This window comes from Mariniflexile fucanivorans, from assembly GCF_004341235.1.
Classification (GTDB): domain Bacteria; phylum Bacteroidota; class Bacteroidia; order Flavobacteriales; family Flavobacteriaceae; genus Mariniflexile; species Mariniflexile fucanivorans.
This window is the reverse complement of sequence record NZ_SLUP01000006.1, coordinates 115,343-173,013: the sequence shown is the minus strand read 5'-3', so window position 1 is coordinate 173,013 and position 57,671 is coordinate 115,343. Positions and strand designations below refer to the sequence as shown.

The following is a 57,671-nucleotide window of genomic DNA, read 5'->3' as shown; positions in this document are numbered from 1 at the left end:
TCTATTTAAAATGAAAAATATAATTTATGCATGTTTATTCTTGTTTACCGGTAGTATATGGGCGCAAGAAAAACCAAAAAATATCTCAGAGGAATCCACCATTAAAACCGTAAAAACTAATGATGGATCTGGAATTGTTGAGAAAAAAATTAAAGTGACCACGAGGTCTGAACAAGGGATTGAATTTGATGAACAGGACGAAAATAAACGAGATAAAAACGTTATAGATAGTCCTGTAAAAGTTAAGAAAACCATTGAGGTCGATAACGACATAGGAAGCTCATACGATTCTAAAACAGAAATTGGATATTATCAATTTGATGGAAAACAATATGGTTTCAAGAAAGTAGATAATGGGTTTTCTGTTTTATTGAACGATGACGATTCTCCCAGTGGAAATATAGTTAAATTCAACAAGGAAAATCATTACATATATCAGAATGGGAATGATACAGGTATTGGCTATTTTAATGAAGATGGCAGTTTTACCATTGAATATTATGACCAAAATACTAGAAAAGTAATAAGTCAAGATTTTATATTGCAACAGAAATAGTTAATGTAAGGGTTAATTAATGATGTTTTAAAAGTCCTGTTTTAACAGGACTTTTTTGTATTTTAGAAAACTTTAACAAGATAACGCTATATTAAAAACGCATATGAAAATCCAAAAAGAAACTTTAGACTTTTTCAAGAATTTAGAAAAAAACAACGATAGAGATTGGTTTAATGAACATAAACCAGAATTCAAAAAAATTGAAAAAGAGGTGAAAGTTTTTTATAATTCTGTATTGAAAACTTTGAATGAACATGATGAAGTTGATAAACTAAAGATGTTCCGTATTTATCGCGATGTGCGTTTTTCAAAAAATAAAGCGCCTTATAAAACACATTTTGGTGGTTCTTTTAACAGAGCCAAACCAAAACTAAGAGGCGGCTATTATTTACACATTCAGCCTAATAATGAAAGTTTTATTGCAACAGGTTTCTGGGAACCTTCACCAGCCGATTTATTGCGTATTCGTAAAGAATTTGAAATGGATGCTACCGAAATTAGAGCTATTTTAAAAGACAAAACCTTCAACAGTATTTGGGGAGATTTTGTGGGCGACGAAGTAAAAACAGCACCAAAAGGGTTCAGTAAAGATCACGAAAACATTGATTTAATAAAAAAGAAGCAATACATTTTTGTTAAAAAATATACCGATTCAGAAGTATTAAGTGATGGTTTTATTGAAGATGTAAACAAATCATTTAAAGCAATTCGCCCATATTTTAATTATATGAGCGATGTGCTTACTACCGATTTAAATGGTGTGTCTCTTATATAATTTCCGTAATGACGTATTTGTTTTGGTTAAACTCAAAACTGGTATTTACGGGTTTATTTATTAAAAGCTGCCCAATTGGTGAGTTTACCGAAATGGCATAAAAAACGTCGTCATCTAAATCAATTTTTCCAATGCTTGTAGAAATGTAAAAATTCATAACATTCGTTTTTACAATGCTCCCAAGTATGGCATCGGTACTTTCAATATTCGTTTTTATATTGCTTAAATAGTCTTTGATTTTTTTTGCGTCGTTTAAATACGCCATGTTTTTCTCTAAATCATTTAATAATTTACCACTACCGGAATCGTCACCTTCCGAGTTTCCTTTGTCGGTACTTTCAATAGATTCTTTTATTAAATTAACTTCTTCTTTGTAATCACTTATGCGTTTATCAACGCGCTCATTACAAATTTGCAATAGTTTCTGTTTTGTTGTCATTAAATGTTTTAAACTGCTTTTAGCACTTCTGGTTGTTCAAAAAGTTGCACGTTACTAATCAATCTATCTTTCACAATTTGCATCATACGCTTATTTAAAGCCGAAGAATTTTGAATATAAATTGAATATTCTTCTACAGTAAACAAACCTATTACCATGCCTTTTAGTGAGTTACGAAACTTAATATCTTTATTTACAGCATTTTCAATATACAATAAACGCTTTTCTAAAGAGTAGCCGTAAAACACCATTTTATGCTTGGCAATATAGTTTTTAAAAACTTCAATAAACAAATCATTTTGCAATTTTATTATTGGGCGTAAAACTAAATTTTGAAACCGCTCGTCATTACTCATCGTATCATTAATTGTTGAGCTTTGAATTTCGGGACGAATGCTTTTTAAGTTGAATTGTCGAGTATTCATAATTGAAGAGTTTTTATTAAAATTATAGAATATTAAAGTTTTAAACCCTTGAAAGCATTTATAGTTGTTAACGGGGTTATTAACATCACAGATTTTTTTATCTTTAAACAAAAAAAATAAATGAAGTTTGGAAGCGTTAAAAATCCAGAACAAATTGACTTTACTTTACCTATAGATCACCCTGAAACCAAACGTGTTTTAAACAGATTCAAAGATGATCATATTCTCGAAATTTATGTAGGTTGCGCTAAATGGAATAAAGCCGATTTAAAAGGATTTTATCCCAAAGGCACTAAAGATGAGTTGGTATATTATTCCAGTCAATTTAATTCTATTGAGTTAAATGCAACGTTTTACAGAATTTTTCCTGCGGAACAGTTTGCAACATGGTATGATAAAACGCCAGGAAATTTTAAGTTTTTCCCAAAACTAAATCAAGAAATTAGTCATTGGAAACGTTTGCAAGAAACTAAAGATGTTGTTGAACATTATCTTTATAATGCATCGAATCTAAAAGAAAAATTAGGAACTATTTTTTTACAAATGAATGATAATTTCTCTCCAAAAGACTTTAATCGTGTTATCCAATTTGTAGAAGATTGGCCTAAGGAAATGCCGCTGGCTATGGAATTTAGACACACCAATTGGTATAATGATGCTTCCATTTCCACCGAATTATTTCAGCTTTTAGAAGCAAACAACATTTCAAATATCATAGTAGATTCTGCCGGAAGACGCGATATTATGCACATGCGTTTAACCAATGCTACGGCATTTGTACGTTATGTAGGTGCGAATCATGCCAGCGATTACGGACGTTTAGATGCTTGGATTGAAAGACTAAAAGACTGGAAACAGCAGGGTGTAAAAGAAATAGATTTCTTTATTCATCAAAACATTGAAAAAGAGTCGCCTTTACTTTCAGCTTACTTTATAAAAAAACTTAATAATAATTTAGGTTATAATTTAAAAATCCCTAATGAAGATTTACAACAAAAATTACTATAAAAAAGATTGATTTATGAGATTTCATACAAGAAAATGGATAAAACCAGAAGATTTAAATGCTAACGGAACCCTATTTGGAGGCCGATTATTGGATTGGATCGATGAAGAAGCAGCACTATACACCATCATTCAACTTGAAAATCAAAAAGTAGTTACCAAGTATATGAGCGAAATTGATTTTAAAGCCTCTGCAAAACAAGGAGATATCATTGAAATTGGTATTGATGTTGTAAAATTTGGAAAAGCATCTTTAACCCTGAGTTGTAAGGTTAGAAACAAAATGACACATGAAACCATTATTACCATTTCAAACATTGTAATGGTTAATCTAGGACCCGATGGAAAAGCAAAACCGCACGGAAAAACACAAATTGAATATGCCGTAGACCGTTTGAAATAGTTTTATAGTCTGTTTACTTTAAAAATTACAATCAATTTTGCTATTCTTTTAAAAGATTGTCGATTTTTTTGGTTTCCATTAATAATACTATAAAAATAAATAAGCGTAGGTCTTAAAATTTGTTATATCCATAGTAAAAATGGTAGTTTTTCCTAACTTTGCTAGCCTTTTGGCTAATCGGGTATACATTAGCATAAAATTCAAAAAGATTTAAAATTAAAGAAAATAGAATATGAGCAAAACATTGTTTGACAAAGTATGGGATTCGCATGTTGTTAGGAAGATTGAAGGAGGACCAGATGTGTTCTTTATAGACCGTCATTTTATTCACGAAGTTACAAGTCCAGTAGCATTTCTTGGGTTAAAAAGTCGTGGTTTAAAAGTACTATATCCAGAACGTACCTTTGCAACGGCAGATCATAACACACCAACGATTAATCAACATTTACCTGTTGAAGATCCGTTATCTGCAAACCAATTAAAAGCGTTAGAAGATAATTCAAATGAATATGGCATTAGCCACTGGGGACTAGGTCACCAAAAAAATGGTATTGTTCACGTTGTAGGTCCTGAAAACGGAATTACGTTTCCAGGTGCAACGATTGTTTGTGGCGATTCGCACACATCTACACACGGTGCCTTTGGTGCTATTGCATTTGGTATTGGTACTTCAGAGGTTGAAATGGTATTGTCTACACAATGTATCATGCAACCAAAACCTAAAAAAATGCGCATTAATGTAAATGGGCAATTAGGAAAAGGAGTGACTCCTAAAGATGTTGCTTTGTACATTATTTCACAACTATCTACTTCAGGAGCTACAGGTTATTTTGTAGAATATGCTGGAGATGTGTTTGAAAACATGACTATGGAAGGTCGTATGACGGTTTGTAACTTATCAATCGAGATGGGTGCCCGTGGTGGTATGATTGCTCCAGATGAAACGACTTTTGCTTATTTAAAAGATAAACCATTATCTCCAAAAGGAGCAGAATGGGATAAAGCTGTTGCACATTGGAAAACATTAAAAACTGAAGCAGGAGCAACGTTTGATAAAGAATTAACCTTCAAAGCTAGCGATATTGAACCTATGATTACCTACGGAACAAATCCAGGTATGGGTATGGGTATATCTAAACACATTCCTAATGCCGCAGATTTAGACGGAGGTGTTGCAACTTATAAAAAGTCTTTAGACTATATGGGTTACAACGAAAATGATGCTATGATTGGTAAGAAAATCGATTATGTGTTTTTAGGAAGTTGTACCAATGGTAGAATTGAAGATTTTAGAGCATTTGCTTCTATTGTAAAAGGTAAGAAAAAAGCAGATAATGTAACCGCTTGGTTAGTTCCAGGTTCTCATGAAGTTGAAGCTTTAATTAAAGAAGAAGGTATTTTAGATATCCTTAATGAAGCTGGATTTGTATTAAGACAACCTGGTTGTTCTGCATGTTTGGCTATGAATGATGATAAAGTACCTGCTGGAAAATATGCCGTAAGTACATCAAATAGAAACTTTGAAGGGCGTCAAGGTCCAGGTTCTAGAACATTATTGGCGAGTCCACTTGTAGCCGCAGCAGCAGCTGTAACAGGTGTAGTAACAGACCCAAGAGATTTGTTATAATCCCTTAAATTCCCTACGGGACTTTTTGAGGATTCGACTAAACAAATCAACGATTAAACAAAAAACAAAATACAAAAATGGCATACGATAAATTCACAATATTAACAAGTACAGCGGTTCCATTACCATTAGAAAATGTGGATACCGATCAAATTATACCAGCACGTTTCTTAAAAGCAACAAAACGTGAAGGTTTTGGCGATAACTTATTTCGTGATTGGAGATATAATAACGATAATTCACCAAAAGAAAATTTCGTACTAAACAACCCTATTTACTCAGGAAAAATCTTGGTAGGAGGAAAGAATTTCGGTTCTGGTTCTTCAAGAGAGCATGCAGCTTGGGCGGTTTACGATTATGGTTTCCGTTGTGTAGTATCTAGTTTCTTTGCTGATATTTTTAGAAATAACTGTTTGAATGTTGGTGTATTGCCAGTTCAGGTTTCTGCTGAATTTTCAGAACAAATATTCAACGCTATTTACGACGACCCAAATACAGAAATTGAAGTAAACCTTCCAAATCAAACCATTACTATTAAGTCAACTGGTGCTCAAGAATCTTTTGAAATTAATAGTTACAAAAAAGAAAATATGCTGAATGGTTTTGATGATATTGATTATCTACAAAACATAAAAGGAGACATAGAAACCTTTGCAAACGGTTTGCTTCTATAAATGGCTCCTAAGAAAATTGAAATAATGGACACGACATTGCGCGATGGTGAACAAACCTCGGGCGTGTCGTTTTCTGCTTCTGAAAAACTTACTATCGCAAAACTTTTACTTGAAGAGTTAAAGGTGGATCGTATTGAAATTGCTTCGGCACGTGTGTCTGAAGGTGAGTTTCAAGCAGTATTAAGTGTTACCAATTGGGCGAAAGAAAACAATTATTTAGATAAGGTTGAAGTTTTAACTTTTGTTGACAATGGTGTATCCATTGATTGGATGCTTGAGGCAGGAGCTAAAGTTCAAAACCTGTTAACTAAAGGTTCATTAAATCATTTAACTTATCAGTTAAAAAAGACTCCTAATCAGCATTTTAAAGAAATAGAAGAAACTATTACTTTAGCTAAAAAACACGGTATTGAAACCAATATATATTTAGAAGATTGGAGCAACGGGATGCGTAATTCCAAAGACTATGTTTTTGAGTTTTTAGCTTTTTTAGCAACACAACCAGTGAAGCGCATCATGCTTCCAGATACTTTAGGAGTTTTAACCCCTTCTGAATCTTATGAGTTTATAAAAGAAACTAAAGATAAATATCCGAATTTACATTTCGATTTTCACGCACATAATGATTACGATTTAGGTGTAGCAAACGTTGTGGGTGCCTTAAATGCGGGAGCCGATGGTTTACACTTAACGGTAAATGGTATGGGTGAACGCGCAGGAAATGCGCCCATGGGGAGTACCGTGGCGGTTATAAATGATTTTTTACCTCATGTTACCATAGGTGTTAATGAAACCTTTTTATACACCATGAGTAAATTGGTGGAAAGTTTTTCAGGTATTATGATTCCTGCGAACAAACCGATTATTGGAGCCAATGTGTTTACACAAACAGCTGGAATTCATGCAGATGGTGATAATAAAAAGAATTTATATTTCAGCGATTTAATGCCCGAACGTTTTGGGAGAACCCGAAAATATGCTTTAGGTAAATCGTCTGGGAAAGCCAATATCCAAAAGAATTTACAAGAATTAGGGTTAACTCTTAATGATGAAGATTTAAAGAAAGTAACCCAACGCATTATTGAATTGGGTGACAAAAAAGAAGTTGTTACTAAGGAAGACTTGCCCTATATTATTTCCGATGTGTTGGATAGTTATTCCTATGAGGAAAAGGTAAAAGTAAATTCGTATGTATTAACACATGCTAAGGGTTTAAAGCCATCTACTACGGTTTCCATTTCTATTAATGGGGAAACTTATGAGCAAAATGCACAAGGCGATGGACAATTTGATGCTTTCATGAATGCCCTTAGAAGCATTTATATTACCAAGAAAAAGGTTTTGCCAGATTTGATAGATTATGCGGTAAGAATACCTCCTGGTAGTCATTCGGATGCGTTATGTGAAACTATAATTACATGGAAAAGTCCAGAAAAAGAATTTAAAACTCGTGGTTTAGACTCCGATCAAACGGTTTCGGCCATTAAAGCCACCGAGAAAATGTTGAATATAATAACTAATTAAGAATTACGAATTTGAAATTACGTATTGCGAAGTCAAATTTTAGTTCTGATTTGCGTTAGGGATTGCAGTGAAAAGCCCACAGCGAGGTACGAGCGAGGACTTGCAACGAAAAGCCCGACCCTTGGGGAACGCCAAAAAAATACAAATTAAAGATTAAAACAAATAAAAGATGAAATTTAACATAGCCCTTTTAGCCGGAGATGGCATTGGACCTGAAGTGATTGAACAAGCAGTTAAAGTAAGCGACGCCGTTGCTAAAAAATTTGGACACGAAATAACTTGGAAACCAGCTTTAACTGGTGCTGCAGCTATTGATGCGGTTGGTGAGCCTTACCCTGATGCTACACACGAGATTTGTTTAGCATCGGATGCTGTGTTGTTTGGTGCTATTGGGCATCCAAAATACGATAACGATCCTTCTGCTCCTGTGCGCCCAGAACAAGGTTTGCTTAAAATGCGTAAAAAATTAGGCTTGTTTGCCAATGTGCGTCCAACGTTTACATTTCCGTCATTATTAGAAAAATCACCTTTAAAAAGAGAGCGTATTGAAGGCACCGATTTGGTGTTTTTACGTGAATTAACTGGTGGTATCTATTTTGGCGAAAAAGGTAGAAGAGACGGTGGTGAGACGGCTTTTGATAACTGTGTTTATACCAGAGAAGAAGTACAACGTTTGGCTAAAAAAGGTTTTGAATTAGCCATGACACGTGGTAAAAAACTTTGTTGCGTAGATAAGGCAAACGTTTTGGAAACCTCTCGTTTATGGAGAGAAACGGTGCAAGCTATGGAAAAAGATTACCCAGAAGTAACGGTTTCTTATGAGTTTGTTGATGCTGTAGCAATGCGTTTGGTACAATGGCCAAATAGCTATGATGTTTTAATCACTGAAAACTTATTTGGTGATATTTTAACAGATGAAGCTTCGGTAATTTCTGGTTCTATGGGGTTAATGCCATCGGCATCTGTTGGAACGGACAATCAATTGTTTGAACCTATTCATGGATCGTACCCGCAAGCAACAGGGAAAAATATAGCAAACCCAATGGCAACCGTTTTATCGGCAGCTATGATGTTTGAAATGGCTTTTGGTTTGCAGGAAGAAGGTGCAGTAATTAGAGACGCTGTAAACAAAGCATTGGCAGAAGGTATTGTTACTGAAGATTTAGCCGATGGCGGAAAAGCATATGGAACGAAAGAAGTAGGGGATTGGTTAGCTGCAAATATCTAATACATAACAAACTAATATATTTTAAGATAAAGGATTCGGTCATTGTACTGGATCCTTTTTTTTATGGGCATTATCATACGCTCTAGATCGTTCACTAAAAATTATTTAATAAAGCTGACCAATTTATGAGTTGTTTAACATTTAAATCCGTTTTAAATTCGTACCTTTAAAAGGTTCGCATATTTAGCATGTCAACTAACCTACCCAAATAATAGACCCGTAACTAAAGCTTTGCTTTAGGTTTTTAATTTCTCTCTATAGATTACTAATTAATTTTTTAATAGTTAATATTATGTACCCTCACATTGATAAAACTCAGCGTTTTAATTCTTCTTCAAGCGCTAATAGGTATGGAATGTATAATTCTAATTTCAGAAAAGACACGAATCCATCTGACATCCGTTTAACAGAATCGAAAGAAGGTTATCATTTAGAATTTGAAATTTCTGGTTATGTTAAAGATGACTTTAATTTTTATTTGACGCCTAATAACGATTTGGTAGTTACAACAGCTAAATCTAAAAAAACCGATTCAACCGAAAAAGTAGGTAATAATGTTTTTAAACACACTTATTGTTACGCTTCGGCTTTGTTTAAAAAAACATTTCGTTTACCAAGTGATATTGTGAAAAATGAAATTTTTGTAGATTATAAAAACCATATTTTAAGCATTGATTTACTTAAATTAAAAACCGTATAATATTTTAAAATTAATTGTTTGTTATTTAAGTTAAGAAACTTAAATAACAAGGCAACTCGAAAAACTGCTAAATCGAACTAGAGTGTTAGCAAATTATTTTGATTACGGCATTTATAATAAAAGCGTGAGTTCTAATATAGAACTCACGCTTTTTTATAGAGTATAAAGTCTCTTTTTGCTAAAAATTGATTTTATTTTTTAATGATTAATTTATGGGAAGATACTTTTGTACTATTTGTAGCTTTTACAAAATACATGCCTTCACTCAAATCTCCTACATAAACAGTTGCTTCAATATTAGCATTTGCTTTAAATGTTTTTACTGTTTGTCCTAGTTGATTAATAATTTGAAAGTCTCCCCCTAGGCTAGATTTTATGTTTACATTTCTATTACTAGGGTTAGGATACATTGTAAACTTTGATTTGTTTTCAAAAGTATCAGTACTTAATGAAGATACGGTAACACATGCTGATTCTACCGAACAAAATCCGTTGGTAATTATAACTTTATAATCACCATTTGTAGTTGCTGTGAAATTTTGACTTATTTCCCCAGTCAATAAAGTATTTGGACACTCATACCATTGGTAAGATACACCTGTTTGATCTGCTGTTAATACGGCTGCATTTTGACTTACAGTATTATTTATTATTCCAGCAACACTTACCTCAAACATTATTCTGTCACTTTCACAACCATTTTCAGTATTAGATACATAATAATTTCCATTTGTAAGTAAATCGTTATCACTTAAAGGAGAACCACCTGTTGAAGCATTGTAAAATTGTAAATTGCTTCCAGTTGTTACATTTGATAAATCATTAACTGTTGATCCTGCACAAAGATTAACACCAAATTGTATAACCATTGTTCCATTTTCACATTCAGTTGGAGTCCATCCTGTTAATGGAGGTGTTAAACTTGTTGTAACTATTTCATTTTCAAACCCAGTGAAGTTTAAGTTATTATCTACATACATAACCCATTTTGTGCCATCAAAAGAAATTTGAATCGAAGTAAGGCCTTCTCCTGAATCGAACGGCATATAGTAACTATTTTTGCCATTTAACAAACCAGTATAATTATAAAAACCACTTATGCCGATTTCTCCACAATAACCAGTAAATTTAACTGTTATAGAATCAACTGTAGGAGCTATAGTTGTATCTGTTGAAATAGTTGCTGAAGCTGTATCTGTACATCCATTAGCATCAGTAACTGTTACATTATAAATTCCAGCATCTACTCCAGAAATTGATGCCGTAGTAGCACCATTACTCCATAAATAAGTATAAGGAGCTGTTCCTCCAGTTGCAGCAACTGAAGCAGCACCAGTAGCACCTCCATTACAAGTAATATTTGTTTGCGAAGTAATTGAAGCCATTAAAGCTGTAGGTTGTGTAATTGTAAAACTTCTTGTTGCTATACATCCATTAGCATCTGTTACTGTTACAGTATAAGTGCCGGCAGAAAGGCCAGAAGCCATTGCTCCAGTTCCACCTGATGGAGCCCAAGAATAAGTGTATGAAGGAATTCCTCCAGAAGCACTTACAGTGGCAGAACCATCAGAACCACCATTACATGATAAATTTGTTTGTGAACTAGCAGTTGCCACTAAAGCTGTAGGTTGCGTAATTGTAAAACTTCTTGTTGCTATACATCCGTTAGCATCTGTTACTGTTACAGTATAAGTACCAGCAGAAAGGCCAGAAGCCGTTGCTCCAGTTCCACCTGATGGAGCCCAAGAATAAGTGTAAGAAGGAGTTCCTCCAGAAGCACTTACAGTGGCAGAACCATCAGAACCACCATTACATGCTAAATTTGTTTGTGAACTAGCAGTTGCCACTAAAGCAGAAGGTTGCGTTACTGTAAAAGATTGAGTTGTTGTACAACCATTAGCATCCGTTACGGTACACGTCCATGTTCCAGCAGTTAATCCAGTAACAGAAGTTGTTCCGTCACCTACTGGGTTGCCAGGTGTCCAATTATAAGTCTTAGCACCAGTTCCTCCCGTAGCAGCGTTAACAGTTGCAGCACCAGTAGCTCCGCCAAAGCAAGCAATATTTGTTTGAGAAGCGGGAGTTAATGATAAAACAGAAGGTTGAGTTACTGTAACCGATTTAGAAATAACAGCACTATTAGAATCTGTTATGGTACAAGTATAACTTCCAGCAGTTAGACCAGATGCAGTAGCACCAGTTCCACCAGAAGGAGACCATGAATATGTATAACCACCAGAGCCACCAGAAGCTGTAACCGTTGCTGAACCATTAGAACCTCCATTACAGGACACGTTGGTTTTTGACGTAGTTGCACTAAATGGATTATTATCAATAACTATATTGTCAATTAAATAATATAAAATTGCTTGGAAAGAAATATTAACCGAAGTTACTGTAACTCCTCCTGCACCAGAAGAAATTGATGTTGAAGACGAGGTAAATTCTGTATTTCCAGTTCCACCAACCATTGGTGTCATGTCTTGATACGTATAAGTGCCTGCTGTTAAGGAATACCAAGGTGGTAAAGTATAAAATGCAGAATAACTATTCATACTTTGATGGCTTATCCAAATTCCATAGAATTGAAACGGTTGACCATCTACTCTCTGCAAGGAAAATGAATCGCCTCCAGCACCATCTTTTCTAAGGCATTTACTATTTGAAGCACCTCCGGAAGATACATTGCTAAAGCCCCCATTTCCTCCTGAAGTCATTCTGTATGCAACGCCTCCTATAGTTACATCTGCTTGAGTAAGCCAAAAGGAACCAGACAAAGAGGCATTTGTTGTAAAATCATAAGTGGTTTGTGATATTCCTTTTACTGAAATTAGGAATAGAAAAGCAAAATAAATTAAAGTAATTTTCTGTTTCATAAAAAGATTGTTTTTTGTGGGTTAAATTATTAGGCCTCAAAAATATTTCTTTTTCTGACATTAAAAACTTTTAAACGTTAAAAAATGTTGTTTAATCTGATTTTTTATATTTCAACTGTTTTTTAAACGTTTCATGGAATTGTAGTTGTTTTATTAAATAAAATTAGTGTTACTAGGCAACTCAAAAACCTCCAAATCAAAATAGGGGAGTGCTGCTATTAAATGATCGAAGATATCGGACATGATATACTCATAGTTTTCCCAACGTTTATCACTACTAAATGCATAAATTTCTAAAGGGATGCCTTGTGTAGTTGGTGCCAATTGCCGCGCCATAATCATCATGTCTTTATTGATGGCAGAATGATGTTTTAAATAAGAATCGATATATTTTCTAAAAACACCTAAATTAGTCAGGTTTCTCCCGTTCAATAATAATTCTTTATTAATTTGATTAGCTTCGTTATAGTTACTAATATCGGTTTGTCTTGTATCCAAATAAGAAGTTATTAATTGAATGTTCTTCAAATCTTCTACATCTTCTTTTGAAAGATATTTAACGCCACTTTGTTTTATGTATAAAGCACGTTTTATACGTCTACCATCAGAATTCGTCATACCACGCCAATTTTGAAAGGAATCTGAAATAAGAGCGTACGTTGGTATGGTTGTAATGGTTTTATCGAAATTTTGAACTTTTACAGTGGCTAAGTTAATTTCAATCACATCACCATCTGCACCATATTTTTGAAACGTGATCCAATCGCCAATACGCACCATATCGTTTATAGATACTTGAATACTGGCTACAAAGCCCATAATAGTATCTTTAAATATTAAGATAATAACCGCCGAAGCAGCTCCCAAACCTGTTATAAAATGTATAAATGGTGTACGTGTAATAAGTGCAATAGCCGAAAATATACCCACTACCCATGCAAAAATCATGAATACCTGGATGTAACTGTCTATGGGCTTATCTTTTAAGTTTGGTAAGGTTTTAAAATAATCTTTAAGTGTATGTAATATGCTACGTACAATCCACAAGGTGAGTATAATAGCAAATACTTTCAATCCACGTTCTACAACTATTTCAAAATCCGGGAAATCATAAAAAACATCCGATATAAATTCTAAAGCAACCAATAATGGTGTAATATGTGCAATGTTTCTAGGCACTTTATTTTTCACCATTAAATCATCAAAATTTGTTTTAGACTTTGATGCAAATTGAGCAAACACACCAATTAACAGCTTTCTAATAATAAAATCGATAATGAAAATAATGATAAGTAAGGCTAATAACAAGCCGAGCATATTTAAATAAACTGCAGTCGTTTCGTTAGTACCAATACTGATAAGGTGGTCGTATATAAAATGTTTTAATTCATCCATTTCTTAATGGCTTTAAATACTTTTTATCTATGTAAAACGTACCGAACGGAATAATAGAAGCCAATAGTATTTCACTAAACTGTTTCGTGTTCCAGTTCAATTCTTTTTTTAGCATAAACGCCATAATAACGTATCCAATAAACAAAATACCATGTGGCATACCCAAAAGTTTTACATACTGTGGGTCGTGCAATATATATTTAATAGGTGTTGCAATAAAGAGTAATAAAATATAAGACACACCTTCTAAAAGCGCTGTAATTCTAAAAATATTTAAAAATGAAAACATAAAATAAAATTTAAATGCAGAAAAAACTGCATATGGGTTAATGCTAATAAGCTTTATAAATTATCTAAAATACATGAAATATTACCAATCCGTAAATTAAGAATCGGATAAAACGCAATGAACCATACAAAATTACGTTTTTAAACGGAAATTGTATAATACCAGCGGCCATACATGAAATTGAAAAGGGTAGTGGCAACAGCGCACCAACTACAATAAGGAAACCGCCCCATTTTCTAGAGTTTTTTAGCTGTTTAGCCATTTTAACTTCTAAATAGGTGTGCACTTTAGGGATTTTTGTAATAACATGCCCAATGTAATAAGATAGCAAACCACCAAAATACGATAGAAACGCTAAACCGGCTAAATACAGCCAAGGGTAATTCATTTTTCCTGCCCAGGCAATAAATATTTCGGGCGGTACTAAACCTAAAAGCGTTTCAGAGGCAAAGAAAAAAGCCAATACACCATAAGCTGGAAGTACTTCTGTAATATGCACCAAAGCTTGGTTGATATCATAAAAATGATTCACCACATAAACAGCAATTACAATTAACGCAATTAATGGTATCGCTTTTTTTATGGCTTGCCAAACAAAACTATAAAAACCCGTATAGCTATAATACTGGTGCAAAAGCTTCCAACGCTTTTTTTCTGTTTTAGTTTTAGACTTGGGTTTCATTATAAAATACGGCATTCAATTATTAAGAATGCAAATATAAGCCTTACAAAAAGGTATCAATAATTTAAAAGTGATAATTAATTAAAGTTTAACAATTTTTTATTATCACAATTGTATGTATTTAGATGACTTTAATCATTTTTTTTCTCAATGATAGGTAGTAGCTTTAGTTTTTTGAACCACTAAACTATAAACCAATGAAAGAATTTGACGAAAAGCATATCAAAAATATTGTTTTGGTAGGTGCTCACCACAGCGGAAAAACAACCATGTCTGAAACCATGTTATTTGAAGCTGGATTAATTAACAGACGAGGCACGGTGGAAAACCAAAATACCGTTTCAGATTACCAAGACATAGAACATGAAAGAGGCACCTCCGTTTACGCCACTCCGTTACACACCGAGTGGCGTAATTATAAAATAAACATTATAGACACACCGGGTTTAGACGATTTTATAGGTGAAATTATTTCTTCTATAAATGTTGCCGATACCGTAGTTACTGTGGTTAACGGCAGACAAGGTGTTGAAGTTGGCACTGAAATTATCTGGAATTATATTGATAAATACAGAAAAGCATCCCTGTTTGTAATCAATCATATAGACCATCTTAATTTAAAGTTTGATGAAAGTTATAAAAGCATTAATAATTTAGTGAGTAATCACGCTGTTAAAATTCAGTTTCCCGTAAAAATTGATGGTGCTCAAGGCATTGTAGATGTTCTTAAAATGAAACTCTACAAGTTTAAACCCGAAGGCGGAAAACCAGAAAAATTACCAATTCCGAAAGAACACGCAGAACTTGCCAACAAATTACACAACGAATTAGTAGAGAAAGCGGCTGAAAACGATGATGAATTACTAGAATTGTTTTTCGAAAAAGGCACTCTTAATGAAGATGAAATGCGCAAAGGCATTAAAGCTGGTATGTTAAATCACGAGTTGTTTCCGGTGTTTTGTATTTCTGCTTTAAATGATATGGGTACGGGCAGACTTATGGGCTTTATTGATAATTTAGCGCCTGCTGCAGCCGACTTAAAACCAGAACTTTCACTGGAAGGGCAGGAGCTTTACCCTAAAAAAGAGGAGCCTACTTCCTTATTTGTGTTTAAAACTTTGTACCAGGCCAATTTAGGGCAAATAACATTTTTTAAAGTGAAATCTGGTGAATTGAATGTGAACGATAAACTCACCAACTCCAGAACGGGCGAAATAGAAACCATGAACCAATTGTTTATTATGGATGGAAAAGATAGAAATCCCGTTAATAAATTGGCTGTGGGCGATATTGGCGCTACTTTAAAATTAAAATATACCGAAACTAATGATACGCTTTACAGCGGAAAAGAGCAAATCACATTAAAGGTTATTAATTATCCAGAACCTAGAATTACAAAAGCTGTAAGCACCGCTTCATCAAAAGAAGATGAGAAATTAAGTGAAGCTTTAAAGAAAATTCACAGTCAAGATCCAACGGTAGTGGTTTCATTTTCAAAAGAAACCAAAGAACAATTATTAGGATGCCAAGGCGAATTGCACTTAGCAACCATCGATTGGACCTTAAAAAACGTGTATGGTGTAGAAGCCACATTCGAAAAACCAAAAACACCTTACAGGGAAACCATTCAAAAAGCATCTACAGCGAGTTACAGGCATAAAAAACAATCGGGAGGTGCTGGTCAGTTTGCCGAAGTTCATATAAAGATAGAACCTTGGTTTGAGGGCATGCCAGAACCAGAAGGATTCAATATTCGGGGTAAAGAGGTTGTAGATTTAGATTGGGGTGGCACTTTAGTGTTCTACAATTGTATTGTAGGCGGCGTTATTGATGCCCGGTATTTACCAAGCGTACTAAAAGGAGTTTTAGAAGTTATGGAAGCTGGTCCCTTAACCAATTCGTATATACGCGATGTGCGCATTATGGTGTACGATGGTAAAATGCACGCGGTAGATTCCAACGATATTTCATTTAAAATAGCGGCAGCACATGCCTTTAAACAAGCCTTTTTAAATGCCAGCCCCAAATTATTAGAACCTATAAATGAGGTTGTTGTAAAAGTTCCTGAAGATATGGTGGGTAATGTGATGACCGATTTACAATCCAGACGTTCCATAATCCAAGGCTTTGAAACAGGCGATAACTGCCAGATTTTAAAATGCCAAATACCGGTGGCAGAATTGTTTGGATATTCCAGCGATTTACGCAGTATCACACAAGGAAAAGCCACATTTAACTCAAAATTTTCGTGTTATGAACCGGTGCCGGCAAATGTTCAAAACCAATTAGCAAATCAGAATTAATAATATTTAAACCATAGAATTATGCAAACCAAAGTATTATATCTAAGCGACCTAAAATTTAATTTAGAAACCTGGAAACGCGAATTGCGTTTTCATTTTAATGAAATGGACACGTTTCAAGAAAAACTTGAAGAAATTGCCATACGTGAGCATGAACAAAAAGCATTAATACCATTAGAAGTGTATCAAAATAGAATCATGATCGAAAAAAATGCGATATCTAAATTATTGCATAGAATTCGGAATAAAATGGTCAATATTCATAAAGCCGATTTAAACGAAACGATGGATGGTAGACTGCATAACGAACAACATTCTTTAAAAGAGGATATGCGTACCTATATAAAATTGCATTATGAATTAAAAGAAGAAATGATGGATTACTTTTTAGAGTGGTTATAATCCGTTCTTTTTTGAAGAAAATTAATTAAAAAATAAGAGGCTGTTTTAAAAAGTGCATTATATTTTCTTTTTCAGGTTGAGCTTGTCGAAACTATTATTGATTATCAATAATAGTTTCGACAGGCTCAATATGACATAGAATTACACTTTTCAAACAGCCTCTTTCAATGGATTAATTAAGAGGGATTAATTAATCATTCGATGCCATAAGGGCAAAGAATTTGTTTATGTTAGGTAAAATAACAATACGCGTTCTTCTGTTTTTAGAACGATCTTCCTTGGTGTCGTTTCCAGCAACAGGTAAGTAGCTACTTCTTCCAGAAGCAATTAGTTTTTCTGGAGCTACGTTGTATTTATTTTGAAGCGCTCTAACTACCGATGTAGCACGCAATACACTTAAATCCCAGTTATCTGCAATTTTTTCAGTGCTAATAGATCTCGCATCTGTGTGTCCTTCAACCATCACTTCAATACTAGGCTCAGAATTAATAACATTCGCCAATTTTTGTAAAATGTTGTTTGCTTTACTACTTATACGGTAGCTAGCGGTATCAAATAACATTTTATCTGAAATAGAAATCATCACCACCGTTTCATCAATATCAATAGCAATATCTTCATCTTCATTTAACGAACTAGTATCTAAAGTTTTTTGTAAATTGTAAGAAACCGCTAAATTCATAGAATCTTTAAGGGTAGTAGCTTTGCTCAATTTAGTTTGATCCACCTTAGTTAAGGTATTGCGCATGTGCTTTTTAGTTTCGTTAGAAATTACAGCAACATCGCCAACAGCTTCCATTTTTACGTCGTTGTCTTCGGTTAAGGCATTTATTTTAGAATTGTAAGCTTCAACACGAGCTTCAATCACAGAAAATTTAGTTTCTAATTCTTCTTTTTCAAATTGTGTTTTAGCTAAAGCACTTTTTATTTCGCCATTTTCATGTTCCAATGCCACATATTTCTTTTTTGATACACAGGCAGATAATAAAATGGTTCCAAGTATTACTAACGATATTTTTCTCATAATATAATTTTCAATTGTTTAGTTATAGTTACGAATGAAAAGGGGATATAGATTTTATCGTTTAAAAAAAAGTTTTAATTATTTTGTATTTAATTGATGTAGAGGTGTTTGTAAATATTCTATTTTACATAATATTAATTATAGTACAAATGTTAGATTGTAAGTTTTCAAATAAAAATAGGCTTGAATCTTAAATCATTAGTAATCAATAGTATATTTTTTTAAAAAAATGAATAACAAATAAAAACACTTTTAGGCTTAAATTAATTATTCTATCGTTAGGTGAAGAAAAAATTTAAAAAAGTTATACTCATTCCAACAAATCAAAGACCACCTTGAAGTTATTTATTATTTAAAATTAAATTACTTTTTCTATTAAAAAAAACAAAAACACTTTATTTTATTTAAACAACTGAAATACAGTTGTTTATGATTTAATTCAAACCATCTCATATTCATTTTTGTAATCTATTGATTTATAGACTTTTAAATAAGTTTGTAAGTATTTTATCTTAGTTTTTTATATTTTATTGATATTCAGTAAATTAACCTAAAAAAGATTGCGAAACCGCAACCTAGGAGAACATGTTATAGGGGGCGTTCTCACATTTTCAGTTATATAAATTATTTTTTTTTACTTGGGCGTTTCGATAGCTTTAAAAAATTTTAAAGCCATCGACCACGCTTTACGCTATATCTTTTTTTTAAATCAAATACGAGCGTTTATTTGATTTAAAAAAAAGGATGCCGCTGCAATCGTTAACGCAAATCCTGCAAGAATATATTAAAACATGGTTCAAATGATATACTTACGCCCGACCACCGCCCCAATGTCTGCTACTCTAAAAATAAGTTGAAGTGTTTTCATGTCCTACGGACTCGCTTCGCTCCAACGGAACAATATTTTTTTTCGTCTATCGCTAAGGCGATAGTTAAACCTAATTACGGGGGGAACGCCCCCGTAATTACGACGAAAAAAATTATTTATATAAACTCTTAGTAATGGGAATTTTTGCTTTTCGAGTACAAAGGTGTAAGAATTAAGGTTTAACCCCAAAAAGGTGGCAAACCTTGAATTTACTACGCATCCCCCAAAAAAGGGGATGCTTGAAATTCTAAGCTTTTTGGGGTTAAACCTTAATTCTTAATTAGCACCGTATCGAAAAACAAAAATTCCCATTACTAAGGGGTTTTTAATACGAAAAACGGTTAACTAGAATTAGTTTTTGAATAAATAGAAACCTATGTATTTGTGAAATCGCTCTTTGACATCTTGAAAATAATTATTAACTGTTAAATAAATATAAAATGGAAACAAGAACTTTTAAAAAAGAGGAAATTTTAAATTCAAAAGGTTATGTAAAAGGTGTTTTATCTTATCCTAGTCCTAATCAATTATTCAGTGGCTTATTTGATATTGAAAATGATTATAATTGCGAACTTCAGGGCACACACGAGTTTATAAATTTAAACGAGGATAAAACAGAAAACATTTCTTTTGGTCGCATTCATTTAAACTATAACTTTAAAATAGATAATGAATTACGTTATGATTTGGGATTGATAGTAGCACTTGACAAAGGTAAACCTATTGCCAAAATTTATTCTGGTGTGAAAGTTAATGCATGTATGAATTTATGCATTTTTGGAGCTGAACAAATTATTCGATTTGAAATTTCCAGTACTGGAGATTCTTATAAAGATGTTTTTAAAAATCAATTTCAACACATCAAAAAAAATATTGATTTATCAAAAAGGATTATTGAAGTTTTAAAAAACTATCATTTATCTCATGATAAAATTCAAAGGTTAAACGGTTATATTTTAGAGGAAATTATAAAAAATAATAGTGTTGCTGGTACTAATCCAATCTTAAACGCTATAAAATTACAATCTGAAAAATCAAGTCGTTATTTTGCTAATAAGGGTTTAAATGCATGGTTATATTTTAACTCTCTTACCGAGTATTTAAACGAAAAAATACACCCATTGGATATTCCAGAAAAAGCCTTAAATCTTTTTAAAGCCGTAGAGCATATTATTAAAGATTATGAAATAAATATAAACGTATTTAAACCTAATCAATTTTTAATAGATGGCAATCAAATTGATCTAGAGGAAAATATCAAAGAAATTGAAATTATTAATAATTAAAAAAAATAAAAATCTGTTCACTTTATAAGTAAGCAGGTTTTTAATTGAGCGTCCCCGTCCACTTACGACGCTAAAGCCACCCACCACCCATACTTTTAAAAAAGTATCAAAAGATAAATTTACATTTCGCTTATCAATTCTTTTGCTTTATCCAACGTATAAGCGCCATCTACTTCTTTTTTATCAAAAATCATGAAATATGAAAAGTCGTGTCCAGCTTGTTTTTCCCATTCGTTTCCAAGTCTGCATTTACCTTCGCTGTCTGAACCATCCAAATGGTCTCCTTTTGTTTCTATTAGAATTGTTTTGCCCGATTTGGTTTGTAAAATAAAATCTGGATAATGATTTGCTTTAAATCCATTTATATAGAATCCTTTTCCTTTTTCTAAGTTTCTGTGCCAAAAGGCTATGTTTGAAGATGTTCCAATCTCCATAATGACTTTTTCTTCAAAATTGTTCATGATTCCTTCTTTTTCATATAAGGAATTACCAATGGATGATCCTGCATTACCAGGAACAATTTCTTTCATTAGTTTCCAATTGTTTTTGGCTATAATGCGTTTTGACTTTATTAAATCCAAAAAACGAGTTTCTGCATAACTATCTGAAAGTTGTCTAATTTTAGCCTTTATTTTATCCGTATAACTCCATTTTCTCACCAAAATATCACGTGTTTGTTCAACGTTCATACTTTTTAAAATTCGGGCAACATACTTCTTTATTTCTTGGTCTGGAATGGGATACATATTGCCAATAATTTGCATTATCTGATGGGTTATATCACTTATTTGAGCCTCTTTTGGTTTAGCCAAAATATATTCTGATATGGGGTCTTTTATTTGACTTTCTTCTATTTTTACCCAATCTGGTGTGTAATTGTCTTTAACGGTTTCAGTTAAATCTACTTTATATAAATCCGTTGAAATTTTATCGAAATCTATTTTAATATCTTCATCAGATAATTTAAAATCCTTTAATAAAGATTCTCTATTTAATAATTCTTCGTCTGTTCCAAAAATATCACTTGCCGTTACTTTTAGAAAAAATTGTGGAAAATCTATGTTTTCAATAATTTCTTTATTGACTTCTTTTACACGGTAACGTTTTACTTTATCTCCCATTTCTTGAAATATACTTTCGTCAATAGGCTGTTTTTCTTGTTCCTGTATTTGCTTTTCTAATTCTTTGTTTTGTTCTTCTGCCATTGTTTCTATTTCAGCAATAACAGAAGTGTCCTTAATCTCATCATCTTGTGCAAATGGATTAAAAGAAATACGGCCTTTATCAATTGCTTCTTCTTCCTTAATGTGTTGTTCTGGAAATAAGAATGATTCTAAAGGGTTTGTAGTTTCTGTTTTCTTTTCTTCTTCCGTCATTTTATCAGCTACCCTATGTTCATTACCGCTAAATCCGGATGCCTTTAATCCTTCAACAATACTTTGAAGCGTTTCATTAAATTTTGCCGAAGCTGTTAATACATATGAAAGGTTTAATTGAAATGATTTATGCTTTTGTACGTAAGGTTGACGTAAAACTCGACCTAAAATTTGCTCAACATCTACTGCGCTTGATTTATCTGCTAATGAAGCCAATATATAGGCAAAAGGACAATCCCACCCTTCTTTTAACGCATTTACGGTTATAATATAACGGACTTCACACATTTTGTCCATTAAATCAATGCCTTTCAGTTCGTCTATATTGGCTGTTTTTATTTTGATTTGATTTTCGGGAATGCCTAAACCTAATAATTGTTCCTTTAATTTCTCAAATGTCGTATTATCGTCATTTGTTTTTGGTTGTGCTTGAAATAAAATAATTGGTCTTATGTACTTCCCTCCTTCTAATGCTTCATTTTTAGCAAGAATTTCTAATTTACGCTGTAAATGAAGGGCATTATTAATGACTTCTGTTTTATCGTGATTATTATAAACAATTACAGGAAGTTTAACCATGTGTTCCTTTTTTAACTCGATGGCTGGTACAAGGCTTACTATATTGCTATTATCTCTTGGTGTTGCTGTTAAATCTAAAATAAATGATGGATTTAGGTTTTTTAGCATATCTACGCTCAAATCACTTTCTGCGTTATGACTTTCATCAACCACCAAAACAGGATGTAAACTTCTAATAACGTTTATTAGTGCCGTATCGTCAACATTTTCCAAAAGGTGTTTTCTATTGGGGTATTGTGATGCGAAAGATTCTAACTGTCCGTTTTCTTGATATACTTTTCTATCATCTTTGTTCTTTGCTCGTAAACTTGCAAAACTTAAAACAAAAATGCTTAATTGTTCCTTTACAACCGTAGGGTTAAAATTTGAGCCTTGTAATAAATCTTCTTTTTGGTAAATGCTAACTTTATGATTAAAGAGAGTGTTTAATTTTTGGCGGTACGGATGTTCTGGATTAGATAACGCATTAACGGTTTGTTGCAATAAATTACTCCAAGGCACAAGCCAGATAACGGCTTTTGTTTTGCTTGTATCATAAGCCGAAAAGACAGTATGTAATGCATTAACGGCAATAAAGGTTTTACCGCCTGCGGTTGGTACTTTTATACAAACGTGTGCCGCATTAGGAATGTTATTTTTATAGGGTTGCATGCCTGAATTATCCAACGGATTATAAGCACCAATTTTATCTTCCCAATATTGATTAAATGCGGTAGATACATTTTTATGTACTTGAACATATTCTAAATATTCTTCAAGATTATCTATAACTTTTTGTTGATAGGTTTTTAATTCCATACTACATTAACCTTTTTTGTTCAATTCTTGCTTTTGCTTCAATTAATGCTTGATGTAATTTAGCTTCCAATTCGTTTTTTGCTGGTAATTCTGTCCAATATTCGGCTACCATGATACCATTTTTACCCATTTCTAGCAATTCTACTTGCTCACTACTTTTTTCTGCACAAAGTATTAAACCAATTGGTGGATATTCGCCTTCTTGCCTTTCGTGTTTGTCCAACCATTTTAAATACAGTTCCATTTGTCCTTTGTGGGCTGCTTTAAACTTTCCAAGTTTTAATTCGATAGCTACCAAACGTTTTATTTTTCTGTGATAAAATAATAAATCTATATAAAAATCTTCACCGTCTATTATCAATCGTTTTTGTCTTTCTACAAAAGCAAAACCTTTACCAAGTTCTAAAATAAAATATTCTAATTCCTTTAAAATGGCACCTTCTAAATCATTTTCAAGATAGCCATCTTTTAAGCCTAAAAAATCTAAAAAATAAGGGTCTTTAAATGAGTTTTGTATTTCTATTGGCGTCGTGTCAAGCTGCGTTTTTGCAATTTCCTTTCTTTCAAAAGCTTTTCTTTCTATTTGTTTTCTCAACTCTCTTTTGCTCCAAGTTTCTTCACTTGCTTTTTGAGCATAATATAATCTTGCTTCTTGACTTTTTAATGGTATGAGTTCTATAAAATGCGACCAACTCAATTGTGCCGCCAGTGGTGGCACAATTGCAAAATCTGAAAACGATTTGGCGAAATTCATCATACGTCTTACATTTTTTAAATTGAATTGCCTCCCATAATGTTCTTCTAATTGAGCCGATAATTGCGCTAAGACTTCTTTTCCATATTCTGCCCTTTCATTATTTAAAATATGGGTGTTTATTTTATAACCAACTTGCCAATAAACCAATGTTAAAGTACTGTTTATTTGTGCTACAACTTGTTTTTTTCCTTGCTCTATTATTTGAGACAAATCTTTAAATAAAAGGGTGCTAATTTCTTTACTCATAATTTAAAACCTTGTAATATCTCGTGGTATTTTTTTAAAAATGATATTGTTTTTTGACATAAATTCTTTTGGCAGTAAACAATTATCTGCATAAATAATATATTGTTCACCTTTTGTTTTTATAAATTCTAAAGCATCAAAATCTAAAGTGGTTAATTGGTTTTTTTCGTAAATGAAATAATAAACGGCATCATCCTTTTTACCTAATAAATAATTAGAATCTGTGTTTTCTTTGGGTTGGGCATATGTTGTTCTGGTTTCTGAAAACCAAATGTATTCTCGTATTTTTTGTATGCCAACTTCTTCGTTTAAATTTTGGTCTGCACCAAAAAGCGGTAAGCCTAATTCGTAAAAATCGAATGCTCCGCCTGTACCATCAACTTTTTTAGTGTCTTTGCCATATCCTTTTGCTACTCTTTTTACACGTTCGGCAGTAATATCATTGGCGTAATCTTCCATTTCTATTAAAATGAATTTTCTGTTTCCGCCATCTTGTTTATTTAGGTTTAAAACGGCGTGTGCAGTAGTTCCAGAACCAGCAAAGGAATCGAGAATGATGGAATTTTTGTCAGTTGAAACTGTTCCAATAAATTTTACCAATTCAGAAGGTTTAGGAAAATCAAATTTCTTAGTGTCGAAGATTTCTTTTAATTCATTTGTTCCTTGGGTATTTAAAAATTCATCTAGCAAAGCTTCTGGATATTTGTTTACATAATCAACAGCTCGTTCTTTCATATAAACCCTTCCTTTATCAAAGTGTACAAGATTTTTATTAAACCTTTCTAAAAAAGTTTCTGAACCCCATCTCCATATCCCATATTCATTCCCTCTTTTTCTTGGTCTATAACATTTAAATCCTTTTTCTAAGAACTTTATATTTGCTTCTTCGTAAACGGGTTGATTTTCTAAGTTATAATCAAAAAGTATCCTTACTTCTTTTGATTTTTGATTGTAAAAAACTGAGTAACCCATTTTTGTTCTTTGTGGTAGGGTATCTCCACCACCTTGCATTTCTAAAGCTCTAATACTAAAAAAACCATCTTTATCTTTAAGGTTGAATTTTTTGTTATTCTTAATTTGGTATGGATGAAATTCAAAAGTGTTTTTCTTGTAAGGTAAGATATAGTCTGCTGTTGTAATCACTTTGTTACTTCCTGTATCATTTTTCGAACCACTACTTTGTTTCCGTGTAATTAAACCTAAAAAATTCCTCACCCCAAAAATTTCGTCACAAATCAATTTTAAATTAGCTTGTTCATTATCATCAATACTTATAAAAATGGCACCATCGTCTGCCAATAGTTTGTGTAATAACTGTAAGCGTGGGTACATCATACATAGCCATTTGTCGTGCCGAGTTAAATCTTCTCCATCTTTACCAACAACTTCTCCCAACCATTTTTTTATTTTTGGATGGTTAACATTATCATTATATACCCAACTTTCATTTCCCGTATTGTAAGGAGGGTCTATATAAATACATTTTATTTTCCCCTCGTATTCTGGTAATAGGCTTTTTAAGGCTTCTAAATTATCTCCATGTACTATTTTGTTTCCGCTTTCGGTTTGTGCATTTATTTGTCCGTCTTTAGCAGTAAAACCGTATTTATGTTCCAATACTCTAAATGGCACATCTTGATGATGGTTTATAACTTTATCTTTTCCAATCCAATTGAGTGTTGGCATATTATATGTTTATATTTTAAATATTTTATTTAAAAATAGATGCACTAAAAAAATAGTTTTGTTTTTAATTTGTGCTACTCTTAAATGTAAAATGTTTTATTTAGGAAGGTTTAAATATATAATATTTTAGAGAAAATCCCACTACTATTAATTTCCTAAAAATATAAATTGTTTTAAATTTTAAAGCCTTAAAAAAGGGTTTCGAAGTTACTTATTAAATGGATGAATTTTGATTCTAAAATTAATTTTTGGTTGTTTTATTAATGGAAATTATAAATCTATTAGAGTTTGATTGTTTATCTCTATTAATTTTCGACTATCCATATTTTCTTTACTATTTCAAATAATAATTTACTTCTATACTCCAAAATTTCAGAATCGAACTTATCAGTATAAACAAATTCCATGTTAGTTTGCGATTTGAACCGTTGATTAAATTCAATAAAACGTGAATTGGTTGAATGATAAAAACTATCAATTAATGTACGGCCCCATACTAAACCATTATTATAGGTTTTTCTTTTTCCTAAATAATATTCTTCATTATTAGAAATGATGTTATCCATATTGTACAAAAGTAGTAATCCGCCTAATCTATTTCTTTGATTTTCAAACTCCTCATCCGAATGAAAGTATTGTTTGTTTTCATCATTTCTAGATAATATATGTTCTATATGATAGCCTGTTTTGTGACCTGTTTTTGTGGAGATATAAAGCACATCATTCTCCATTGTTTTTTCTGTATTATCACAAATGTATTTTTCAACACGTGCAAAGAAATATCTCAATGGTCTGCGTTCAATATTATCATATCCCCTTGTTTTAAACCTGTCATAATCAAGTAAAGATGTAATTTGGGTTAAATTTCTAGCTTCTTTGATTCTTTGTTCAATGGCGTTATTAAAAATATTTCTGTAATCAGAAATATCCTTTTGTTGCAAATCTCTATTTAATTGGTAAGATATTTCTTGATAATTATTACTATTATAAATTCCATTTAAACGGAGCAACATATAGAGTCTATCAATTTCCTTTGCAATGGATTCAATTTTTACCTGTTCTTTCTCATCTTCGATGGTACATGCAGCTATGATATTTTGATATTGACCAGATAAATCGTTTATATCGTTGTTATAGCTTAAAAATTCATACTCATTTCTCCTAATTACCGAATAAAGTTTAGAATAATAGGTTAAATCATCTTCTATAAAATCTTTTATATTTTTAGCATGGTTTTTATCTTTTTTTCTGAATTGTAAACTGTCTGCTATATCATTAGATTCAAATATATATCTATGGTATTGGTTATTAATTGCTTTTTCCAAGTCTGCATTCCTTTTGAAAATGAATTTTCCTTTTAAATAATCAATAAAAAAGGCATCTTCAATTCCGCTTAAGCGAGTTATGGAATCTTCCCATAGCGTGCTATATTTCTCCGTATCAGCTTTGTCAAGCGCACCAACTAATTTACCCTTTAAAATTTCAAAAGGTTTTAGAGCAACACCCCTGTCATTTATGACCTCAAAGACCATAGGCGTGTCGTCTTTTTCAATTTTTAATTCAACCAGCACTAATCGTTCAAGAAAGTACATGATGAAAGATTTAAGTTTTTCTTTTGATAAGTTTTTGTCGTCGATATACTTTGATATATCCTTAAACCTTTCGTTTATATTTTCTTCCGTGACACTTTCAAACTCGCCTGTGAAATCCTTGTTTTCAACAAGGTGTTGCATGATGCGTTTTCTTTTCTCATTATCTATCCAAAAAATATTTCCTTTGAATTTGTCTTTTCCATAAATGCAATCTTTCAAAGTGTCAATTAAGTTTTCAAAATATTCTTTATCCAGAATTGCAAGTCTGAGCAATTTCAAAGCAATTAAGGTTAATGTGGTTAGTCTTTGTTGACCATCAACGATATACTCTTTGCCCCCGATAGTATTGGTTATATATATATTTAAGTAGTACCAATTATATTTAGCAAGAACTTCTGCTGTAAGATCTTTATCTTTATGGTCTTCATAAGCAAGTTCAAAAGTGAAAAATATATCTTCAAGTAAAATATTGACAATTTCTTTTTTCCATACATATTCTCTTTGATAAAAATCGATGTAATAAGTTCTTTGCTTTAAACACTTTTCAACTGTCTGATTATTTGGCTGTATGTTCATAAATAATTTTGTTTATTTTTTTAGTGGATGACATATACTAATAAGAAAAATTAATGTCAGAATGTTGTTTGATTCTGTAATTGAATTGTAATATTAATACATAAACAAATGTAATCAAATGCTTATTAGTTATTCGTTATTTAAGTTAGAAAATTATACTAAAATTTGTAGATTCTACATAGCCTTTCTAAAATCATCCTTAATAATACTCATATTGTTTTGAGCATAGTTTCTATTAACATCTAAACTGTTTTTTTCGCTTTCGTATTTCTCATTAAAATTTTCAAGCATTTTAATATAAGCTTCGGCTTGATTTTTTAAAGAATAGTTTTTGTGTGTTTGAGCATGTGATTGAAGTATGTATAAAATATCTAACGAAATGAATATACAGGTATTGATTTTAGAGAAAATAATTGAATTTTGGCAACCGCCAATATTGTCAAACATCCAATTAAATTGCTTATTAAATTCTGCAAAGATATTACTCACTCTTTCAACCTCTATATCTGACAAATCAAAAAAGAAAGCCCTGTACAACGTGTAAATTTGAGAATTGTATGAATTTAATATTTTGACATTGTCTAAAAGCACTTTCTTATAGGTTCGTAGATATGCTTCTAGAAAGGTTTTGCTTTTGTGTTTAAGCCACTCCCCTTGCCCTAAATAAATAGTGTGTTTTTCTTGATACTCCGATAAACTAATACTGATTTTTAATTGTTTCATTCCTAATTCGAATTAACAAAATGGTTCAAAATAAGGGAATGATTAACTTTTGTGTGAATTTACTTAATCAAAAAACAGATTTAGGTGTAAATGAATTTTTTCGCTCTAAGCCATTGATTTTACTAGGATTTATTATTTGCATATTATTAATTATAGAACAAATACTATCGTAAGTAAAATAGCGAATAGAACTCTTTTTGTTCTATTTTACATAGTTGCAGATATGATGCCTTTAGGTTCATATCGATAGCAATTATGTAACAGCTATTTTACGACCAACAAATTAGACGTTATTTAAAATAGCCGCATGCCAATGCGCTCGATTGCTTTTTAAAAATTTAAATGCTCAATGCATTTATTTTTAAACACAATTATCCATCGCTTGCCAGCGCCAAATTAAAAGCTAACCTTTTTACTCTGTTTTAAAATTCGCGTATTCGACAAAATGTACGTTATAAAAAATTTTAGACGATTCTCGTAAGCTTGCCACAAGAGCATAAAATTTTCCCTTGCTCAAATACTTCAATTAATCTTTTTTTTTTTTAATGTTTCATTATTAGATATTTTAAAAATTGATACTCAATCAATTCTTTAAAATAGTGTCTTGAAACAAAAGAAACAAAAATTCAAGGCTGCATAAACTTTTGGAAACAATTTACGGCTAATTCGCTATATTTTAGGAAACATTGTAACTCGTTTACAATTTTTTGAAATCCCTTGTGTAACCATAACTCTTAAGAAACTATAATTGCTAAACCCCTAAAATATACACGCTCACTTCACCTTATTGTTTTACAAAAATTTTATGAGGCCAAGGAAAACTTCGAGATTCTATTTTATTTTCTTTACCAATTTTTTCATTCCACCTCATAAATCTATCATGACTTTTAACACTACCAAAAAGAGTTCCTATTTTTGATAATATCAAATCATCCAATTTGAAAATAGTTTTATAAATATCAATAGAATTGAAACTATAAAATTGTTCTAAAAAATCATCAAATGGTCCAAAAACCTCCTTGTATAATTCTTCAATATGTTGATGATAACCATTTCCTCTGACGTTCATTGTATCTAGCATTACGCTATTACGCATCCAACTATCTGGCTCATCTTCAGTTTTATCAGGTATGTTTTTAGAGATTTCTAAAAAAACAAAGTTGGTTTTTAGTTTTAAGAGCTGTTCATAAATCAAGTTTGCTTCTTCTTGTTTTGGTATAACTCCCTTGTTTAAATTTGGGTGTGCTAAACAAATACTCATTGCATATTCTAATAATACTTCAATGTGTTCATCTTCAATAACTTTATCACCTTCTCTCTCATCTTCATATATCATAAATAGAAAGGCGATAATAATATTTAGAATCAAAATTATCTTCTAACCTCTTTATTGCTGCTTTTTTAACAACCTTTATAATCTCCTCTTTTAATTCAGGAACTTCTAATACATTTTGATATTTTGAGAAATTTGAGAAAAAATCATTTTCTATAGTTTCTTCGTTTAAACTTGTTCCAATTTTTGAAAAAATATTTACTAATCTATTGTCCTTCTTTTCAAAGTTTTGAATTGATAAATAATAATCAAAACCTTTATTATATGAATGTGTGTCAAACAATTCATATTCACTTAATAATTTTAAAATGTTCTTTGTATTAGTTAGGTTTATATCACTTCTATAATGAAATAGAGTTTCAAATTTTATTAAACTAACTAAATAATCATCTTTCAATAATACAATTAATGAAATATACTTTTTAAGAAGTAAATTTAATTTGGTCTTTCTCATTTTAATTCGAGAAAGTATATAAGCGAAGTTTTGAATGATATTTTTTACTTTATCTCTAAAAAGATAATTTTCCTTATTCTCATTTATTCGTTTAATGGAAAGAATCAAGTTATCCAAATTGTCATTAAAACGATTAAAAACTAGAAGTTCATCGTTCAATTCAATTTGATTAATATCATACTTTAGAAGCAATCTATTAACTTTTGTGCTATCACCATGCATCAACCAATTATATAGGAATGTAAATTCAAATTTATCATATTTAGTAGAATCAGGATTATATATATTATATAATGCAAACATTGATTCCAATGACTTATGTACAAGGATTTGAAATTCATTGAATACATCATAAATTATTAAATTATACTCAATAAAAAAGGAAACTCTTAAAAACTCAAATTTTAGGTTATTAGCTTGTTGTCCTCTGAAATAACCTCCATTTTTATCTTTTCTATGGTGATTTTGAATTTCGGTAAATTGTCTATCAATTTCCCAAATAGAATTATTTATGAATTGATTTTCTTTTATCCAATCAAATACATGCTTGTAATAATTATGTTCAATTAGAATCTCGTCATAAACAAAATTAATTTTCTTTAATTCGATTAGAATTTGATGTCTGTCAGATTCGAAATAATGGTTTTTTATTAAGTTTTTTAAGTTTATAAGATTGTATTTACATAGTATATTTAATATTGAGTTATCCTTGTTTTTTGTTTCGTGGATAACTTCCTTGTATAATAAATACGCATTTTTTAAATCTCCTAGTAAGTAATATGTATAAGCTTGTCTAAATTTAATAATTGAGGTATCATTTTGCTTTCGGTTTTTTAATAAATCAGTAGCATATTTAAAGTTCAATTTATTATAATTACATCGTTCACAATCACAAGTGTTACTATAATCATAAAGAGCATGAATACATATACGGTCTTTATACCCTTTGCCATTCCATTTAAAATGTTGAATTAGATTACTCTTTAGAAAATCAATGATTTCTTTTAGTTCATTTTCAAAGTTTGAGATTGAAATATTATCTCTAAATTCTTTTTTAACAGTTATAGTATTATTTTTTCTTTCTAAAGCTTCAAATAAATCGTAAAATTCAGAATTGTCTGTGTATAATGTTTCATTATAAAAGTATGTTTTGTTTTTTGTTCCCTTAAAAGGATACATTCTACTTATAACGTGCTTTGGTATAATTGTAAGTCCGTCAAATTTCTTTATACTTTTAAGTATCTTATCTATAATATTAATTTCAGGATTTTCTAAATCTTTAAAATCATATTCCTCGTCAGATGAAAGTTTTGATTTTAAAAATTTATGTGTCTGAATCCTATCGCTTTTCTCCAATTCCATATAGAACTTATCGAAGTTCTTGAGATTAAGTTCATTTGTAATAGGTATGAATATTTGTAATGTTCTCTTATTCGTTTTTAATTGTGCTTCTATTCTTTCTTTAATTGAATTATCTAATTGAATCCAATACCAATAAACTTTCATTAGTTTTAAATCGCAAACTGTAAAAAATATAGGCTTGTTAAGTTCATTCAAAAAATATTTTGCATGTCTTAATTTTAATTGAAAAGAAATATTTCCAGCTTCTGGGTAAGATTTCCCTTTAATGATATTTATCTTTTCTGTTCCTTTGTTTTGATTAAATACAACATTGAGTGACTCTCCAGTTGTTCGGTCTCTAATCTCATAGAAATAGTCAATTCCAATCTCATGACTTAATTTACTGGGATGTTTACCAATTATTTTATTGTTTTGAGCAAACACTTCCAAAAGAACATTATTCAATAAACTATTTGCTTTTTCTTCTAATTCTGTATTGGTATATTTCATACCTAAATGTAATCAAATAGACTCTTTGGATAAAAAGAAGTTTTGAACATTTATAAACCATTCCACACACATTATGCTTCCCTCCTACGTCGTCGCATAAAAAGTGTTACATTAACATTGCAGAAGAAACATTTTAGAATATATTTTTTAAAGAAACTTTAGTAACAACTTTCGCTTTTAGCCAAAGCTCAAGTTACATAACGCAGAACATTATAGTACAAATGTTATCATTGCTATTTTATGAGAGGAAACAATTACGTTTCGTTATTCTATATTTTAGTTTTGACCAAAATTTTTTGTGTTGTAATTTTTTATAAAGACGTATTTCACTTAATGCTGCTTTTGCTTTCGTAAAACTTTTACAACCCGGGAATGCGTTATTTGCAACAAGTTCCATTGGTAACCTTCAAAATCGGTTGTATTCATAAATTGAACAACCACGGCATCGATATCTTTATGGTATTCTGCCATACTTTGATAGCCTGGAATTAATCCACCATGATTAAATTCATAGATTGAAGCATATAGTTTCATTTCGTTTTCATTAAGTAATGATCCATCATTTAAGGCTCTTAAAAAAATACCGACATCTTCTGCGGTAGCAATCATAGAGCCATAATCGGTTGTTTTAATATCTTCCTCTACGCCTATATAATACCCACTCATTAAGTAGCCCATATCTATCTCATCAAGCGAACCATAAGTGTTTTTTAAACCAAGCGGCTCTAAAATCACCTCTTTTATGTACTGAAACTTACTTTTACCTTTCACTTTTTCAATGAGCATAGAAAGTAGTAAATAGTTGGTATTGCAATATTCGTAGTCTGTATCTGGTTTAAAATTTGCGGGTAAATCAAGAATTAAGTTTAGAGCAGCTTCATTTGTTTTAGTGGGATGGTTCCAAAAATTGGGTGTATTGGTAAAATTTGGGAGGCCACTTCTATGTTGCACCAACATTTTTAAGGTGATGCTTTCTGCATTTTCAATTCGTCCCTTTAGTTCTGGAAAGTAATCTGCAAGCGTTTTATCTAATGACAAGCGTTTGTCATGGACCAATTTGGTAATGGCAACAGCATCATACAACTTACTGATACTCGCAATTTTGAATAAAGCCTTAGGATTGGCAGGTATTTTTTGTTCTCGGTTATGGTAGCCAGCGGCATAAAACGCCGGTGGTTTCCCAGCTTCATCTACATAGACTATAACACCATCAAAACCATAACTTAAGGATTGATTGACTTGCTCTTGAACCGTTTTCGGTAATGGTAGTATCCAAGCTTTTACTAAAATCCAAGGGACAAACCACAAAGAAATAAAAGTACCAGTAAACAATACTATTCTGAAAATTTGTTTGGCTTTAGTAGTTTTTCGTTTGGTATTTTCCATAATTCTATAAGATACAAATTTCTAATGTCTTTAATTTATGGGACAAAAATAGTTCAGAATGCCATAAAAATAGAATGTGGGTTACCGAACTGTAATATATTTAGGATGAATTGGTTTTGTTTGTTTTATGGGTTTTAATTCAAAAGCCATATGTCATTTAATGAATGATAGCTACCATATAATCACGATACCTCTTTCCGCAACACTTCCAAAGGTGGACTTTTTAAAACGGATTTCATGTTGCTAAGGCCAATAAGTACCACCAAAAACGTAATAGCAGGTAGAAAAACCAGAAAAGGAATTGCTGATGGCACAAAAGGTTCTTTAAATAAAAAGGTCGCTAATAATTGACTTCCAATTAAAGATAATAAAATACCTGTTAAGCTTCCCAAGATGCCTAAATACACATATTCCAATGCTGTAATTTCTAAAATTTGTTTGCTTTTTGCACCCAAAGTTCGCAATAAGACGCTTTCTTTAATTCGCTGGTACTTGCTATTTCTAACCGAACCTATAAGCACAATAAAACCAGTTAAAATACTAAAGAATGCCATAAAATTAATAATCCATGAAATCTTATCTAAAATATCTTCTACAATGGTAAAAACTTGGCGTAAATCTAAAATAGTTATATTAGGATATTGTTGTACCAAATCCCTTTGAAACGCCGCAGAACCTTCTTTACTAGGCACATAGGCGGACATGACATTAAATTGAGGTGCTTTTTCTAAAACACCCGTTGGAAATAAAATATTAAAATTTATTTTCATACTGCTCCAATCTACTTTTCGAATACTGCCCACCACGGTTTCCATCACAACCCCTTGAATATTAAATGTGACCGCATCCCCTACTTTTAAATTCGCATCTTTGGCAACATTATCTGTAATTGAGATATAGATAGGGTTTCCTTTTACAAATTGTCCTGTCCATTTGCCTTCCAATATTTCTTCTGTTTCTACTAAAGCATCTCTATATGTCACTCTAAATTCTCTATTAAAAATCCCTTTCATCCTTCTAGCGGTGCTGTCGTTGCTAATGGTATTTGCCGATTTACCACGAATACGTTCCACACGCATGGTTATGATGGGGATGTTATCAATCACGTCCAATCCTTTACTTTTAAAGGTCTCTAAAAGCGCATTTTCCTGTTCACTTTGTACATCCAATAAAATGATATTTGCATCACTTTTTTTATTTTCAATAGATGTTTTTGCCAGTAAAATATCCTTAGTAAAATACAAGGTACTTATTAAAAAAGTTCCCAATCCAATCGCTAAAACAAGTACCATGGTTTGGTTATTGGGGCGGAATAAATTTAATAAGCTTTGGCGTTTGGTATAGCCCCAAGAACTCGGAAAGTATTTTTTAATCCATTTGATAAATACTTGAGATATACCAGCCATAATAGCACTGGTGATAAAAATACCCGCTGTAAAAATCAATCCATGCAGGGCATCTTTCAAAATCCAATAAGAAAATAAATAGATAAAAAGTAGAATGACTATTAACACGGCCATTCGTGCTTTTTTAGGTTTTTGTAATGGGTCTCCTGAACCTCTTAAAACTTCTAAAGGAGATACATACCAAGTGCCTAACAAGGGTAATAAAGCAAACAAAACCGACATGAATACCCCTAAAGAGACACCTAAAATTATAGGCCAAATAGAAATTGAAATGGCGACATCAAATGGTAAAAAGTCTTGTAATATATAAGGAAATGCATATTGTAATGCCGTTCCGATGGCTGAACCTATCAATCCGCCTACAAATCCAATACTAATAATTTGGAGTAAATAAATTAAAAAGGTTTGTTTTCTAGAGGCGCCCAAACATTTTAAAATAGCAACACTTTGTAATTTCTCTTTTATGTAAATGTGTACAGAACTTGCAATACCAATGCAACCCAGTAAAAGAGCAATAAAAGCAACTAAGTTTAAAAAGCGACTCACGTTATCGTACCGTCTTCCTAAACGTTGGCTAGTGCTAGTATGGGTGTCTAAATCAGCATTTTCAGCGTCGAGAATCGGATTTATTCTTTTACTCAAGCCTTCTAAATCCATTTCTGGTGCTCTAAAAAAATATTGGTATTCTTTTCTGCTCCCTAGTTGCAATAAGTCCGTTTCTTCTAAAAAACGAAAAGGAATTAAAACGAGCGGTGCTACAGAAGATGAAATAGCCGTACTTCCAGGAATTGATTTTAATGCACCTGTAATGGGGATTGTTAATTCGCCTATTTTAATAGAATCTCCAGGTTTTATATCGTATTGCAAAAGCAAGGTAGCATCTACCAAAGCACCTCCCAAGTTTTGATAGGTTTCGCCAGCATTTTCAGGAGTAGTTGCTATGTTTCCGTAAAAAGGAAAATCGCCTTCAATAGCCCTGACTTTTACTAATTTAGTACCGTTATTTTTAGGAAAAGCAGCCATGGAAACGAAATTAACTTCAGAGGCATCCGCCCCTAGGGAGTCTATAATGGCTTGTGCTTTTTTAGAGGGTGCTTCTTTGCTATCAATAATAAAATCGGCACCCATTAAGGCTTTCGATTGTTGTTTTATGTTTTGCTTTAAGTTATCACTGAACAATTGAATGGAAACCACCGCAGCAATACCCAATATAATGGATGCCATAAAAAGCAGTAACCTAGAAAGGCTTGCCTTACCATCTCTCCAAGCCATTTTTAAAAGCCACTGAAAATTCGCTTTTGAATTGATTTTGCTCATTAAATAGTACTTGTTTTTTCGTTTGAAGTAATCTTTCCGCCTTTTAATCTTAAAATTTGTTGTGTTCTGTTTGCCAAATCCAAATCGTGTGTAATCATCACTAACGTGGTGCCAGCCTCTTTATTCAAATCAAAAAGTAACTGAATCACCTTTTCGCCTGTTTCTTCATCTAAATTCCCCGTAGGTTCATCTGCAAATAAAATAGACGGTTTATTAGAAAAGGCACGCGCCAATGCCACGCGCTGTTGTTCGCCTCCAGATAATTGTGAGGGATAATGATGCAAACGATCTCCTAAACCCACTTTTTCTAATAACGCGATACCGAATTGAGCTGCCTTTTTTTCACCTTGTAATTCTAAAGGAACAATCACGTTTTCTAAAGCCGTTAAGGTGGGTAACAATTGAAAATTCTGAAAAATAAAGCCCACTTCCTTGTTTCGCAAGGCGGCACGTTCATCTTCATTTAAGTCCTGTAAAGGGGTTCCGCATAATTCAATGGTGCCTGAACTTGGGTAATCTAAACCGGCACACAAACCCAATAAAGTGGTTTTTCCACTTCCAGAAGGTCCCACAATGGAGAACACACTCCCGGTTTCTACTTCAAAAGTGATATTACTAATGACTGTTAATTTTTTAGAACCACTGGTATAAGTTTTCTCTAAATCATTAATCTTTAATATATTTGACATTATTTTTATTTAAGATTTTTACTATAATAAACGGATGTTGAAAAATAAACAATTGATACGTAATATAAACATGAGAACTCAAAAGGTTTTCTTAAAGTTTTGGTGTTTTTGCATGCTGATACTCCTACTCTCTTGTAAATCTGATGGTTCTAAAAAAGCAACGGAATCAGATACAAGTACTCCTAAAGCTGAAATTGAGACCACTCAAAAAAGCAGTTCAAAAAAAATCGTCTTTTTTGGTGATAGTTTAACGGCAGGATATGGTTTAGACGATGTTAACGATGCGTTTCCAGGTATTATTCAACGTAAAATTGACTCTTTGGAATTAGATTATAGCATTGTGAATTCTGGTGTAAGTGGTGAAACGACTTCGGGTGGAAAAAATAGAATTGATTGGGTGTTAAATGAAAAGCCTTCTATTTTTATTTTAGAATTGGGTGCCAATGATGGTTTAAGAGGGGTGCCCTTAAAACAATCCAAGGAAAATTTACAAGCCATCATAGACGCTGTTAAGAAAAAATATCCTGACACTAAAATTGTTTTGGCAGGGATGCAACTACCACCCAATATGGGTCAAACCTATACCACCGAGTTTAAAAATATATTTCCTGAATTGGCTAAAAAAAATGACGTGCAATTAATTCCTTTTTTATTAGAGGACGTGGGCGGGGTTTCTGCTTTAAATCAATCGGATGGCATTCATCCTACCAAAGAAGGACATCAAATAATGGCGAAAAATGTTTGGGATGTTTTGGAACCTATGCTTCAATAAAAAACATTCGAATAGTTGTTTTCCGACTCTTAAATATTTTCAAGTTTTATAAGGCGGTAAATTATAGTACATATAGTTTATCATTCATTTTAACACAATTACCTTACTTTTTAATACCCATTTCCCATCAACTTGTTCACTGGAAGTTACTGTAATTTTATTGACCCCTGTTTTTTTAAAAACGTCAATAAGTTTCAGGTTTTTATGTACGGCTGTATTAATTACGATAGGCTCGGTTAGTAACGTGCCATTTGTTGCATTAAAAACATAAAGGCTTTTGGTAGTTGCTTTTATGTCCCAAAAACCTATCTCGTCGGCACCGTCGCTATTAAGGTCTTTAAGATTTTCTAATTGCGATTGGTAGGCTCCTTTTATGGTAATGGGTTTTAGGTCTTTATTACTAAATAGGATGACGCTGTTGCATCCGCCTTGGCATGTTATGGTATCACTGTTTTTGGTATTGGTATCTATAACGGATTGTATTACTGGAGCGATTACTTTAGCATAGTCTGATAAACCGTCGCCGTTAAAATCACCATATAGTTGCCTATTTTTAGAGAGGGTCACATTACTTTCGCGAGTACTTGGAAAAATAGGTGCCTCTTGGTTTTTTGCATTTTTAGAAAGGCCCTCTCTAAGTATTTTGAATTTACCATTTTTAATCGTTAAGGAAAGATACGAGGGGTAATCGGCTTTTATGCCGCTGTATGTAACTTGTTTGATGAAGGTTACTAAAAAGTTACCCTCTACTTTAGTGACATCTAATTGGTTATTATAAATACGTTGTGTATAGTCTGGAAATTGTTGAAACAGCAAATTCTTATCTTGCTGTACTTCGTCTCTGGTGAAGTCTTTTTCGTAATAGTTCACCACATCAAAATAGTAGCGATCTAAGTACGTCGATTTTATTAGTGTATGGGCATTGTTCCATTGTTTTACAAACGTTCGTACCTCTTTTTCGCTTTTAGGTTTAACCTCGTTGCAACTAAATACCAGTAGAATAAGTAGGCAGGAAAACAGGGAAAGATACTTCATAGTTGAAATGCAATTATTGCTTTAAAATGAACCTTAAAGATACATGATTAATTATGGATTATCTAGTGTATGTTTATTAATTAAAGTGTTGCGTCCTATTTCAATACGAATGTATTTCATAGCTTATAATCTTAAAAGAAACAAGGGAAGACGTTATTAAATGCCTTCCCTTTTAGTTACTAGTGCGGTGTATGTTATTTAAAATATCTGGCTTTGAATAACATTAACAACTATTTAGCTTTAACAGGTTTATATTTGATTTCTATTTATCGTTTTACTTGTTTACCCCTGCAAGTTGAAATTGATTTTTCTATTCCTGATGGATATAAAGTTCAAAATGTGAATTGTATTTTAACGGGGCTTTGTAAAGCGTGTTCTTAAGCTTTGTTTTAAAATACTTACCTCCTCGTTGTTCCTTTACATGTGTTTTTACTGGAATTTTAAAAAATACAGCTATTTTAGAAATAAATTTACATGAGCATTAATTCGTTCCCATATCCTTTGAAAGTTTAAAATAAAAAGTGGTTCCCATGTCTAGTTCACTTTCTAACCAAATGGAGCCCTTATAATGACTAATTATTTTTTTAACTATAGAAAGTCCAATGCCAGATGAAGATCCTGTGCTTTCTAACTTGGTAAAGACTTTAAATATTTTTTCGAAATAATCTGCTTTAATACCAATACCATTGTCTTTTACAAAAAACTGGTAGCTTGAATCTTTTTCAACACATCCTATTTCTACTAATCCGTTGTCTTTATCGCAATAATTTATGGCATTTTGAATTAAGTTTTGAAAAACCTGTTTAAACCTCCAGGTGTTTCCAAATAAACTAGGTAAGTTTTCTTGAACCGTGATTTTAATATGATTTGGTATTAAAATGGTTTGTAATACCTCTGTTATAATTAAATTAAAATCCACGAGTTTGTCTACCTCATCTAATTTATCAATAGTAGAATAATCTAAAATCCCTTTAATTAGAAAGTCCATTTTTTCTACATTAAACAATACTTGTTTTAAAGGTTTAAACGCATTTTCATCTAAAGCCTCCTTATTATCGTCCATAAACCAGCCTACTAATGTGTAAATATTAATGAGTGGCGCTTTTAAATCATGTGATACAACGTGTGCATATTCATTTAATTCTTCGTTTTGTATGGATAAACTTTTTAACAACGCTTCTTTTTTAATTTCCTGGGCTTTTATCTGTTCTTCATATTCCTTTTTCTGAAGAACATTCACAAGCATATTGGCATATACAAAAAGAATTTCTTGTTCATTTTTAGAAAAGGTATTTAGCTTTTTAACCGAGTCGAAACCAATAAAACCAATGAGTTCGTTGTTTTTAATTTTTGGTATGGTTATTAAACTTTTTATGCCTTGAGGCTCTAAAACGGCACGCAACCCAAATTCTCCATCTTTGGGTAAAAGGCTAACATCTTCTATATAAAAAGCGTCTCCTTTTTTGTGGGCGTCTAACCACTGTGTAATATAATCTAATGGTAGGTTTTGTAAATTATCTATTTCTGGCTCTATGTCTTTTGCGCACCATTCGTAGGTGTTTGAACAGGTATTGTTTGTGAAATCGTAAGAAAAAATATAACTTCTGTCTGACAATACAAACTCACCTATCTGTTGTAAAGATTCGCATATTAACTTATCTATATCGGATAAATCGGAATTAATATATTTTGTAGAAATACTTATTAAAAGGTCTTGAAAACGTAAATGTCTTTCAATAATTTTATCTTTTTCTAACTGCGAAGTATTTTGATTATAATCACTTTTATTAACTTCTGAAATTTTGTTGGTTGTATGTAGGTTTTCTTTTTGCATGGATGGGGTTAATTTGGTTTTTACTTCATATACTTTTAGGTTTAGCAAATATATTATTTTTTATCAATATTTTCTTATAAAAATAAATCTATGGTTTTGCAAGATTTACATCAATCTGTAACTTTTACTTCAAGGTCAATTCACTTTTACCAAAGCAAAGTTACACGATTCATTATGTTGTTTTTTAAGCCTTAATTTTTATCACGATTCTTATTTCGCTTCCATATAATATAAAAAATAATCATAAGTATTGGCAGAATAATAAATACAATCAAATCAAAAGGGCTTGTAAAATCAATTGGGCTATTATCATCTGGATTTGGAGTACCAATAGGCAATTGCATTAGTGGGGAATATAATATGTTTTTCATTATGCTTCTCTGTATGGATTTAACGCAATTTACAAATTTCAATCGAATTAGAATAATAGTCTTAATATTACCAAATTAAGACTCATGGTTTCTTTTTAATGGCCTTCATTTCTTGAAATAATTCTTTAAATAGACCACGAGCAATTAGTAATTTCATAATCTCATTGGTTCCGGCGTAAATTCTAGCTACTCTATTATCTGCATACATGCGGGCTATGGGGTAATCCCACATATAACCATATCCGCCAAATAACTGCAAACATTCATCTACCACCTTGTTGTGCATATCGGTTGCAGAATACTTCGCCATAGACGCGCTTTCTGCCGATAGTTTGTGTTTTGCCAATAGTAGTGTACAGCGATCTAAAAAAGCTTGGTGTATTTGTAGTTGCGTGGCACATTCTGCCAATTTAAATTGTGTATTTTGAAACCCTGCAATGGGTTTTTTAAAAGCAGTTCTTGTAGAGGTGTATGCTATAGTTTGCTCTATGGCACCTTGTGCACCACCAATGGCATTGAGCGCTACGGTTAGACGCTCTCTAGCCAACTCTGTCATCATAATTTTAAAACCTAAGCCTTCTTCGCCCAATAAATTTTCTTTTGGCACTTTTACATTGTCAAAAAACAACTCACAAGTATCTTGGGCTTTCATCCCTATTTTTTTAAACGGAATTCCTTTTTCAAAACCATCAAAAGTGCTTTCCATAATCAATAAAGAGACGCCTTCTTTATCGGTTCCCGGATTGGTTTTTACGGCAACAATAGACATATCGCTCATGTAGCCATTGGTAATAAAGGTTTTTTGTCCGTTTACCAAATAATGATCGCCTTTATTTACCGCAGTGGTTTTAATAGCTTTAAGATCGCTACCGCAGTTGGGTTCGGTCATTCCAAGAGAGGTTATCATTTTCCCGCTAGCCATAACAGGTAAATATTTCTGTTTTTGGGTTTCGGTACCATACTTTAAGAGATAAGGCGCAATAATATCTGAATGTAGCGAGAAACCAGGTCCGGTAATGCCTTTTTTTCCCAATTCTTCAATAAATAGAGCACTGAAACTAAAATCTAAACCGCTTCCACCGTATTCTACGGGCATATCAATACACAGTAATCCCAATGCTCCGGCACGTTCCCAAATATCTCTGCTAACCATGCCGTTTTTCTCCCATTCGTCCAAGTGATCCATTATTTCATTCTTGATAAAATCCTGAATCATTTCTTGCATCATTTTATGCTCTTCCGAAGCATATATTTCGCGTTCTATTAAAACATTTTGTAACATATTATGAAGCTTTGATTAATGAATCCTTATGAAATTTACTGATACTTTCAGCTTTTTCTAAGGTATAAAAAAACTAACACATTTCTTTATTTCATGCCCAATCATAAATGCATGTACAATTTTCTGTCTAATTAATATAATAAACACATCATATTTATTTCACCTGTAAACAGCTTTTTATCTATAAAGGGCAATATTAAATGTGATTGTGATAAAAAAATAAAATGACCTTTTTTATATTGTAACCTAATGAAAAATTGAAAAACATGAAAAAAATGACACGCACCTCCTTATTAATTAGCTTACTATTTTTAGTTTATGCTTGCCATGATAAAACGTACCAGAATCAAAATAACAATACGCCGCAAATTGAAGGTATTGGCTATGCAGAAACTAATAAAGCGGCATCATTTGTATACAACACTATTATTACCACACTAGAAGCCAATAGCAATATTGGAATTGTAGCAGAAGTAGACCATGCAGCAAATGCCCAAAATGTTGGACTTCATTTAGATTTTACAAAAACCGTTTACTTTGGAAACCCAAATTTAGGAACACCTATTATGCAGAATAATATAAAAGCTGGATTAGATCTTCCGCAGCGTATTACCGTTTATACAGATGAGGATGGCGATACCGTAGTAGCTTATAATTCTGTAGATTATATAGTTAATAGACATGATATAGGCGATGTCGCAACCACCGATATGATTAAAAATGCCCTTTCCAATTTGGTAAAAGCTGCCACAGGAAAAGAGGCTCTTTTAAACACTGCAACGGTTTCGCAGGTTGCCGGTATTATATCCGTTTCAAGCAACAACGATTTTAATACCACTTACAACAACATTTTAAATACCCTAAATGCCTTAGAGCCCATTACTGTTATGGCAGAATTGAACCACCAAGCAAATGCAGAAAGTGTGAATATGGAATTGATGCCTGCCAAACTTATTATATTTGGAAATCCAGCACTGGGAACGCCTTTAATGGAAGAATCTAGAACCACTGCTTTAGATTTGCCGCAAAAAATATTGGTATACCAAGAGAGTAACAGCGAGGTGAAAATTATTTATAACGATCCCTATTATATGGCCGAACGACATGGCATTAAAAATAATAATGAAACTTTAGAAAAAATTTCCCAAGCCTTGCAAAATATAGCTGCTTCTGGTGCTTCTGAAAATTAAAAATGTTATTTTCAAAGGAAATCATTATTAATCATCTGTATTAAAAGCATTAAAAATTTATAGTTTCAAGTTAAGTACTGCACCATGCATTAACTAAATTTGAGTTCATTTTAAAAATTAAAAATTATGTCATTAATTACCATTATATTAAGTATTCTTTTACCGCCCGTTGCAGTATTTTTAAAGCACGGTATTGGTACCACATTATTAGTAAGCATTTTACTTACGCTTTTAGGTTGGTTGCCGGGTGTAATACATGCTTTTTATGTTAACAGTTAAAAATTTTATATTATGAAAAAAGAAAATAACAAATTACCTTTCAATCCAGAAATCACGAAAGAAGATAAACAAGCTTTAGGAGATAAAGCTGGAAACTTAAGACAAGACAATGGCGAAGATGAACTCTTAAAAAAACGTAAAAATGAGCCAGATTTTGCTGCGGAAAATTTAGATATTCCCGGCGCCAGTAATGCGCGTCCCTTAACAAATGACAGACATTCTGATGAAGAAAATCGTCACCATAGTTTAGGAAGCGCCCATAATGAAAATTTGGAATTGGATATTGATAATGCCGATGAAAGTAAATGAAAGCATCCGACGTATTTGTTAAAGCTTTAGAAAATGAAGGTGTAGAATATATTTTTGGACTTCCAGGGGAAGAAAATTTAGATATTCTTGAATCCATTCGAAAATCAAATCAAATTAAATTTGTATTAACTAGGCATGAACAAGGTGCAGGGTTTATGGCAGCAACTTATGGCAGGTTTACAGGAAAGCCAGGAGTATGCCTATCCACTTTAGGTCCAGGTGCCACCAATTTAATGACTACCGCTGCCTATGCTCAATTAGGCGCCATGCCAATGTTTATGATTACAGGGCAAAAACCTATAAAAAAAAGTAAGCAAGGTAAATTTCAAATTCTAGATGTGGTTGAAATGATGCAACCTTTAACCAAATACACCAAACAAGTAACGCATGCCAATCATATACCTTCAATGATTCGGGAGGCTTTCAGATTATCTCAAGAAGAACGGCCCGGAGCCGTTCATATAGAACTACCCGAGGATATTGCTCAGGAAGCACTTGATGACTTCCGAATTTTTGATGTGGTAAATTATAGAATACCCATTGCCGATAAAACATCCATACAAAAAGCAGTAAAGATGATAAAATCGGCATCAAAGCCATTATTATTAATTGGTGCTGGAGCCAATAGAAATCGATCTTGTACCGCACTCACCCATTTTGTAAATACCATTGGTATTCCGTTTTTTAATACCCAAATGGGTAAAGGAATTGTTGATGAGCGCCATGAACTTTACTTAGGAACTGCAGCTCTTTCTAATGATGATTTTCTTCATGAGGCTGTAAATAAAGCAGATTTAATAATTAATATTGGGCATGATACCATCGAGAAACCGCCTTTTATCATGGATGCCGAAAGAAACCAAAAGGTTATTCATGTTAATTATTTTGCGGCTGAAATTGATCAGTTATACTTTCCACATTTAAATATTATTGGTGATATTGCTGAAAGTGTAAACCATTTAACAAATGCCTTACAACCAGTTGCTAATTCATGGGACAATACATTTTATCTTTATGTAAAACGTAATGTTTGCAGCCATTTAACAAAGTATGAAAACGACAACCGCTTCCCTATTTTGCCGCAACGTTTGGTGAAATTAGTGAGAACGATATTGCCTGAAGATGGCATCCTTACCTTAGATAATGGGATGTATAAGTTATGGTTTGCTAGAAATTATCAAGCTTATGTACAAAACAGTTTAATACTGGATAATGCACTCGCCACTATGGGTGCCGGATTGCCTTCTGCTATGATGGTTAAAGAATTGTACCCAGATAGAAAAGTGGTTTCCATAAATGGTGATGGTGGTTTTATGATGAATTCCCAAGAGCTGGAAACGGCATCGCGACTTAATTTAGATATCGTTATTATCATTTTAAATGATCATGGCTATGGAATGATTGAATGGAAGCAAGAAGCGGATGGGTTTCCTAAATATGGATTGGAATATACCAATCCTGATTTTGTAAAATACGCCGAAAGCTTTGGTGCTACGGGTTATAAACCAAATTCCGTTGAAGATTTTGAAGCCGTATTTAAAAAAGCTTTAGATTCAAAAGGCATTCAAATTATAGATTTAGCGGTCGATTATTCGTTAAATCACCATATATTAAATGTTCTTATTAAAGAATTTTCAGAAAAATTAAAAGCAGATCAACATGAATAAAGCAGTGTCCATAAACCCGGTAACCGAAGAAACCATTGCAGAATACGATCGTATTTCAACAGAAGACGCTAATTCAAAAATAGAAAAAGCACACATGGCTTTTAAAAATTGGAAGACAACCACCTATACTGAACGTGCTAAACTTCTATATAAACTAGCCGAGGTGTTTGAAAACAACAAAGAGGATTATGCCCAATTAGCAACTTTGGAAATGGGTAAAACCACGCAACAAGCAAAAAAAGAAGTCGAAAAATGTGCATGGATTTGCAAGTATTATGCTGATCATGGAGCAGATTTATTAAAAGACGTGTTGGTGGACACCGAAGCTTCTAAAAGTTACGTCACATATCAACCTCTAGGGGTTGTGTTGGCTGTGATGCCATGGAATTTCCCTTTTTATCAAGTCATTCGTTTTGCGGTGCCTGCCCTCATGGCAGGTAATACGGGAGTTTTAAAACATGCTTCCAATGTACAAGGTTGTGCTTTCGCCATCGAAGATGCCATATTAAAAGCAGGTTTTCCTGAAGGGGTTTTTATGAATTTAAATGTTCCTTCCGATGCCATGGAGCCGATTATTGCACATGAACATATTGTAGCGGTAACGCTTACGGGTAGCGCACCTGCTGGTAAATCGGTTGCATCCATTGCTGGTAAACATTTAAAGAAAACGGTATTGGAATTAGGCGGAAGTGATGCCTATATTATTATGGCGGATGCCGATTTAGAAGCTGCTACCGATTTAGCGACCCAAGGCAGATTACAAAACAATGGACAAACCTGTATTGCTGCGAAACGTTTTATTGTACTGGATTCAATTTATGATGATTTTTTAAAACTCTTTACAGAAAAAATGAAATGTGCCAAAATGGGCGATCCTACTCATAAAGATACGGTATATGGCCCCCTAGCCCGTTTAGATTTACGGGATGAATTGCACAAACAAGTTGAAAAAACCATAGAACAAGGTGGTAAATTAATTCTTGGAGGTACCATTCCAGAAGGTAAAGGCGCTTATTATCCGGCTACGATATTGGCAAATTTGAAACCGGGTATGGAAGCTTTTGATGAGGAATTATTCGGACCCGTAGCGTCGGTGATTCGGGCTAAAGACGACACTGAGGCTGTAGCATTGGCAAACCACTCTAAGTTTGGTTTAGGTGCAGGAGTTATAACACGAAATAAAGAGAAAGGCGAAGCACTCGCCTTACAATTAGAAGCTGGAAATTGCTTTGTAAACAAATTAGTAGCATCCGACCCGAGATTACCATTTGGAGGGGTGAAGGAAAGTGGTTATGGAAGAGAACTTTCTGGATATGGAATCAAAGAATTTGTAAATACCAAATCCGTTTGGATTGATTAAAGTTTTAATGTTCTGTAAATTATTTTTCATGTTCTATAAATAAGCAATATCATTGATACATGAATTTAATACATATAATTGCTATGTATTCATACACAACAAGTTATACATATCGAATCTACAAATAAAAAATTTATTAAAAGTGTGGATTATAAAGTCATTTTATGAATAATCATGGTGTATTTATAGATATAATAATCAACTACATCCAACTAAATTAAGCAAGCATGGTAGCCATTAAAAAAACATATTTATTTTCAATTAATAGCTATAAGATGTTTAGTTTTGTCGTCATTTTTAAAATCAATTATTATGAAACATTTATCAATACTATGTACTGTCATTTTAATAAGCACGATGTCTTATGCTCAATTTCAGGTTTCTGTTAGCACAGGCTATGCTATAGGAAGCGCAGGGATGAAACTTGGAGAAGAAACTAATGTAAATGGAACTAAAAATTCTTATGGTAGTTATGGTGAAGGTGCCAATGTTCAAATACGAGGTACTTATTTCTTTAATAAATCATTTGGTGCAGATTTAGCATTTGGTTATTTAAATGGATCCGATCAAACGGTATCGAAAATAACAGTACCTAATACTGATATAGAAGCCATTGCAAGAGCCCGTGCTTTTGGAGCATCCGCTTCAATGGTCTACCGGTTTAACAATAATATTTACGGACGTTTTGGTGCTTTAATTAAAGCTGGAGGTAAAACGGAAGCTGTAGTTTACAATAAAACTACGTTCACACAAGAACAAGCTGATGCTAATAGCTTACCCTTTGGATCTTACACCGAAACTAATTATATAGAAGACTACCACGGTCAATTTCCTTTAGGTTTTGTGGCTGCGCTTGGTTATAAATATGATTTAAATGAAACCTTTAGTCTTTTTGTTGAAGGCGAATATTATGGCATTAGTTTAAAACGTAAAGATTCCGAAATTTCAGAATTTAACACAAATATTATATTGCCTCATGGCACAGTGGCCGTAAGTGGTTTATACACAATAGATAATTTACCAGCAGGTTATTCTAAGAAAACAACCTATGTAGATGATTTACCTAGCAGTAATACAGATACATCAAAGAAATTAGCTCAAAAAGTGCCCTATTCTTCTTTCGGGATTAATTTTGGTATCACTTATAAATTTAAATTCTCGGATAAAAATAACTTATAATACGTAATTAGGGAGCTTGCGTTTTTCATTTAAAAAATATCTTAAAGAGGGTGTTGAAGTAATCATTTACAACCACTTCAACACCCTTAAATAAAATTCAAAAAGTTTTTATAAAATAGTAACCCGTACTTTTTTCTTCTTTAAACGAGAATTATTTAACTTATCTACTAAAGTATCGGCTAAAGTTAATGGAACCGCTACAAAAGCACAATCTGGTTTGAGTTCAATGGTTCCCAATTGGTCTTTTTCTAAACCACCTTCCTTAATAAACAAGCCTGCAATATCGCCTTTGGATATTTTATCTTTTCTGCCACCCGAAATAAATAAGGTTTCCCATATTTGTGGCGTTACTGGGGCTTTTTTCGAAATATTGATGCCATTGCTGTTTTTTATAAACTCAGGTAATAATTCCTTCTCCCATTTCAATATATATGCCGTTCCTTGGGCTTCTACACGTGCTGTTCTTCCATTTCTATGTATAAACTCTTCTTCATGCTTTGGTAATTCGTAGTGAATAATGTATGCCATTTCTGGAATATCAATACCACGCGCCGCCAAATCGGTTGCAATTAATATTTGGCTGGTTCCGTTTCTAAATTTTATTAATGCACGCTCTCTATCTTTTTGTTCCATGCCTCCCGAAAAACAGGTATGATTCACTTTATTTCGGTCTAAAAAACGACTCACTTCATCAATACTATCTCTTAAATTGCAGAAAACAATACCCGGTTCGTTACCAATGTGTTTTAATAATTCCAACAAGGTTTTTAACTTGTTTTTATCTGGTGACACCACTGTTTTTATAGTTAATTCCGAGGGTGTTTTTTCACTTAAATAATTAATAGTATATGGAGTGTCTAATCTAACAAAACCAGGAACGGTAACTGCTTTTGTTGCAGAAGTTAAAATACGTTTATTTATATTAGGAATTTCACCTATAATAGCCTTCATTTCTTCTTCGAAACCATCTTCTAACGATTTATCAAACTCATCTAGAACAAGTGTTTTTATACTCGATTTTGAAAAACGATCACTCGTAAAATGGTCTAATATTCTACCTGGTGTTCCTATTAAAATGGCAGGATTATGTTTTATCTCTATTTTGTCTTTGGACATGGGGCGTCCACCATAAACCGCATTCACTTTATAGCCAGAACCCATAGAACGAATGACTTGTTCAATTTGAATTGCAAGTTCGCGAGAAGGCACTAAGATTAAGGCTTGAACTTCGTCAGATTCTGGATCTAAAAGATCTAATAATGGCAATGAAAACGCCAATGTTTTACCGGTGCCCGTAGGTGATAATATCATGGTGTTTGTATTCGCTTCAATTACGGAAACAGCCTCCAATTGCATGGGGTTTAAAGCTTCGATATTTAATTTTTCTAAAATATCTTGCTGATTTTTTATACTATTTGCCATAATGTTTAATGTCTTTTCCCTTTTTTAGTTATCTCTGGTTTTAAGGTTTCTGCACCTGTTTGCGCTAAGTAATTGGCTAGGATTTTATCGACCAACTCTTCTTTCGTTAAATGATGAAAAATAGTTTTTATTTTTGCTTTAAAATCTTCAGAAACCTCACGATTCGGTTTGGTCTTAAATATTTTTTTAGCCCACAATAAACCATTATTTTCTTCAATGCTTTGGGCATCGGCTTTTTTAAAGGGTTTAAATGTAATGCCTAGTTCTTTTTCAAAATCTGAAATATCTACAACCTCTTCTTGTTGTAAAATAGTTAGAGAAAGTCCCTTCGCTCCTGCTCTGGCGGTACGTCCGCTTCTATGCACATAAGCATCATAAGTATCTGGTAAGTGGTAATTAATAACGTAGGATACATCTTTAACATCAATTCCACGGGCAGCTAAATCGGTCGCCACCAAAATATCGATAAAACCTTCTCTAAATTGTCCCATGATACGGTCGCGGATGCCTTGGGTTAAGCTACCATGTAACGCACCCGATGAAAACTTATTGATCGCTAAGTTTTTAGCCAATTTATTAACGGCCGCCTTTGTTTTACAAAATATAATACCATGTTCGCCTTCTTTCGAATTTAAAAAATGAAGTAAAACCTCAAGTTTTTCAATCGGTTCTACTACCACATATTGGTGGTCTATGCCTTGGTGGCCAACCGTTTCCATGTCTGCTTCAATCTGTACGACTTTTTTAGACATGTAATTTTGAACCAATTGCTTGATAGCCCCTGGCATGGTGGCTGTAAATAATAAGGTTCTTCTTGTTTTTGGAACGTCTTTAATAATAAGATCCAAATCTTCTTTTAAAGCACTCACCATTTCATCGGCTTCATCTAAAACCAAATACTTTAAGTTTTTGAGGCTTATGGCATCGCGTTTTATTAAATCGACCAAACGCCCTGGTGTTGCCACCACAATATGTGTAGCGTCTTTTAAACCTGCTATTTGAGGTTTTATTGAGGTACCACCACATATAGAGGCTATCGTTATTTCTGGAGTGTTAGTAGAAAAAGACACTAAATTGTTATAAATCTGTTGGCCTAATTCTCGAGTGGGTGCTAAAATTAGTGTTTGAACCTCATTATTTTCAATATCGATTAATTGTAATAAGGGTAAACCGAAAGCCGCTGTTTTCCCAGTTCCCGTTTTTGCTAAAACAACCACATCTTCTTTTTGATTTAGTACAACAGGAATGGTTTTTACTTGTATAGCAGTAGGTTCTGTAATATGTAAAGCCTTTAAACTTTGTTGCAAGGGGTTATTGATACCTAAATCTGAAAACGGTTTTAACATAGCATAATTTTTGAGCAAAGATAACCACACTTTATGCGGAATACCACCAATTGGGTTTCTTATTATGTTTATTAATCAAACAAAGCAATTTAGAAGAGTCGAAAATTTTGATTTTAAAACGATTTATGAAACGAAATACAACCAGCATTCATAGTCATTTCATTTAAGATTATTCATTCAATTCCTTCATAATTTCTGCAAACAATTCATAAGATCGTATTCTATCTTTCACATCATAGATATTAGTTACCGCAATAAGTTCATCTGCTTTTGTTTGTTCTAAAAATGCTTTTACTTGTTCTTTAACAGTGGCTTTACTACCCACAAAGGTATATTTAAGCATCTGTTGTATTTGTGGATGTTTTATGGTTTCACTTAACTCTTGAGTCATGGCAGTTGGCGGTTGTACATAATCACGTTTACCTGTAAAGATGCCTATAATCATACGGATTAGCGAGGTGTATAAGCGTTGAGCCTCTTCCTCGGTATCGGCGATAATGACATTCACACCAGCCATGATATAAGGTTTCTCCAAATGTGGAGAAGGCTTAAATTCTTTACGATAAATGTCCAAGGCATCCCATAAATGTGTGGTTGCAAAATGACTAGCAAATGCATATGGCAAACCTTTTTTAGCCGCTAAATGGGCACTATCAGTACTAGATCCTAAAATATAAATTGGCACCTCTACCCCTTCTGCAACAGTAGCGCGCACTTTAGATGCTGAATTCTCTAAAGAGAAATAAGTTTCTATCTTTTCCAATTCATCAGGAAATCGATGTGCCGCATGCATAAAATCAGAGCGAATGGCTTCTGCAGTTTCTCTATCTGTTCCAGGAGCTCTCCCTAAGCCTAAATCAATACGCCCTGGATATAGGGATGCTAACGTACCAAATTGTTCTGCAATAATTAAAGGAGAATGATTAGGGAGCATAATACCCCCAGAACCTATACGGAGGGTTTTTGTTCCTTCTGCCACATAACCTATTAATACTGACGTAGCGCTACTACCAATGTTGGGTGCATTATGATGTTCTGCCAACCAATACCGTGTGTAACCAAAGGTTTCCACATGTTGTGCCAACTTAAGTGCATCGTTATAGGTTTGTTTAAGGGAATTATCTTGAGAAACTAAAGCTAGGTCTAATATGGAGTATAATGTATGAGGTGTTTTCATAAATAAATAATGATAATTATAAAACTCGTGACTTAAATAAAATCACTAAATAATTTTAATAATTTCTAGTGGGTTTCAGTCGTTCATAATCCTTACAATTTACATTTATTAGGCTTAAAAGTATGTTAATATTTACTGAGTTGTTTAGAAAACTGAACTGTTCAAAATATGTGTGTAGGTATCAATCACCTGTTATTATTTAATATATAAAGGTTATATTTTCATTTAAACAAAATAGATACATTAGTTACCTTTTACACGCACCCATAAATCGTTTAAAAGTTGTTTCGCATCGGCTCTGTTTTTCTCTGTTTCAATAAAAGATACTTCACCTAAATTATTCGTTTTAATTTCATATTGAAATATAAAATTTTGAGAATTTGGTTTCATACTTAATAAACCAAAGCGTAAATCATTAAACAATAATGTGTCGCGTTTTTTAGTAATGGTGTACCAGCCTTTTGATATATTAATCATGCGCTGTACTTTTTCATTAGTAATTAAATGTGCTATTAACTCATGGTTTTTAGGATACCTTTCAAAATGAATGGGGTTTTTATCAAAAAACGAATAATCACCAATTAAATATGCATCCTTCGTATCTACATTTGCTGTCCATAAGATGGTGTTAAATGGTGCTGGTTTGGTTTCAATATCAACATAGTCAACCTGTTGATTTTTTAAAGCTGATTTAAACTCCTTAAATGCCACCCCTTTCAATAAAAAGGTTAGCAATAAATAAACAGAACTTACCATAAGCCCCATATTGTTATAAAATTTTCTTTTTGGGGCTTCTCGTTTCTGTAATAGTGCCAATATTAAAAACACCAAAAAAGGCAAGGTGTACAAGGGGTCTATTACAAAAATAGTTTTAAAAGCGAGTCTATAATCAAAAGGCCAAAATAATTGAGTCCCCCAAGTAGTATGCGCATCTAGTATAGGATGCGTTACAAAACACCAGAAAAATAACCACGACCAACCTTTTACATCTTTATACGTTTCATATTTAGAAACTAACCAACCTAGAATGAGTCCAGCAACTATGGAAAAAAAGATGGAATGCGTAAAACCTCTATGAACTTCCAACGCCGTAACCGTATCTGTCACCTGTGAAGCCAACACATCCAAATCAGGAATCGTGCCTGCTATGGCGCCATATAACATGGCCTTGTTTCCTACTTTTTTACCAAGAACTGCTTCTCCAACAGCAGCTCCTAAAACAATTTGTGTTAATGAATCCATCTATAAATCAGTCAAGCAATGAGTGTTTTAATATGCAAGCTAAGTAATAAATTATCATTTTAAAGTTTTAATTTTTATAATTTAAATTAAGATATACATAAATTTTATAAATCGATTATAACCTAGCGTAATAATGTTTTTTTGTGATAGAGTCAATATCTCCTATTAATGAGCTAAACTTCTAGGCTGTGTATCCATATCTTTAAGAAAAAAGAAAAAATTATGGAAACGCACACTAACAATAAAACATTTAAAACTATAAACCCAGCCACTGGAAAGGAGTTGTCATCTTATGAATACATATCGAATAAGGAAATAGAAGAGATTGTTAAAAATGCACACCATTCATTTTTAGACTGGCGATTACAATCCCACGAATACCGCGGAAAAATCGTTAAGGCTATTGGAGAAGAACTTCAAAATCGAAAAGAAGATTTGGCAAATTTGATGACCGATGAAATGGGTAAACTTTTAAAACAAAGTCATCAAGAAGTTGATACCTGCACTGCTATATGCAATTATTGCGCTACTGAAGCTCCCATAATTTTAAAAAATGAAGAACGCAAACTAGAAGATGGTGGAAATGGTATTATCACATACGCCCCTATTGGCATTATTTATGGGATTCAGCCTTGGAATTACCCTGCATATCAAGTAATTAGATACGCAATTACCAATTTAATGGCGGGGAATAGCGTGCTTTTAAAACATGCCTCCAATGTAACTGGAACTGCTAAAATGTTAGAGTCTATATTTAAAGATGCTGGGTTGCCAGATGGACTATTTACTGTTTTAATTATAGACCACGATCAATCGAATACGCTTATTGAAAATAAATTAGTCCGGGGGGTCACATTAACAGGAAGTCCAGGTGCAGGTAAAATTATTGCTGAAAAAGCGGGTGCTGAATTAAAGAAAACCGTAATGGAACTTGGAAGTAATGATGCATATTTAATTTTAGAAGATGCCGATATTGAAAATGCCGTAAAACAGTCGGTTATGGGGCGTATTTATAATAATGGAGAAACCTGTATTGCAGCCAAACGTTTTATAGCGGTAAACACTATTTATGATGCCTTTAAAACGGCATTTGTAAAAGCGATGTCCGATTTAAAATTAGGAAATCCTAAAAATGACACTAGTGAATTAGGTCCTATGGCACGCCAAGATTTAAGAGAGAAATTACACGAACAAGTGACGAAAAGTGTAACCCAAGGTGCAAAAATTTTATGTGGTGGAAAAATTCCTGATACCGATGGATACTTTTATCCTGCAACAGTATTGGAACACGTAGAGCCTGGGCAACCCGCTTATGATGATGAATTATTTGGTCCCGTAGCTTCTCTAATTAAAGCCAAAGATGAAGAAGATGCCATGCGTATTGCGAATGATAGTAGATTTGGACTGGGTGGTGGTATTTTTTCAAAAGATGAAAAACGTGCTGTTAGGTTAGCACAAAATCATTTTGATACAGGAATGGTATTTATAAACAGTTTTGGTTTAGCAAACCCAAATATGCCTTTTGGAGGCGTTAAAGATTCTGGTTATGGAAGAGAACATGGCGGCTTCGGAATGAAGGAATTTGTTAATATCAAATCTATAGTCATTAGTAAAAGTTTATAACGCTATTTAATTGCTACTAATATAAATGGCTCTGTGAAAAAGTATGCTTTACCTCATTAGAAATGAAGTAACCTTTAACTTATTGAAAATAAAAGATTACTTCATAACGTTTCTTAAATGACTTGGTTTGATTTTTCAAAGAGTCTCCTATATATTTTAATGTAGACTAAGCTTCTCCTCTAGCCGGGTATTTCTTATCTAAAACAAAATCGATGGACTTTATTAAAGCTTCTATTTCTGGTCTGGCAAAAGGCATGGTTTGAATGCAAGATGCATATAACGTTCTATCTGGACGAATTATAAATATGGCAGGTTCTATAAATTCTTCTGGTTCTTCTTTTATTCCCTTTGAAATATACAAGCCCCAAGCTCGCGCTTCTTCAATAGAAAACTCATAACCTAATGGCACATTTTTAATATCCCATTCCTTATAAGTTGCTTTGGCGCGTTCTTCTAAATCGGCACTAATAGCCACAACATTTACGCCTCTGTTTTCAAAATCTGGTATATATTCTTGAAGAGTTTCTAAATATTTTTTACAAACGGGACAATGTTTTCCTCTGTAAACCACAAGCAATGTAAAATTTGAAGGATTCTGTTCACTTAGCGTCCATGTGGTATCATCTACTAAATTGATTGTAATATCTGGGGTTTCGGTTCTAGGTTTAATCATAATATCTGTTTTTAAAATTTATAAAATAATAAGGCTATAACTTCTAAATAGCTTTATTTTCTATTTAAAGGAATACCTTAAAATATAGAAATGTATTATTTCCATAGAATTTATTTTTTGCAATATCTTGTATATTTTAAGAAGAGTTTAGTCTGAAAAGAAAAAAAATTAACCTGTATGAATAGTATTGAATTACAACTTCATTTTGCGTAAAACCTGAAGACAATTATAAAGTAATACGGAGTCATTTAAAAAAACACTTTTGTAATATCCGTAACACCCTATTCACTCGTATAACAAATAGAACCTTTTTTTGAAGAAAAAGAAAAGAGTTTAATAAATCCCAAAATTTATACTAAACCTAATTTTTTATTACCCCATGAAAACCTATACCTACGCCCTACTCTTTTTACTACTTTTTACGTTTAGCGCTTGCAACAATGAAGAATTAGATAATATCGATTCTAGTACCCAAACCGAAGATTTAGACGCAAATGGCTTACCTACCATGAGCTTTGATGTACAATCACCCAATCTTACCAACACCTTAGAATATAAAATTGATGTTGTGCAATGGGATATTCCCATTAACAGAACCGATGCAACTAAAACCACCGCTAACTTACAAGCCGCCATCGATTGGGCGCATAATGAAGGGTTTGCTAAAGTAATTTTGCCAGTTGGAAATTATTTAGTTGGTGAAGATGTAAACGATATTTACCAAGGTGGTATCGAAATTTACAGCAACACCGAATTTATTTTCAGTACGGGTGCCGTTTTAGAAATTGAAACCAATGATAAATGGAACTATTGTGTACTCCGGTTGAATGGTGACAATATTACCGTTAGAAATGGCATTATTAAAGGAGATAGAGATACCCATGTATATACACCACGCAGTAGTGATAGTGCCACAGCACATGATGAAGGTCATGGTATTTGTGTTTGGGAAAATAAGAATATTTTGATTGAAAACATGGAAATACAAAGCGTAACAGGAGATGGCTCTTTAGTTTTAGATTCCAATGATGTGACCTTTACCAAGAATAATATTTATAATAACAGGCGCCAAGGTATTTCTATTGTAGGTGGTATTCGTATTAAAATTACAAACAATGAAATTCATCATATAAAGGGGACGAGTCCACAATTTGGAATTGATATTGAAGGTCCAGGACGCGTAGATGAAGATATTTTGATTCAAAATAATTATTTTCATCATAATACAGGTGGAGATATCGTGAATGCTACAGGTGAAAACGTCTATATTCTAGACAATGTTATGGAACAAGGTGAAGGCAGTACCTATGTAGATGGCCCTATAGTAAGTTGGCATAAAACTCATAATATTATAGCAAGAAACACCATTAGTATGACTACGGGTTCAGTAAACGGCAGGTTAGGTTATATTCAATACTCTAGCGGTGGTGATAAAGGACACAACAGGGCTACTTATGTACATGAAAATGTATGTAATAGTTGTGGTATGTATATGTATGATAGCTCTGATGCCGATGTACGCCGTAACCAATTTTTAGGTTACTTTATGGCATTTAGCGATTTCGAAAATGTCACATTAGTTGATAATTTGGTTACTTATTCCGAAGCGCATCCTAGTTTAAGGTACTGCTGGTCGTACCGTTTTAAAAATGCGACAGGT

General features: G+C 32.7%; 46 protein-coding genes (1 of these 46 cut by a window edge). 21 read left to right on the top strand and 25 right to left on the bottom strand.

The genetic code is table 11. The features are described 5' to 3' along the window. Nucleotides 1–10: 10 nt before the first annotated feature. Together EV196_RS13200 and EV196_RS13195 are read left to right on the top strand one after the other, a co-directional pair. A complete protein-coding gene (locus EV196_RS13200) occupies nucleotides 11–556 on the top strand; it encodes a hypothetical protein (protein ID WP_132218244.1) in 546 nt (181 codons plus the stop codon). A gap of 103 nt (nucleotides 557–659) precedes the next feature. After that, the gene (locus EV196_RS13195) at nucleotides 660–1,331 is read left to right on the top strand and encodes a DUF2461 domain-containing protein (RefSeq protein ID WP_132218243.1); all 672 of its coding nucleotides are present in this window, start codon (nucleotides 660–662) and stop codon (nucleotides 1,329–1,331) included. Here EV196_RS13195 and EV196_RS13190 read toward each other — a convergent pair. Both EV196_RS13190 and EV196_RS13185 read right to left on the bottom strand, forming a co-directional pair. Further along, complete coding sequence (locus tag EV196_RS13190; protein WP_132218242.1) at nucleotides 1,324–1,770, bottom strand: hypothetical protein; 447 nt, start codon at nucleotides 1,768–1,770, stop codon at nucleotides 1,324–1,326. The genes EV196_RS13195 and EV196_RS13190 overlap by 8 nt on opposite strands. Before the next feature lie 8 nt (nucleotides 1,771–1,778). Continuing rightward, nucleotides 1,779–2,195: a glyoxalase gene (locus EV196_RS13185; RefSeq protein WP_132218241.1), complete on the bottom strand. Its 417-nt coding sequence runs from the start codon at nucleotides 2,193–2,195 to the stop codon at nucleotides 1,779–1,781. Nucleotides 2,196–2,315: 120 nt separating this feature from the next. Here EV196_RS13185 and EV196_RS13180 point away from each other — a divergent pair, with 120 nt between their 5' ends. The 7 genes from EV196_RS13180 (at nucleotide 2,316) to EV196_RS13150 (ending at nucleotide 9,356) form a co-directional block, all read left to right on the top strand. Next, a complete protein-coding gene (locus EV196_RS13180) occupies nucleotides 2,316–3,203 on the top strand; it encodes a DUF72 domain-containing protein (protein ID WP_132218240.1) in 888 nt (295 codons plus the stop codon). A 13-nt stretch (nucleotides 3,204–3,216) separates the two neighbouring features. After that, nucleotides 3,217–3,603 (top strand): acyl-CoA thioesterase, encoded by a 387-nt coding sequence (locus EV196_RS13175; RefSeq protein WP_132218239.1) that lies wholly within the window; start codon nucleotides 3,217–3,219, stop codon nucleotides 3,601–3,603. 232 nt (nucleotides 3,604–3,835) lie between these two features. Next, entirely contained in the window at nucleotides 3,836–5,230 is a 1,395-nt protein-coding gene (leuC, locus tag EV196_RS13170) for a 3-isopropylmalate dehydratase large subunit (RefSeq protein WP_132218238.1), read from the top strand. 77 nt (nucleotides 5,231–5,307) lie between these two features. Further along, nucleotides 5,308–5,904 carry a 3-isopropylmalate dehydratase small subunit gene (gene leuD, locus EV196_RS13165; protein ID WP_132218237.1) on the top strand — a complete coding sequence of 199 codons (597 nt, stop codon included), beginning with the start codon at nucleotides 5,308–5,310 and terminating at the stop codon, nucleotides 5,902–5,904. Beyond that, the gene (locus tag EV196_RS13160) at nucleotides 5,905–7,428 is read left to right on the top strand and encodes an alpha-isopropylmalate synthase regulatory domain-containing protein (RefSeq protein ID WP_132218236.1); all 1,524 of its coding nucleotides are present in this window, start codon (nucleotides 5,905–5,907) and stop codon (nucleotides 7,426–7,428) included. Nucleotides 7,429–7,597: 169 nt separating this feature from the next. After that, nucleotides 7,598–8,656, top strand: a complete 1,059-nt coding sequence (gene leuB, locus EV196_RS13155) for a 3-isopropylmalate dehydrogenase (protein ID WP_132218235.1) — start codon at nucleotides 7,598–7,600, stop codon at nucleotides 8,654–8,656. A 292-nt stretch (nucleotides 8,657–8,948) separates the two neighbouring features. Further along, nucleotides 8,949–9,356 (top strand): Hsp20/alpha crystallin family protein, encoded by a 408-nt coding sequence (locus tag EV196_RS13150; protein WP_132218234.1) that lies wholly within the window; start codon nucleotides 8,949–8,951, stop codon nucleotides 9,354–9,356. Nucleotides 9,357–9,547: 191 nt separating this feature from the next. Here the strand turns inward: EV196_RS13150 and EV196_RS13145 are convergent, their stop codons facing one another. The 4 genes from EV196_RS13145 to EV196_RS13130 all read right to left on the bottom strand — a co-directional run bounded on the left by EV196_RS13145 (nucleotide 9,548) and on the right by EV196_RS13130 (nucleotide 14,598). Then, on the bottom strand, nucleotides 9,548–12,232 hold the full coding sequence (locus EV196_RS13145) for a T9SS type A sorting domain-containing protein (protein ID WP_132218233.1): 2,685 nt from the start codon (nucleotides 12,230–12,232) through the stop codon (nucleotides 9,548–9,550). A 153-nt stretch (nucleotides 12,233–12,385) separates the two neighbouring features. Further along, nucleotides 12,386–13,627: a mechanosensitive ion channel family protein gene (locus tag EV196_RS13140; protein WP_132218232.1), complete on the bottom strand. Its 1,242-nt coding sequence runs from the start codon at nucleotides 13,625–13,627 to the stop codon at nucleotides 12,386–12,388. Then, nucleotides 13,620–13,916, bottom strand: a complete 297-nt coding sequence (locus EV196_RS13135; protein ID WP_132218231.1) for a DUF3817 domain-containing protein — start codon at nucleotides 13,914–13,916, stop codon at nucleotides 13,620–13,622. The genes EV196_RS13140 and EV196_RS13135 overlap by 8 nt, the downstream gene beginning before the upstream one ends. A gap of 64 nt (nucleotides 13,917–13,980) precedes the next feature. Continuing rightward, nucleotides 13,981–14,598: a YqaA family protein gene (locus EV196_RS13130; protein ID WP_132218379.1), complete on the bottom strand. Its 618-nt coding sequence runs from the start codon at nucleotides 14,596–14,598 to the stop codon at nucleotides 13,981–13,983. A gap of 197 nt (nucleotides 14,599–14,795) precedes the next feature. Between EV196_RS13130 and EV196_RS13125 the strand changes: the two genes are divergently transcribed. Beyond that, nucleotides 14,796–16,901, top strand: a complete 2,106-nt coding sequence (locus tag EV196_RS13125) for an elongation factor G (protein WP_132218230.1) — start codon at nucleotides 14,796–14,798, stop codon at nucleotides 16,899–16,901. Nucleotides 16,902–16,922: 21 nt separating this feature from the next. Continuing rightward, nucleotides 16,923–17,303 carry a hypothetical protein gene (locus tag EV196_RS13120; RefSeq protein WP_132218229.1) on the top strand — a complete coding sequence of 127 codons (381 nt, stop codon included), beginning with the start codon at nucleotides 16,923–16,925 and terminating at the stop codon, nucleotides 17,301–17,303. A 190-nt stretch (nucleotides 17,304–17,493) separates the two neighbouring features. On the opposite strand, the gene EV196_RS13115 is transcribed toward EV196_RS13120, so the two are convergent. Then, nucleotides 17,494–18,327, bottom strand: coding sequence for an OmpA/MotB family protein (locus EV196_RS13115; protein ID WP_132218228.1), 834 nt, complete (start codon nucleotides 18,325–18,327; stop codon nucleotides 17,494–17,496). A gap of 1,308 nt (nucleotides 18,328–19,635) precedes the next feature. On the opposite strand from EV196_RS13115, the gene EV196_RS13110 reads away from it, so the two are divergent. After that, on the top strand, nucleotides 19,636–20,481 hold the full coding sequence (locus EV196_RS13110) for a hypothetical protein (RefSeq protein ID WP_132218227.1): 846 nt from the start codon (nucleotides 19,636–19,638) through the stop codon (nucleotides 20,479–20,481). Nucleotides 20,482–20,600: 119 nt separating this feature from the next. On the opposite strand, the gene EV196_RS13105 is transcribed toward EV196_RS13110, so the two are convergent. From EV196_RS13105 to EV196_RS13060, 10 genes are all read right to left on the bottom strand, one after another. Then, on the bottom strand, nucleotides 20,601–23,234 hold the full coding sequence (locus tag EV196_RS13105; RefSeq protein WP_132218226.1) for a DEAD/DEAH box helicase: 2,634 nt from the start codon (nucleotides 23,232–23,234) through the stop codon (nucleotides 20,601–20,603). 1 nt (nucleotide 23,235) lies between these two features. Further along, on the bottom strand, nucleotides 23,236–24,237 hold the full coding sequence (locus EV196_RS13100) for a PDDEXK nuclease domain-containing protein (protein WP_132218225.1): 1,002 nt from the start codon (nucleotides 24,235–24,237) through the stop codon (nucleotides 23,236–23,238). Nucleotides 24,238–24,240: 3 nt separating this feature from the next. Continuing rightward, the gene (locus tag EV196_RS13095; protein WP_132218224.1) at nucleotides 24,241–25,923 is read right to left on the bottom strand and encodes a site-specific DNA-methyltransferase; all 1,683 of its coding nucleotides are present in this window, start codon (nucleotides 25,921–25,923) and stop codon (nucleotides 24,241–24,243) included. Between the two features lie 305 nt (nucleotides 25,924–26,228). After that, the gene (locus EV196_RS13090) at nucleotides 26,229–28,091 is read right to left on the bottom strand and encodes a DUF262 domain-containing protein (RefSeq protein ID WP_132218223.1); all 1,863 of its coding nucleotides are present in this window, start codon (nucleotides 28,089–28,091) and stop codon (nucleotides 26,229–26,231) included. A gap of 174 nt (nucleotides 28,092–28,265) precedes the next feature. After that, a complete protein-coding gene (locus tag EV196_RS13085; RefSeq protein WP_132218222.1) occupies nucleotides 28,266–28,814 on the bottom strand; it encodes a hypothetical protein in 549 nt (182 codons plus the stop codon). 784 nt (nucleotides 28,815–29,598) lie between these two features. After that, nucleotides 29,599–30,150, bottom strand: coding sequence for a hypothetical protein (locus tag EV196_RS13080; protein ID WP_132218221.1), 552 nt, complete (start codon nucleotides 30,148–30,150; stop codon nucleotides 29,599–29,601). Continuing rightward, complete coding sequence (locus tag EV196_RS13075) at nucleotides 30,140–32,452, bottom strand: DUF4365 domain-containing protein (protein ID WP_132218220.1); 2,313 nt, start codon at nucleotides 32,450–32,452, stop codon at nucleotides 30,140–30,142. Before EV196_RS13075 ends, EV196_RS13080 begins: the two co-directional genes overlap by 11 nt. Nucleotides 32,453–32,782: 330 nt before the next feature. Continuing rightward, complete coding sequence (locus tag EV196_RS13070) at nucleotides 32,783–33,838, bottom strand: serine hydrolase domain-containing protein (RefSeq protein ID WP_132218219.1); 1,056 nt, start codon at nucleotides 33,836–33,838, stop codon at nucleotides 32,783–32,785. 182 nt (nucleotides 33,839–34,020) lie between these two features. Next, on the bottom strand, nucleotides 34,021–36,516 hold the full coding sequence (locus tag EV196_RS13065) for an ABC transporter permease (RefSeq protein ID WP_132218378.1): 2,496 nt from the start codon (nucleotides 36,514–36,516) through the stop codon (nucleotides 34,021–34,023). A gap of 44 nt (nucleotides 36,517–36,560) precedes the next feature. Then, nucleotides 36,561–37,250 (bottom strand): ABC transporter ATP-binding protein, encoded by a 690-nt coding sequence (locus EV196_RS13060; protein ID WP_132218218.1) that lies wholly within the window; start codon nucleotides 37,248–37,250, stop codon nucleotides 36,561–36,563. 112 nt (nucleotides 37,251–37,362) lie between these two features. On the opposite strand from EV196_RS13060, the gene EV196_RS13055 reads away from it, so the two are divergent. Next, on the top strand, nucleotides 37,363–38,022 hold the full coding sequence (locus EV196_RS13055) for an arylesterase (RefSeq protein WP_317128021.1): 660 nt from the start codon (nucleotides 37,363–37,365) through the stop codon (nucleotides 38,020–38,022). Nucleotides 38,023–38,106: 84 nt separating this feature from the next. Here the strand turns inward: EV196_RS13055 and EV196_RS13050 are convergent, their stop codons facing one another. The 3 genes from EV196_RS13050 to EV196_RS13035 form a co-directional block, all read right to left on the bottom strand. Further along, nucleotides 38,107–39,057, bottom strand: a complete 951-nt coding sequence (locus EV196_RS13050) for a hypothetical protein (protein ID WP_132218216.1) — start codon at nucleotides 39,055–39,057, stop codon at nucleotides 38,107–38,109. Nucleotides 39,058–39,538: 481 nt separating this feature from the next. Next, the gene (locus EV196_RS13045) at nucleotides 39,539–40,939 is read right to left on the bottom strand and encodes a GAF domain-containing sensor histidine kinase (protein ID WP_243652238.1); all 1,401 of its coding nucleotides are present in this window, start codon (nucleotides 40,937–40,939) and stop codon (nucleotides 39,539–39,541) included. Between the two features lie 405 nt (nucleotides 40,940–41,344). Beyond that, nucleotides 41,345–42,544 (bottom strand): acyl-CoA dehydrogenase family protein, encoded by a 1,200-nt coding sequence (locus EV196_RS13035; RefSeq protein WP_132218214.1) that lies wholly within the window; start codon nucleotides 42,542–42,544, stop codon nucleotides 41,345–41,347. Nucleotides 42,545–42,810: 266 nt separating this feature from the next. On the opposite strand from EV196_RS13035, the gene EV196_RS13030 reads away from it, so the two are divergent. The 6 genes from EV196_RS13030 to EV196_RS13005 all read left to right on the top strand — a co-directional run bounded on the left by EV196_RS13030 (nucleotide 42,811) and on the right by EV196_RS13005 (nucleotide 48,528). After that, nucleotides 42,811–43,734, top strand: coding sequence for a DUF302 domain-containing protein (locus EV196_RS13030; protein WP_132218213.1), 924 nt, complete (start codon nucleotides 42,811–42,813; stop codon nucleotides 43,732–43,734). Nucleotides 43,735–43,860: 126 nt separating this feature from the next. Further along, complete coding sequence (locus tag EV196_RS13025; RefSeq protein WP_132218212.1) at nucleotides 43,861–44,013, top strand: YqaE/Pmp3 family membrane protein; 153 nt, start codon at nucleotides 43,861–43,863, stop codon at nucleotides 44,011–44,013. A gap of 12 nt (nucleotides 44,014–44,025) precedes the next feature. Continuing rightward, complete coding sequence (locus EV196_RS13020) at nucleotides 44,026–44,322, top strand: hypothetical protein (RefSeq protein ID WP_132218211.1); 297 nt, start codon at nucleotides 44,026–44,028, stop codon at nucleotides 44,320–44,322. Further along, complete coding sequence (locus tag EV196_RS13015; RefSeq protein WP_132218210.1) at nucleotides 44,319–45,989, top strand: acetolactate synthase large subunit; 1,671 nt, start codon at nucleotides 44,319–44,321, stop codon at nucleotides 45,987–45,989. The genes EV196_RS13020 and EV196_RS13015 overlap by 4 nt, the downstream gene beginning before the upstream one ends. Then, the gene (locus tag EV196_RS13010) at nucleotides 45,982–47,349 is read left to right on the top strand and encodes an NAD-dependent succinate-semialdehyde dehydrogenase (protein ID WP_132218209.1); all 1,368 of its coding nucleotides are present in this window, start codon (nucleotides 45,982–45,984) and stop codon (nucleotides 47,347–47,349) included. Before EV196_RS13015 ends, EV196_RS13010 begins: the two co-directional genes overlap by 8 nt. A 312-nt stretch (nucleotides 47,350–47,661) precedes the next feature. Then, a complete protein-coding gene (locus EV196_RS13005; RefSeq protein ID WP_132218208.1) occupies nucleotides 47,662–48,528 on the top strand; it encodes an outer membrane beta-barrel protein in 867 nt (288 codons plus the stop codon). 108 nt (nucleotides 48,529–48,636) lie between these two features. Here EV196_RS13005 and EV196_RS13000 read toward each other — a convergent pair whose 3' ends face one another. The 4 genes from EV196_RS13000 to EV196_RS12985 form a co-directional block, all read right to left on the bottom strand. Then, nucleotides 48,637–49,950, bottom strand: coding sequence for a DEAD/DEAH box helicase (locus EV196_RS13000; protein WP_132218207.1), 1,314 nt, complete (start codon nucleotides 49,948–49,950; stop codon nucleotides 48,637–48,639). Nucleotides 49,951–49,955: 5 nt separating this feature from the next. Further along, entirely contained in the window at nucleotides 49,956–51,296 is a 1,341-nt protein-coding gene (locus EV196_RS12995) for a DEAD/DEAH box helicase (RefSeq protein WP_132218206.1), read from the bottom strand. Between the two features lie 169 nt (nucleotides 51,297–51,465). Then, nucleotides 51,466–52,473 carry an LLM class flavin-dependent oxidoreductase gene (locus EV196_RS12990; RefSeq protein WP_132218205.1) on the bottom strand — a complete coding sequence of 336 codons (1,008 nt, stop codon included), beginning with the start codon at nucleotides 52,471–52,473 and terminating at the stop codon, nucleotides 51,466–51,468. Nucleotides 52,474–52,716: 243 nt separating this feature from the next. Then, on the bottom strand, nucleotides 52,717–53,715 hold the full coding sequence (locus tag EV196_RS12985) for a metal-dependent hydrolase (protein ID WP_132218204.1): 999 nt from the start codon (nucleotides 53,713–53,715) through the stop codon (nucleotides 52,717–52,719). 222 nt (nucleotides 53,716–53,937) lie between these two features. Here EV196_RS12985 and EV196_RS12980 point away from each other — a divergent pair, with 222 nt between their 5' ends. After that, the gene (locus EV196_RS12980) at nucleotides 53,938–55,338 is read left to right on the top strand and encodes an NAD-dependent succinate-semialdehyde dehydrogenase (RefSeq protein WP_132218203.1); all 1,401 of its coding nucleotides are present in this window, start codon (nucleotides 53,938–53,940) and stop codon (nucleotides 55,336–55,338) included. 166 nt (nucleotides 55,339–55,504) lie between these two features. Here the strand turns inward: EV196_RS12980 and EV196_RS12975 are convergent, their stop codons facing one another. Next, a complete protein-coding gene (locus tag EV196_RS12975; RefSeq protein WP_132218202.1) occupies nucleotides 55,505–56,011 on the bottom strand; it encodes a peroxiredoxin-like family protein in 507 nt (168 codons plus the stop codon). A 379-nt stretch (nucleotides 56,012–56,390) separates the two neighbouring features. Here EV196_RS12975 and EV196_RS12970 point away from each other — a divergent pair, with 379 nt between their 5' ends. Further along, nucleotides 56,391–57,671, top strand: the 5' portion of a protein-coding gene (locus EV196_RS12970) for a right-handed parallel beta-helix repeat-containing protein (RefSeq protein ID WP_132218201.1). Its footprint extends 96 nt past the window's final position; the window shows 1,281 of its 1,377 coding nt (coding positions 1–1,281); its start codon is at nucleotides 56,391–56,393; its stop codon lies beyond the right edge, outside the window.

Excerpts from the sequence above, each read along its gene's own strand:
- EV196_RS13200 (WP_132218244.1), top strand. The coding sequence starts at position 11 with ATGAAAAATATAATTTATGCATGTTTATTCTTGTTTACCGGTAGTATA.
- EV196_RS13195 (WP_132218243.1), top strand. The coding sequence starts at position 660 with ATGAAAATCCAAAAAGAAACTTTAGACTTTTTCAAGAATTTAGAAAAA.
- EV196_RS13190 (WP_132218242.1), bottom strand. The coding sequence starts at position 1,770 with ATGACAACAAAACAGAAACTATTGCAAATTTGTAATGAGCGCGTTGAT.
- EV196_RS13185 (WP_132218241.1), bottom strand. The coding sequence starts at position 2,195 with ATGAATACTCGACAATTCAACTTAAAAAGCATTCGTCCCGAAATTCAA.
- EV196_RS13180 (WP_132218240.1), top strand. The coding sequence starts at position 2,316 with ATGAAGTTTGGAAGCGTTAAAAATCCAGAACAAATTGACTTTACTTTA.
- EV196_RS13175 (WP_132218239.1), top strand. The coding sequence starts at position 3,217 with ATGAGATTTCATACAAGAAAATGGATAAAACCAGAAGATTTAAATGCT.
- leuC (WP_132218238.1), top strand. The coding sequence starts at position 3,836 with ATGAGCAAAACATTGTTTGACAAAGTATGGGATTCGCATGTTGTTAGG.
- leuD (WP_132218237.1), top strand. The coding sequence starts at position 5,308 with ATGGCATACGATAAATTCACAATATTAACAAGTACAGCGGTTCCATTA.
- EV196_RS13160 (WP_132218236.1), top strand. The coding sequence starts at position 5,905 with ATGGCTCCTAAGAAAATTGAAATAATGGACACGACATTGCGCGATGGT.
- leuB (WP_132218235.1), top strand. The coding sequence starts at position 7,598 with ATGAAATTTAACATAGCCCTTTTAGCCGGAGATGGCATTGGACCTGAA.
- EV196_RS13150 (WP_132218234.1), top strand. The coding sequence starts at position 8,949 with ATGTACCCTCACATTGATAAAACTCAGCGTTTTAATTCTTCTTCAAGC.
- EV196_RS13145 (WP_132218233.1), bottom strand. The coding sequence starts at position 12,232 with ATGAAACAGAAAATTACTTTAATTTATTTTGCTTTTCTATTCCTAATT.
- EV196_RS13140 (WP_132218232.1), bottom strand. The coding sequence starts at position 13,627 with ATGGATGAATTAAAACATTTTATATACGACCACCTTATCAGTATTGGT.
- EV196_RS13135 (WP_132218231.1), bottom strand. The coding sequence starts at position 13,916 with ATGTTTTCATTTTTAAATATTTTTAGAATTACAGCGCTTTTAGAAGGT.
- EV196_RS13130 (WP_132218379.1), bottom strand. The coding sequence starts at position 14,598 with ATGAAACCCAAGTCTAAAACTAAAACAGAAAAAAAGCGTTGGAAGCTT.
- EV196_RS13125 (WP_132218230.1), top strand. The coding sequence starts at position 14,796 with ATGAAAGAATTTGACGAAAAGCATATCAAAAATATTGTTTTGGTAGGT.
- EV196_RS13120 (WP_132218229.1), top strand. The coding sequence starts at position 16,923 with ATGCAAACCAAAGTATTATATCTAAGCGACCTAAAATTTAATTTAGAA.
- EV196_RS13115 (WP_132218228.1), bottom strand. The coding sequence starts at position 18,327 with ATGAGAAAAATATCGTTAGTAATACTTGGAACCATTTTATTATCTGCC.
- EV196_RS13110 (WP_132218227.1), top strand. The coding sequence starts at position 19,636 with ATGGAAACAAGAACTTTTAAAAAAGAGGAAATTTTAAATTCAAAAGGT.
- EV196_RS13105 (WP_132218226.1), bottom strand. The coding sequence starts at position 23,234 with ATGGAATTAAAAACCTATCAACAAAAAGTTATAGATAATCTTGAAGAA.
- EV196_RS13100 (WP_132218225.1), bottom strand. The coding sequence starts at position 24,237 with ATGAGTAAAGAAATTAGCACCCTTTTATTTAAAGATTTGTCTCAAATA.
- EV196_RS13095 (WP_132218224.1), bottom strand. The coding sequence starts at position 25,923 with ATGCCAACACTCAATTGGATTGGAAAAGATAAAGTTATAAACCATCAT.
- EV196_RS13090 (WP_132218223.1), bottom strand. The coding sequence starts at position 28,091 with ATGAACATACAGCCAAATAATCAGACAGTTGAAAAGTGTTTAAAGCAA.
- EV196_RS13085 (WP_132218222.1), bottom strand. The coding sequence starts at position 28,814 with ATGAAACAATTAAAAATCAGTATTAGTTTATCGGAGTATCAAGAAAAA.
- EV196_RS13080 (WP_132218221.1), bottom strand. The coding sequence starts at position 30,150 with ATGATATATGAAGATGAGAGAGAAGGTGATAAAGTTATTGAAGATGAA.
- EV196_RS13075 (WP_132218220.1), bottom strand. The coding sequence starts at position 32,452 with ATGAAATATACCAATACAGAATTAGAAGAAAAAGCAAATAGTTTATTG.
- EV196_RS13070 (WP_132218219.1), bottom strand. The coding sequence starts at position 33,838 with ATGGAAAATACCAAACGAAAAACTACTAAAGCCAAACAAATTTTCAGA.
- EV196_RS13065 (WP_132218378.1), bottom strand. The coding sequence starts at position 36,516 with ATGGCTTGGAGAGATGGTAAGGCAAGCCTTTCTAGGTTACTGCTTTTT.
- EV196_RS13060 (WP_132218218.1), bottom strand. The coding sequence starts at position 37,250 with ATGTCAAATATATTAAAGATTAATGATTTAGAGAAAACTTATACCAGT.
- EV196_RS13055 (WP_317128021.1), top strand. The coding sequence starts at position 37,363 with ATGCTGATACTCCTACTCTCTTGTAAATCTGATGGTTCTAAAAAAGCA.
- EV196_RS13050 (WP_132218216.1), bottom strand. The coding sequence starts at position 39,057 with ATGAAGTATCTTTCCCTGTTTTCCTGCCTACTTATTCTACTGGTATTT.
- EV196_RS13035 (WP_132218214.1), bottom strand. The coding sequence starts at position 42,544 with ATGTTACAAAATGTTTTAATAGAACGCGAAATATATGCTTCGGAAGAG.
- EV196_RS13030 (WP_132218213.1), top strand. The coding sequence starts at position 42,811 with ATGAAAAAAATGACACGCACCTCCTTATTAATTAGCTTACTATTTTTA.
- EV196_RS13025 (WP_132218212.1), top strand. The coding sequence starts at position 43,861 with ATGTCATTAATTACCATTATATTAAGTATTCTTTTACCGCCCGTTGCA.
- EV196_RS13020 (WP_132218211.1), top strand. The coding sequence starts at position 44,026 with ATGAAAAAAGAAAATAACAAATTACCTTTCAATCCAGAAATCACGAAA.
- EV196_RS13015 (WP_132218210.1), top strand. The coding sequence starts at position 44,319 with ATGAAAGCATCCGACGTATTTGTTAAAGCTTTAGAAAATGAAGGTGTA.
- EV196_RS13010 (WP_132218209.1), top strand. The coding sequence starts at position 45,982 with ATGAATAAAGCAGTGTCCATAAACCCGGTAACCGAAGAAACCATTGCA.
- EV196_RS13005 (WP_132218208.1), top strand. The coding sequence starts at position 47,662 with ATGAAACATTTATCAATACTATGTACTGTCATTTTAATAAGCACGATG.
- EV196_RS13000 (WP_132218207.1), bottom strand. The coding sequence starts at position 49,950 with ATGGCAAATAGTATAAAAAATCAGCAAGATATTTTAGAAAAATTAAAT.
- EV196_RS12995 (WP_132218206.1), bottom strand. The coding sequence starts at position 51,296 with ATGTTAAAACCGTTTTCAGATTTAGGTATCAATAACCCCTTGCAACAA.
- EV196_RS12990 (WP_132218205.1), bottom strand. The coding sequence starts at position 52,473 with ATGAAAACACCTCATACATTATACTCCATATTAGACCTAGCTTTAGTT.
- EV196_RS12985 (WP_132218204.1), bottom strand. The coding sequence starts at position 53,715 with ATGGATTCATTAACACAAATTGTTTTAGGAGCTGCTGTTGGAGAAGCA.
- EV196_RS12980 (WP_132218203.1), top strand. The coding sequence starts at position 53,938 with ATGGAAACGCACACTAACAATAAAACATTTAAAACTATAAACCCAGCC.
- EV196_RS12975 (WP_132218202.1), bottom strand. The coding sequence starts at position 56,011 with ATGATTAAACCTAGAACCGAAACCCCAGATATTACAATCAATTTAGTA.